The sequence below is a fragment of the Ottowia sp. genome, from assembly GCF_035325765.1.
GTDB lineage: Bacteria > Pseudomonadota > Gammaproteobacteria > Burkholderiales > Burkholderiaceae_C > Ottowia.
In genome coordinates, this window is record NZ_DAOKZG010000012.1 from 1 (window position 1) to 56280 (window position 56280).

Below are 56280 nucleotides of genomic sequence, written 5' to 3' on the forward strand. Positions count from 1 at the left end.
CGCAAGATTGCGTCTATGACACAGTAAGACTAGGAGCGTGGGCGGCAAAAGGCGCGCCGGGTGCCCCGAGCGACACCGCTCGGGGGCGGCGCGCCTGCGCCGCGGGCGCACCAGGCTAACGGCTGGCCGGCGGCAAGGGCTGCACCTGGATCGGTGGCTGCTGCACCTCGACCGGCTGCGGTGTCACCGGGTGCGTGACCGCGCCCTCGGCGGCCGGGGTCGCGGCAGCACCGGCACCGCCCGACGGCACCGATGACACCGGCGCCGGAGCGGGGGTGGAGCCGGTCGGGTCGCTCGGATGCAGGGCCGCCTGCTCGCTGATGAAGTCGATCACGCGCACCACGCGCTGCACGCCCGGGGTGGTGCGCGCGACTTCGGTGGCGAGGTCGGCTTCGCGCGGAGTCAACCGCCCCATGAGGTAGGTGGTGCCGCGCTCGGTCAGCACCTTGATGCTGTTGGCCGGCACGCCGTTGGCATCCAGCAGCCCGGCCTTGACGCGTCCCGTGAGGTAGGTGTCGTTGGCGCGCTGGGACAGGCTGGATTCGGGCAGCACGGCCAGTTCGTCGATCACCCCCACCACGTCCGGCGTGCCCGCTACGGCGGCGTAGGCGCGCTGGCGATCCTCGGTGGTCGCCACCTCGCCGGTCAGCAGCACCTTGCGGTAGTAGCTGGTGATGTTGATGTGGCCACGCCGTTCGCCCAGGGCGTCGTTGACCCGGCTCGAGGCACGCAGCTCGATGGTCTGGTCCGCCACCTGGGTGTTCGGGCTGCGCCGGTCGGTCGCCACCACGCCGCCGGCCACGGCGGCGCCACCCACCACCGCCGCTGCGCACCCGCCCAGGCTGGCGGCGGCCACCGCCAGCCCCAGGATGGCAGTCCATCGATTCAACACGGATGTCATGCGATGCTCTCCTCGTCGCCCAGCAGTTGTCGATCCAGTTCGTTGCACAGGCCGTGCAGCGTCAGCAGGTGCGCCTCGCGCGCGTGAGCCGCGCTGTCACCGGGCACGCACACCGGCACATCGGTGTCGCGCAGCAGGCGCTCCAGCCCGTTGGCACCGCCGGTCAGTGCCACCACGCCCATGTCGCGTTCGTGCGCGGCCTCGATCGCACGCCGCAGGCCCGGTGCCACGCCGCCGGCCGTCAACACCAGCAGCACGTCGCCCGGGCCGCCCAGGGCGCGCACCTGCGCGGCCAGCGCGTCGCTGCCGTCGCCCTGGCGCGCCAGGGCCCCCCAGGTGGTGGCGTCACAGCCCAGGGCCAGCGCCGGCAGCTCGGGCCGCGGTCGCTGGAACCCGGCCACCAGCAGCGCCGTGCCGTACTGCGCCAGCGCCACCGACGCCCCGTCGCCACACACCAGCACCTTGCCACCACCGGTCACGCAGGCCAGCAGCGCCTGGGTGGCGGCAGCGATCGGGTGCGCCAGCACCTCGGCCCACTGATAGGCGAGGTCGGCGCTGTCGATGAAATGCTGGTGAATCCGCTGCTCTTGCATTGATAGCAATCATAGCAGCGCGCGGGAAATGCAACACGGGGCAAGCGGTTTCAATTCGCATCAAAGGCCGCGCGCAACCACTGCACGCGCGCGCCTTCGATCGCGACGACGTCGAAGCGGCAGGGTGGCGGGGCCGGCAGCCGCAGCAGGTAGTGGCGCGCCGCCAGCACGATGCGCCGCTGCTTGACCGCTGCGACGCTGGCCGCGGCGCCGCCCCGGGTCGCACTGGCGCGGGCGCGCACTTCGACGAACACCAGGGTGCCGTCGGCCTCGCGCAGGATCAGGTCGATCTCGCCGCCGCCGCGGCCGGGCGTTCGATAATTGCGCTCGACCAGGCGCAGGCCGGCGCGCAGCAGGTGCGCCAGCGCCAGGTCCTCGGCCGCCGCGCCGCGCACCCGGGTGCTGGCGCCGAGCGCCTGCTTCCAGTTCATCCAGCCCACGATCCCGCCATTCCCCACATGTCCGAGTCCACCTCCATGGGCCAGGCCGACTTTCGCGCTGCGCTGGCAGCCGCGCGGCAAGCGGCCGGCGCGCAGCATTATCCGGCCGGGGCCCTGTACGTCGTGGCCACGCCGATCGGCAACCTGGCCGACATCACGCTGCGCGCGCTGCATGTGCTGGCGCTGGCCGACGCCGTCGCCTGCGAGGACACGCGCCACACCGGGCAACTGCTGCGCGCCTACGGCATCGACGGCAAGCCCTTGCTGGCGCTGCACCAGCACAACGAGCGCGAAGCAAGCGCGGCCGTGCTCGCGCGCCTGCAGCGCGGCGAGCGCATCGCCTACGCGAGCGATGCCGGCACGCCGGCGGTGAGCGACCCGGGCGCGCGCCTGGTGGCCGCCTGCGCGGCCGCCGGCCTGCGCGTGGTGCCACTGCCCGGCGCCAGCAGCGTGGTCGCGGCGGTGAGCGTGGCCGGGCTGGCGGGCGACGGCCAGTTCGTGTTTCGCGGCTTCCTGCCAGCGCGCGCCGGAGAGCGTCAGGCGGCGGTGGCGGCGCTGGCGGCCGAAGCGCGCGCCGTGGTGCTGCTGGAAGCGCCACACCGCATCGCCGAGTTGGCGCTGGCGCTGGCGGCGCTCGGCGCGCGCCCGCTCACCGTGGCGCGCGAACTGACCAAACAGCACGAGCAGATCGCGACCCTGACCTGCTCCGGGTTGCCGGCGTGGCTGGCCGCCGATGCGCAGCGCCAGCGCGGCGAGTTCGTGCTGGTCCTGCACCCTGCGGCCGAGGCGGACGACGCCGACGACGCCGAGCGGCTGCTGCGGCTGCTGCTGTCCGAGCTGCCGCTCAAGAGCGCGGTGCGGCTGGCCGCCGAAATCACCGGCGAGGCGCGCAACGCGCTGTACGCCCGGGCGCTGGCCCTGCGCCAGGCGCCACCATGACTTTGCGCACTTCACGACGCGGCCCGGTGCCCCTACCATGCGGCCATGCCGACCTCCGATGCCGATGCGCGCGACGCGGTCCTGATCGTCGACGACCATGAACTGGTGCGTCTGGGGCTGAGCACGCTGCTCGCCGCGCAGGCGGGCGCGGGTGCGCCCGCGGTGCTGGAAGCCAGCTCGCTGGCCCAGGCGCTGCGCCTGTATGGCGCACGCGAGGCGTCGATCGCCCTGGTGCTGCTCGACCTGCACCTGCCCGATGCGCACGGCCTGTCGGGCCTGCGCGAATTCCTGGCGCGCTTTCCCGATGCGCGGGTGGTCGCGCTGTCGGGCGACAATGACCCGGGCCTGGTGCGCGACGCCATCGCCGCCGGGGCCGTGGCCTACCTGAGCAAATCCGGGCAGATGGCCGAGGTGGTCGAATACGTCCAGGCGCTGGCCCGCCACAGGATCGGCGGCACCGCGGCGCTCGGCAGCGCCGAGGCGACCGGGAGCGGGCGCGTGGTGCACACCAATGCCGGCGAGCGGCTGCAGCTGACGTCGCGCCAGGCGCAACTGCTCGACCTGGTGCTGACCGGCCATTCCAACCAGGAGATCGCCGTGCGCCTGCACCTGGCCGAAGGCACGGTGAAAAACCACGTCTCGGCCCTGCTGCTCCTGTTCGGCGTGCGCTCGCGCGCCCAGCTCATCAGCCGGCTGCGCTGAATGGATCAGCAGCCCCCTGCGATCGCCGAACGCCTGCTGGCCGCCCAGGTCGAAGTACAGGCGCACACCGACCGCGACGCGCGTTGGGTGGAGAGCCTGTTCAGCGCCTTCATGGCGTCCTTCTACTACTGGCAGGCACCGTCCCCGCTGGTGCTGGCCTGGCTGGCGCTGCGCATCGCCGTGCACCTGACGGGCCAGCAAATGTCACGGCGCTACCTGGCTGACGCCGGGCGCGCCCGACGCGGCAGGCGCTGGGCGCAGCGCTACACCGCCTTCTCGACCTTCGACGGTGCGGCCTGGGGCGCGGGCACCTGGCTGCTGCCGGCTGCGGGCGACCCGCTGCAGCATGGCGTGGCCGTGATCGTCATCACGGTCGCCAGCAGCGCTGCCATCTACGCCACCCAGGTCTGGTCGGTGGTGCTGGCCTGGGTGCTGCCGATGAACGCCGCGCTGGTGGCAGCGCTGCTCTGGCAGCGCGAGCCCGTGTTCCTGTTCATGGCGGCCTGTGTCGTGGTCAACCTGGGCCTGGTGCTGCACTTCGGACGCCAGCAGCCACGGCTCATGACCGAGGCGCTGCGCATGCGCTTCGAGAAGGAGGCGCTGGCCGAGCAACTCGCGCAGCAGGTGTGGATCGCGCGTCAGGCCGACCAGGAGAAGACGCGCTTCCTGGCCGCCGCCAGCCACGACCTGCGCCAGCCGATGCATGCGATCACCCTGTTTGGCGCGGTGCTGGAAAAAGCCCTGGCCGACCACCCGCAGCGCGCCAACGCGGCCCGGCTGATGCGCGCCGTGGACGCGCTGAGCATTTCCTTCACCACGCTGCTCGACGTGTCGCGCCTGGACGCCGGCGCGGTGGTCGCGACCCAGATCGCCGCGCCGCTGAACCCGGTCCTGCGCGCGCTCAGCCAGACCTTCGTGCCGCTCGCCGAGGAGCGCGGCCTGCAGCTGCGCCTGCGCGCCACGCCGCTCTGGGTGCAGACCGACCCGCAGCTGCTGCAGCGCCTCTTGGCCAACCTGCTGGACAACGCCCTCAAGTACACGCCCCGGGGCGGCGTGCTGGTGGTCGCGCGGGCCCGCGGCACCGCGGTCTGGATCGACGTGTGCGACACCGGCATCGGCATCGAGGCGGACGACCACGACGCCATCTTCCGCGAGTTCTACCAGCTCGACAACCCGGGGCGCGATCGCCGGCGCGGCCTGGGCATGGGGCTGGCGATCGTGCAACGGCTGGCGCGCCTGCTGCAGCACGAAGTGCGGCTGCACTCGCGGCCCGGACGCGGCAGCTGCTTTCGCGTGGTGCTGGCGGCGGCGGCCGGTGCGCTGCCCGGCCCCCAATCCGGATGGGTCGAATCCGATCCCGACCCGGCGCCGGTGGGCCGGCAGCCGCTGCCGCGCCACGTGCTGCTGGTCGACGACGAAGGCGACATCGCGAGCGCCATGCAAGTCGTGATGCAGGACGCCGGCGTCCACCTGGCGCGCGCCCGCGACCCCGACACGGCACGCGCACTCTGCACGCAGGCGCAGGCGCGCGGTGTCCCCTTCGAGGCCCTGATCTGCGACCTGCGCCTGGCCGAAGGCGTCGATGGCCTGGCGCTGGCACTGGCCCTGCGCGCCGAATACGCCGGTTCCGCCCGGCTCCTGCCGACCCTGATCGTCACCGGGGAAACGGCACCGGAGCCGATCCAGCGCGTGCGCGCCAGCGGCCTGGCGGTGCTGTTCAAGCCGGTCTCGGCCAGCGCGCTGCTGCAGGTGCTGGCCGACCTGACGAAGCCGGCAGGCTGAGCCCCGGGACGCGGTCTCGGTGGAAATCGACGCGCCCAGCCTGGGCGGCAAGGTGCTGCTGGTGTCGAACATCAAGGTGATCGAGGACGCGTCCAGCTACACCGGGTCGATCTCCGGGACGATCATCGTGGTGGACGACGAAGCCGAAACCACCATCACCATCACGGCCAGCGACATCCGCCTCGAGCGCGACGACGTCATGCCCGACGACCGGATGCACTACAGCCTGAGCCACGGCACGGTGCACGAGGTGGTGACGCGGATCGAGTTTGACCCGGAGCGGACCAGGACGGTCGCGCAATCAAGCCAGGACGCCGAAATCGGGGCCCTGTTGGAAGTGTTCGGCCCCATACGGCCCCAGGGCCCGGATTTTGCCGGCAGGTTCTGGCTCGAAGCGCTGGGCTTCAGCAACAACATCACCCCTTATCCCTTGCCTCATTCCAACATCCCGTTGAGCAACTACTGTCCCGATCGCCGGGCTGCCGATGGGGCGGGCGCCTTTCTCTCCTACGGCCAGGACGCCTCGGTGCTGGAGGGCTCGTTCAGCGGGAACTGCATCTTCGCCGGCGTGCCGTACGACATTGACATGCAGTGGTCGCTGCGTGCCGAAGATGAATGAAAACGGGCGCGGCTGCGCCCCATGCGCCGGGATCGGATCCGCGACTCGCGGCTCCCCTGGCGGCTGGGGCTAACCGGCCGACCCGGCGTCGCGCCCCATGCGCGTCGCCTACGGCAGGGCCGCGCAGCAATTCGTTCGATCTTCGTGGGCGAGAGCGGGCTGGCCCTCCCGCAGTTGCAGCAGCACGCTCCAGGGCCGGCGGTTCAGGTAGGTGTCGGGCAGCAGCGCCTGCGCCTGGCCCGCGGCAGGGGTGAGGCGCGCCACCACGGCCTCGCGGCGGTGCTCGGACTCGAGATAGGCCGTCCACAGGCGGCCCGAGCCGTCCGCCTCCAGGCCCATGCGGCGCAGCGTGACCGACTGCACCACGTTGCCACCGATCGCCGCGATCCCGCTGCTGTCCTGGTGCACCACGAGCTCGCAGTGCATTTGCAGCGGTCCCGCGCGCAACGCCACCGCCACCTGCTCGAAGGTGTCGAAGCGCGCGTCGCCCTCGCGCGTGGCGCACAGCAGGTCGCCCACGCGCGGCGCCGTCGCGGCCAGGTCGCAGGCGCGGTAGGCGTAGCGCGTGTCTGCGCCGCGCATCTCGTCGCGGGCGCTGGCAAAGGCCGCGCGCACGTAGTCGTGGTGGCTGGCCGAGGCACGGAACTCGGCACGGCCCAGGCCGGCCGTGCGCATCACGTGACTGATGAAGGCGGCCGACCAGGGCCGGTCGACGATGTTTGCGCGCTGTTGCAGCGCCGAGCCGCCCGCCACGCCCAGCGGCCCGGCATCGGGCGTGGCCCGCCAGTAGCCGAGCACGCGCCGCCAGGTCGAGCGGTCGGAGCCCACTGCACGTTCGCGTTCGACCTCGGCCAGGCCCTGGTGGATCAGGCCGCCGCCGGCGTCGATCAGGGCGCCTCCCATCAGCGCATGTTCGCGCAGCGCGATGGCCGCGAGCTCTTGCGCCAGGGGCGGACTCGGCTGCCGTGCGGCGTCCGCGCAGAGGCCGCCCGACCCGGCCCAGGCGGGCAGGGCCAGGCCGGCGAGCGCCAGCCATCCCCCGCGGCCGCGCAATGGCCGCGCCCACGCCCATCGTGACGAATCGCGCAAGACCATGGCGCGCCTCCCGGATGGTCAACCGTGACAGCGGATGACCCAAGGGTAGACCGCGGGCCGCGGAAATGCCAGTGCCGAAAGTCATGTCACGGGATCGACGCGGCCATCGGCGCACGCCCGCGCAGACACCCCGTCGCGCCATGGCTGGCTGGATGCTCGAATGACCCCAAATCCGGCAGTTGGATGCGTCCGCCAGTGCCGCCCTCGGCGTGCCAGGCAAGACGCGAGGAGGCCGCGCACTGGTGTGCGCCACGACGAGCAACACCGCATGGTGCGCCGAGGGCGGTGCTGGCGGGCACATGGCGCCCTCATCCAAGAGGTGAACGTCATCAGGGCAGTCGAGGCCCATATGCATGCGGGTTTGAAGACGATGATCAGCGGTCGACTGCCGGATTCAGGGTGACTCAGCCGCAGCCGGCCTGCGCCGGATCGAGCGTCTGCGTCGCCGGGCGCTCCCGCAGTTGCAGCAGCACGCTCCAGGGCCGACGGTTCAGGTAGGTGTCGGGCAGCAGGGCCTGCGCCAGACCTTCGGCAGGCGCTGACTCCTCGAACTCGGCCTGGGCGCGCTGCGCGGACTGCAGGTAGGCCGGCCAGAGCCGCCCCGAGCCATCCGCCACCAGGTCCAGGCGGCGCAGTGTCACCGAGTCCAGCACGTTGCCGCCCACCGCCTCGACATGCGCCCCGTCCTGGCGCACGACGAGCTCGCAGTGCATTTGCAGCGGGCCGTCGGGCAGCGCCGCGCGCACCTGCTCGAAGTCGTCGAGGCGCGCATCGGCGCCGCGCGTGCTGCACAGCAGGTCGCCCACGCGCGGCGCCGTGCGGGCCAGGTCGCAGGCCCGATAAGCATAGGGCGTGGGCGCTCCTCCGGCCTCGCTGGCGCTGGCGTCGAAGGCCGCGCGCACGTAGTCGTGATGGCTGGCCGAGGCCCGGAACTCCGCGCTGCCCAGGCCTGCGGCTCGCATCAGGTAGCTGATGAACGCCGCCGACCACGGCTGGTCGACGATCCGGGCTCGCTGCTCGGCCTGCGACCCGGCGTCCATGCGTTCGGGCCAGTCGCCGGGCACGGCCTGCCAGTAGCCTTGCACGCGCCGCCAGGCCGGCTGGTCGGAGCCGCGAACCGGGTCGCGCTCGGCCTCGGCGAGCCCGCCGCGGATCAATCCGCCGCCGGCATCGATCCGGGCGCCACCCATCAGCGCGTGCTCGTGCAGGGCCAGCGCTGCGAGTGCCTGGGCCAGCGCGGCGCGGTCGCGCGGCGCGGCCTCCGGCTGGCCTTGCGGCAACTGCATGCAGGCGGGCAGCACCAGCGCGCACGCCAGCCAGGCCTGGCGCCACGGGGATCTCCCGCGTGCCGCTTCAGTGGAAGAACGCATACCCCACGCCCACCGCCACCACCAGCCCCACCGCATCGGCCAGCAGCGCGCAGGCCAGGGCGTGGCGCACGTGCTTGACGCCGACGCTGCCGAAATACACCGCGAGCACGTAGAAGGTGGTCTCGGTCGAACCCTGGATGATGGCGGCAAGCTGGCCGGGGAAGGACGCGACGCCGTGCGTCTGCATGACGTCGACCATCAGCCCGCGCGCGCCGGAGCCCGACAGCACCTTCATCAGCCCCACCGGCAGCGCCGGCAGGAAATCGGTCGGCAGGCCGAGCGAGGCCGCTGCCCAGGCAATGCTGCCCATCAACAGGTCCATCAGCCCGGCGGCGCGAAATACCGCGATCGCGCACAGCATCGCCACCAGGTAGGGAATGATCTGCACGGCCACCTGAAAGCCGTCCTTCGCGCCGTCGATGAAGGCGTCGTACACGTTGACCTGGCGCAGCGCCCCGGCGCCGGTGAACAGCAGCACCACGGCCAGGATGGAGCCGGCGCCGATCACGCCCATCCACTGCGCCGCCTGCTCGGCCGGCAGGCCCGAAACCCACCAGACAAGCAATCCGACCACGGCGGCAAAGCCGGCCAGCGGGACCAGCAGGCTGGCGCGCAGCAGGCTGATGCGCTGCACCCAGGCCACCGCCAGCACGGCGCACACCAGGGTGATCGCGGTCACCAGCAGCGTCGGCAGGAAGATGTCTGCGGCGTTGAAGCCGGCGAGGCCCTGCTTGACGGCGAGCGTCTGGCGAATCGCGATCACCGATGTCGGGATCAGCGTCAGCCCGGCGGTGTTCAGCACCAGGAACATGATCTGTGCGTCGGTCGCGGTTTCCGGCTCGGGGTTGAGCGTCTGCAGTTCCTGCATCGCCGCCAGGCCGAGCGGCGTGGCGGCGTTGTCCAGGCCCAGCAGGTTGGCGCTGATGTTGAGCGTCATCGCGCCCTGCGCCGGATGTCCCGCCGGCACGCCCGGGAAAAGCTGGCGCAGGGCCGGATTCACGGCACGCGCGAAGGCGTCGATCATGCCGGCGCGCTCGCCCATCTTCATGAAGCCGAGCCACAGCGCCATCATGCCCGTCAGGCCCAGCGCCACCTCGAAGCCGGTCTTGGCAGCATCGAACAGCGCCGTCATGACGCGCGGCAGCGCGCCCAGGTCGCCCAGCACGGTCTGACCCAGCGCCACCACGATGGCGCTGGCGAAGAAGCCGAGCCAGACCCAGTTCAGGACCACACCAGGCTCCAGTGCCGACCGATCAATGGCGGATCGCTGTGCATTTTCCAGTTGCGTGGCATGCGCGTCGGCGCAGGTCCTCACCCCGACCCGCCGCCAGTGGAAGAGGATGCAGGACCCCGGTCAGGCGCCGCAGCACTTCTTGTACTTCTTGCCGCTGCCGCAGGGGCAAGGGTCGTTGCGGCCGACCTTGGGCGGATGCAGCACCGGCAGCACGCGCGGGCCCAGCGCACGCGCGATGGCGTGCAGGTCGTAGGCGGCAAAGATGGCCTCGCCGAAGTCGTGCATGCGCTGCTCGCTGACGCTCGGCGGCGCCTGCTCGTCGAACAGGTTGTACCGGGGAGTGGCGTGGTCGTCCTCGGTCAGCACGGCGATGCACCCCAGCGCGTCCTCCATGTCAGCCGCGATGTCCTTGTCGCGCGGCGGCGCCCAGTCTCCGTCCCAGATGTCGACGACCGCCAGGAAGCCCATCGCCCACAGCTGGCCATACGACGGCGCCGGGCCGGGCTCGGGCTCGGGCTCTTCGGCCAGGGCCTCGGGCGGCAGCGCGGCCAGCATGCCGCGCCAGTCCAGCACCGCCGGTTCGAGCGCGCGCGGGTCGCTCAGATCGTCGACCTGCGCCTGCAGCGCCGTGCGCACCTGGGACTCGCGCGCCAGCCAGTGCATCAGGAAGCGGGTGCGCTGTCCGGCGCTCGCGAAAGGCGCGACGCCGTCGTTCTCCTCGCCGTCACCGCCGAGCAGCACCGGCAGCCACTCGTCCTGCGCGATCTCGCGGCGCGTGCACAGCAGCGCCGTCATGAAGCCCTCGCAGAACTCCCACTCCGGAATCGAGTCATCGTGTTCGCGCAGCTCGTCGAGGGCCGTGTCGAGCGCCTCCAGCGTGGCGATGGTGGCGTCGTCGAAGGCCAGAGCCTCGTCGCCGTGGCCAGCGCTGTCCGGTGCGTGGGGATCGGTCATGGTGCGGCGCCAATGCGAGGGAAATGCCCGCATGGTAATCGCCCGCGGCCATCTCAGCGGCGCCGCAGGCCGAGCCAGAGCACGCTGCCGACCACGATCAGGGCGCCCGCCACCTGCACGGGGGCAATGGTCTGGCCCAGGATCACCCACGCCAGCGCGAGGGCGAACACCGGCTCGACGTTCATGATCGCGGTGTTGCCGACCACGCCCAGGCGCGGCAGCACGGTCAGCAGAATGGTGATGCCGCTGCCATACAGCAGCGTCAGCAGCGCCAGGCCCCACCAGCCGCTGGCGGAGCCGGGCCAGTGGAAGCCGCCGCGGCTGGCCACGACGAGGAGCGCGACGACCGCGGCGACACCCATGCTGACGCAGGTGCGCAGGCGCCCGTCGACGTCACCTGCGCCGTGCTGGGTCAGGACCAGGGCCAGGCCGAAGGTGAGCGCCGCCCCCAGGGCAAACGCCACGCCGGCGCCGATGCGTCGCCATTGTCCCGCCAGGCCCAGGCCCGAGCTCGCGCCCAGCACGTCGAGCGCCAGCGCCAGGCCGGCCAGCAGCAGCCCCATCGCCAGCAGCAGGCGCGGCTCGAGGCGCTGGCCCACCAGCACGCGCGCCCACAGCGCCGTGCACAGCGGGTAGGTGTTGAAGGCCAGCAATGCCAGCGCCACCGGCAGGCGCGCCACGGCCGAGTACAGCCACAGGCTTTGCACGCCGATCAGCAGGCCGATCGCCAGCAGGGCACGCCACTGGCGTGCGTTCAGCGCCAGCGACACGCCCTGCACGACCAGCAGCAGCGCGGTGGCGAGGCCCGTGACGCCGCTGCGCACGGCCACCGCCGTCATGACGTCGGCCCCGCTGTCGAACGCCAGGCGTGCGGCCACGTGGTTGGCGGCCATCATCAGGGCGATCGTCACCAGCGTGGCAAAGGCCAGGGTGCTCAGCGCGCGCGCCGGCGCGGTCATGCGGCCACCTCCGGTCGCCGCCGGTCGTCAGGCCGGGTACAGTCCATGCACGCGCGCATGCAGGCGCGCCAGCCCCAGCAGCGCGTCGGTGAACGGGGTGGCGACGCCCGTGAGTTGGCCCAGCTCGCGCACCGAGGCGACCAGCGCGTCCAGCTCGACTGGTCGACCCGCGCGCACGTCCTGCAGCATCGAGGGCGTGAAGGCGCCCAGCTTGCGCGTCACCTGGTGGCGGTCCTCGGGCGTCTGCTCGATCGGCACGCCGATGCGCGCGCCGATCTCGCGCGCCTCCAGCATCACGGCGCTGACGAAGCCGCGCGCCAGTTCATCATCGAGGATACGGTCGGCGGTGGCGCCGGTGAAGGCGCTGATCGGGTTGATCGTCATGTTGCCCCACAGCTTGTACCAGACGTCCTTCTGGATCTGCGGCGACACCGTGGTGTCGAAGCCCGCCTGCCGCAGCAGCGCGGCCAGCGCCTGCAGGCGCGGCGTGTCGCCGCCGGCCGGCTCGCCCACGATCAGCCCGTTGCCGAAGTGGCGCCGGATCACGCCCGGCTCGTCCACCGAGCAGCTCGCGTGCACCACGCCGCCGATCACGCGGCGCGCGTCGATGGCCTGGGCGATCGCGCCGCCCGGGTCGACCGACTCCAGCCGGGCGCCGGCGTGCGGTCCGCCAAAGCCCTGCAGGAACCACCAGGGCACGCCGTTCATCGCCGTCAACACCGTGGTGTCCGGCCCCAGCAGCGGCGTGATGTGGCGCGCCACCTCGGCCATCGCGGGCGCCTTGACGGCCACGATCACCAGGTCCTGCACGCCCAGATCCGCCGGCAGGTCGCTGGCCTGCACGGCGAACGCGCGTTCGGCCTGCGCGCCGCGCTCGCCCGTCTCGCGCAGTGTGAGGCCCCGCGCACGCAGCGCCGCCAGCGTGGCACCGCGTGCCACCGCACTGACTCGCGCCCCCTGTGCCGCCAGCCGCGCGCCCAGCCAGCCGCCGATGGCGCCGGCACCGTAAATGCAGATTTCTTGAGTCATGCTGCTCTGTGACGCCCGCCTACAAAACGCGAACAACCTCCATACTGATGGTCATTCTGATTGATGCCAGCCTGTCGGCGCCAAATGAGCTCATCGATCCAGCGCAGTCAGGTGTTGCTGTGCCACCTGCGCCAGCGCTTCGTTGAAGGTGACCCGTGGGCACTTCAGCCTGGCCGCCAGCCAAGAGCCGCTGGCGTCGCAGGCGCTGGGCGGGTCGCGCCGCGCCAGGGCATGAGCCCGCGCGGCATCGATCCCGCTCGATTCGACGGCCAGTTCCTGCCACCGAACCAAGCCTTCGTGCGCGGCAACGATGGCACCCTGACGCGCTCTCCTGAGCGCCACACTGCAGAGCGCGTTGGCGAGCCACTGGAGGGCACACAGCCGGCGCCCAGCGATGCGGGGCCGCGCCTCATCCTGCCAGGACTCCTGCAACGGCGCCCCCGCCAGAACACGGCAATCGACCACCAGGGCGTCTGTGCACCAGGGCGTCTGTGCATATGTGTGGCCGCTGGCTCGGCCGCGTACAGCGTCGGCGCGGCGGCGCAGCGGCTCGGCCAGGGGCCCGCGGAAGTCCTTGAGGGTCGGCGTGACCATGACGGCCGGTTGCGCGGCGCTGGAACGCATCCAATCCGAATCCGTCTTGATGTCGGCGTCAACCCGCGCGGCGGCTATTGCCGCCAGCTGCTGTCGATGCGGTCGACCTGCCGCACCAGGGCATCGAACACGTCCTGCCCGGCGCCGCCGTCCAGACTGAACTGAAACGAGTCGCGCGTGCAGCGTGCCGCAATGTCCTCGGGCACCGGCAGCGGCGCGCCCATGCTTTGCGTGGCAAGCTGGATTTCGCAGGCGCGCTGCAGCGTCCAGAGCACGGCAAAGGCATGCGGCAGCGTCGGCGCCCAGGACAGCAGGCCGTGGTTGCGCAGGATGACGGCCTTGCGATCTCCGATGCTCTGCACCACGCGCGGTCCCTCGTCGGCGCGGATGGTGATGCCCTCGAAGTCGTGATAGGCGACCATGCCGTGCAGTTGCGCGCTGTAGAAATTGCTTTGCGAGAGCCCGCTGGCCAGCGAAGCCACCGCCACGCCGGCGGTGGTGTGCGTGTGCATGACGCAGTGCGCGCCCGGCACGCCGTCGTGGATGCAACCGTGCAGCACGTAGCCGGCCGGGTTGATCGGGTAGTGGGATTCGCTCAGGATGTCACCGGCCAGGTTGATCTTGACCAGGTTGCTGGCCATCACCTCGCTGTAGTGCAGGCCGAAGGGGTTGATGAGAAAGTGCTTCTCGCCCCCCGTGGCGCTTTCGGGCACGCGCAGGGTGATGTGGTTGTAGATCATCTCGGTCCAGCCGAGCAGCGCGAACACGCGGTAGCAGGCGGCCAATTGCAGGCGCGCGGCGCGCTCGTCGGGGTGGCATGCCTCGACCAGGCTCACGCCGCGCCCTCCTTGAGGATGGCGTCGAAGTCACTGGAATCATGACGCTCGGCCAGGCCGCTGCTGCGCCGATTCACCAGCCGGCCGCGCCGCACGGCCGGGCGTGCCGCTAGCTGCCGTTGCCAGCGCAGCACGTTCTTGTACGAGGCAGCGTCCAGGAACTCGGCCGCGCCATAGGCCTCGTTCACCACCAGCGCGCCGTACCAGGGCCAGATCGCGATGTCGGCGATGGTGTAGTCGCCGCCGGCCACGTATTCGTGCCGCCCCAGTTGCCGGTCGAGCAGGTCGAGCTGGCGCTTCACCTCCATGGTGAAGCGGTCGATGGGGTATTGCTGCTTCTCGTGGGCGTAGGCGTAGAAGTGCCCGAAGCCGCCACCCAGGTAGGGCGCCGCGCCGACCTGCCAGAACAGCCAGGACAGGCAGGCCGCGCGCGCTGCCGGGGCCGTGGGGGCGAAGGCGCCGAACTTCTCGGCCAGGTACAGCAGGATGGCGCCCGACTCGAACAGCGGGATCGCGGGCTCCCCGCTGCGATCGACCAGTGCCGGGATCTTGGAGTTGGGGTTGACGGCGACGAAGCCGCTGCCGAACTGGTCACCCGCGCCGATGTCGATCAGCCAGGCGTCGTACTCGGCGCCCTGGATGCCCTTTTGCAGCAGCTCCTCCAGCAGGATGGTCACCTTCTGTCCGTTGGGCGTGCCCTGCGAATAAAGCTGCAGCGGGTGGCGGCCGACCGGCAGCTCCCGCTCGAAGCGCGCGCCCGCCGTGGGCCGGTTGATGCTGGCGAACCTGTTGTCTTCCTTGGGCTCCCAGTGCCAGACCCTGGGGGGAACGTAGGTCGTGCTCATCCTGGCCTCCTTCGCTTGGCGTCCTGATGTCACCGCAAGCTTAACCAGCCCCGCCGGTGCCGGCGCGATGATGGTCTTCCTCAGTCCAGCGGCCAGGACGCGGCGGGCGCCTGCGCGGTGGCTGGATGCGGAGCCGGCCCGGGCCCGGCCACGGCCGGAATTTCCGGGGCGGATCGCCCCGCCGCACGCCACCAGGGCTCGGGCGCGGAGCCGTGCGCCGGCTCCACCGCCTGGCCCAGGCGCGGCAGCAGCAGTTGCGCGCGTTCCGGCAGCGGCAGCGTCAGCAGCGTCTCGACCGGCTGGTCCCAGTCGTGCAAGGCCAGGGCAAACGTGCCCCAGTGCACCGGCAGGAAGGCGCCGCCGCCGAGCAGCTCGAGCGCTTCCAGCGCGTGCCGCGGCCCCAGGTGCATGTCGCCCCAGGCCGGGTGGAAGGCGCCAACCTCGAGCAGCACCAGGTCGAAGGCGCCGAAGCGCGCGCGGATCGCCCCGTATTCGGTCGTCAGGCCGGTGTCGCCGCTGAAGAACACGCGGTGACGCGGCGACTCGATCACCAGCGACGACCACAGCGTGTGATTGCGATCCTGGAGTCCACGCCCCGAAAAATGCTGTGACGGCGCCGCGTGCACGGCCAGTTCGCCGCGCGGCAGTTGCCAGCCTTGCCACCAGTCCAGTTCGAACACGCGCCCGCTCGGCACGCCCCAGGCCTCGAGCCGCGCACCGACACCCAGCGCGGTGACGAACGGCACCTCGGGCTGCAGGCGCGCGAGGCGCCGGATGGTGAAGGCGTCGAGGTGGTCGTAGTGATCGTGCGAGATCAGCACCGCGTCCAGCGGCGGCAGCTTGTCCAGCGCCACCGGCACCGGCTGGAAGCGCCGCGGCCCGGCCCAGCGCATGGGCGAGGCGCGCAGGCCCCAGACCGGGTCCGTCAGCACGCGCCGGCCGTCGATCTCGATCAGCACCGTCGAATGGCCCAGCCAGGTCGCGCGCAGCCCGCTGCTGGCCGGACGCAGCCAGTCGTCCAACGGCGAGCAGGACGGCAGCGGCCCCGGCGGCAGGCGCTCGCCCTTGGGCAGCAACACGTCACGCAAGCTCGGGAAGGACGCCGAAGCGTCGCGCAGGCCCTTCAGGATGGGATGGCGGTTGCGGAAGCCCGCGCCCGTCCACAGGGGCGAGGACTGCATCCGGTCGAGCCGCAGCGAGGGGGAAAATAGGGGCTTCATGTGTTCCTGATCCAGCCCGGCGCCTGGAATTCCCGCAGCCGCGGTGCGATTCAGGACTTGAAGCGGCTGGCCAGCGCACCCGTCTCGCGCGCCAGCACGTTGGTGTCCAGCCCTACGGCCACGAAGGTCGCACCCCAGTCCAGGTAGCGCTGCGCCGTCGCCGCATCGGGCGACAGGTTGCCGGCCGCCTTGCCGGCGCGCACGATGCGGCGGGTGGCGTCTTCCATGATGGCCTGCATCTCGGGATGGGCCGGGTTGCCGCGGTGGCCCATGGAAGCCGACAGGTCGGCCGGGCCGATGAAGATGCCGTCCACGCCGTCCACCGCCGCGATCGCCTCCAGGTTGTCCAGGGCGGCGCGCGTTTCGGCCTGCACCAGGATGCATAGGCGATCGTTGGCCTCGTGCGCGTACTGCGGCCAGCGGCCCCAGCGCGCCGCGCGCCCCCCGGCCATCCCGCGAATGCCGCCGGCGCCGCCCGCGCCCGGATAGCGCGCGGCGCGCACGATCGCCGCCGCCTGCTCAGGCGTGTCGACCATCGGCAGCAGCAGGGTCTGCACGCCCAGGTCGAGGTATTGCTTGATCAGCATCTCGCCGACATGGCCGTGGGCCATGGGCAGGCGCGCGATGGCATGGGTCTGCGGGTAGGCGGCGATGGTCTGCAACTGGTGCAGGATGGTCTGCAGGCTGTGGTCGGTGTGCTCGCCGTCGATCAGCAGCCAGTCGAAGCCGGCGCCGGCAGCGATCTCGGCCACGGTGGTGTTGGGGAGGTTCAGCCAGAAGCCGATCTGGCGGCGCTTGTCCAGCAGCGCCTGCTTGAAGGGATTGGTCGGGGTTCGCATGGCGCTCAGGTGAATTGGAATTGCAGCTTGCCGAGGGGCCCGTAGTCGGCCTCGAACACGTCGCCCTGCCGGGCGGCGACGGGCCGCGTGAACGAGCCGGCCAGCACGATCTGGCCGGCGCGCAGCGACTCGCCCCAGGGCGCGAGCTTGTTGGCGAGCCAGGCGACACCGACGGCCGGGTCGCCCTGCACCCCGGCGGCCAGGCCCGTTTCCTCGACCACGCCATTCTGGCGCAGGATGGCGCCGACCCAGGGGCGGTCGATGGCGCGCGCATCGGCACGGCCGGCACCGATGACGACGCCGGCGTTGGCGGCATTGTCGGCGATGGTGTCGAAGACCTTGCGCATGGCCCGCGTGTGGCGGTCGAACTGTTCGATGCGCGCGTCGATGATCTCGATGGCGGGAGTGACGTGGTCGGTCGCGGCCAGCACCTGCTCGACGTCGATGCCCGGCCCTTCGAGCGCGGACTTCAGGACGAAGGCCAGTTCGACCTCGACGCGCGGCGCGATGAAGCGATCGATCGGGATCGCGAGCACCCGCCCCGGCACGCAGGTGTAGAGCATGCTGTCCAGCAGCGTGCCGTAGTCGGGCTCGTCGATCTGGCTGGAGATCTGCATGGCGCGGGACGTGAGCCCGATCTTGTGGCCGATCACCTGCCGGCCCTCGGCCTGCTGCAGCGCCACCCAGGCGCGGCTGACGCGGTAGCCGTCCTCGATCGTCATGCCCGGGAAGCGCCGGGAGAACTGCTCGACCGGCACGCGCGACTGCTGGCTGGCGTGCAGCTCCGCGGCCAGCAGCCGGATCTGCCCGTCCGCCAGCACGATCAGGGCTTCCTGAACAGGGGGTGCAGGGTGCTGTGCCTGGCGTCGTAGACCTCGGGCCCCTCGTCCACCTGCACCGTCAGGCCGATGTGGCGCGTGGCCATCAGCGGATCGAGGCGCGCGCGCAGCGCCTGCGTGATCGCCTCGCCCGCGGCCTGCTGGGTCGCCGCGCTGCGCCCGCGCGCCATGCGCAGGTTGGCGTACATGAAGGCGTATTCGCCCGGGTCGCTGCCGCTGATGCCGGTCTTGCCGGCGCCGGCGGCGCGCCCCGCCGCGCCGCCATCGGCCAGCGCGTGGTGCGGCGCCGGATACGCCAGCACGCGCGTGCCGCCGGTCGGGAACACCTGGGCGCCCGCTTCGTCGCGCACCGCCAGCATGGCGTCGGCGGCTTCGCGGCACAGTCGGGGCATGTCGACGATGGCATCGAGGTTGCCGGAGTACAGGATGACGAGATGAGGCATGTCAGTGAATCGATCAATCGCTCAAGAACTTCCATACGCAGAGGACGCAAAAGTTGCGCGGAGAACGCAGAAAAATCCCATTCGCATTTCTTGAATCTTTTGCGTCCTCTGCGAAATCCCTGCGTCCTCTGCGTACGGATGTCCGGCTGTTTCAGATACGCGAAAAAGCCCGATGGCTGGTCGCGCGCGAGGCCTCGGGCGGCGGCACCGCGCTGCCGTCCTGCCTGGTCACCGGAAACACGGCGTTGATCTGCCCGGTGCCCGAGGCTGCGAAGTACGGCGTCACGACCTCCGCCTGGCCATCGTAGGCCGACCAGCCCAGAGCGCCCAGCAGCATGGCCGTATCGTGCATCATGCCTTCACCGTGCCCCTTGGTGGCGTACTCGGGCAGCATGGCACAAAAATCGCGCCATTCCCCGCCCTGCCACATCCGGATCACCTCGTGGTCCAGGCGCTCCAGGAACGGGCTCCAGATCCTGAAGGCGAATTCGGGCGCCAGGCCGTTTTGCGCAAAGCGATGCGAAAGCGAGCCGCTGGCCAGGAAGGCGACCCTGCCGTCGTAGTGCTGCTCCACTGCAGCGCGCATGGCCCAGCCCAGGCGCGCGGAGTCATGAAGATAATGACTGGTGCACAGCGCCGACACCGAGACGACCTTGAAATGCTCGTCCTCGTTCATGTAGCGCATCGGCACCAGGGTGCCGTACTCGGGCTGCAGCGAGGTGGCGTCGTGTGCCAGCGTCTCGACACCCTGCTCGTTGCAGACCCGGGCCAGCAGCCGCCCGAGTTCGGGGTTGCCATTGAACCCATAGGTCATGTTGCTGATGAAGTGCGGCAGCTCGTTGCTGGTGTAGCTGCCCTGCCAGCGCGGCGCGCAGTTGAGGTGGTAGGCGGCGTTGACCAGCCAGTGGGTGTCGAACACAACCAGCGTGTCCACCCCCAGTTCGCGGCAGCGCCGGCCGATCTCGCGATGGCCGTCGATGGCGTCCTGGCGCGTCCCGTGGCGAGCGCCCGGCAGCTCGCTCAGGACCATGCTGGGCACGTGAGTGATCTTGGCGGCGAGGGCGAGTTGGCCCATGGTGAGTCTCCTTCAGCCACTCAGGGGAAAATCAGTTCAAGTTCGGGGAAACAGGTGCGGTAGCGCGCGGCATCGCGCGTGAGCAACCGCCAGCTTGGCGCCAGGACTTGCGCGCCGATGAAAAAATCGGGTAGCAGCCCGGACCGGGCGCCACCGCGTTGCCGGTCCTGGCGAAAAGCCGCAGCCGCCAGGCGCGCGGATTCACGGTTCGATCCCAGCACCGCAAAACCCACGTCATCCGGCATGGCATCAACCGTGTGCGCCGCTTCCTCGTGAACGTTCGGCTCGGCGCGCACGACAGGGTTGATGCCCAACGGGCCTGCGCCGCGCGCCAGCATCAATTGCCGGGACGAGCAGGGCAGCCACGCCGGACCGGCCCTGAGCACATCGATGATGACATTGGTGTCCACCGGGGTCACGGTCGGTTCCAGTCGTCGCCGCGGGTCAAGCGCATGAGCTCGTCGGTGCCGGGGCCACCTTTGACCCCACCGATCCACTTGGCCAGCGGATCGTCCCCGGCATGGGCAACGGCGCCTTTTCAGCCACCAGCAGCTTGCGCAGGCCGGTCTGCGCCGCCTCGGTCTTGGTCAGTCCGCGGCGCTCGCAACAGTGGAGAAACTCGGCCTCGAGGTCCTTCGACAAGCGCAAAGTCAGCATGCGGGGCCCTCGATTGACATACGGATTTCTGATGTTGTCTGTCATATCGGTTCTTTCGTCATGCGCCCCAGCGCGGGATGGGGTGCGAGCCCATGGACACCGCGACGTTCTTGGGCTCCAGGAACACCTCGTAGCTCCAGGTGCCGCCTTCGCGCCCCGTGCCCGACGCCTTGGTACCGCCAAAGGGCTGGCGCAGGTCGCGCACGTTCTGGCTGTTGACGAAGCACATGCCGGCCTCGATGGCGGCGGCCACGCGGTGCGCGCGGCCGATGTTCTCGCTCCAGACGTAGCTCGACAGGCCATACTCGATGTCGTTGGCCTTGGCAATGGCATCGGCCTCGTCCTTGAACGGGATCAGGCAGGCCACGGGGCCGAAGATCTCTTCCTGCGCGATCTTCATGCGGTTGTCGACGTCGGCGAACACCGTGGGCCAGACGTAGTTGCCCTGCTTGACCCGTGCGGGCAGCTCGGGCGCATAGGACGGACGATCCAGACCGCCGCACAGCAGGGTCGCGCCCTCCCTGGGTCCGAGCTCGATGTAGCTGCGCACCTTGGCCAGGTGGTTCCTGCTGATCATCGGGCCCACGATGGTCGCATCCTGCTGCGGATCGCCGACGGCGATGTTCCTGGCGCGCTCGGCGAATCGGGTGGCGAAGTCGGCGTAAATGCCCCGTTGCACCAGGATGCGGCTGCCGGCCGTGCAGCGCTCGCCGTTGTTGGAAAAGATCATGAACACGGCGGCATCGAGCGCGCGCTCCAGGTCGGCGTCGTCGAAGATGATGAACGGGCTCTTGCCGCCCAGTTCCATGCTGTACTTCTTCAGGCCGGCGCTGCGCACGATGTGGTTGCCGGTGGCAGTCGACCCGGTGAAACTGATGGCGCGCACGTCGGGGTGGACACACAGTGGCGCACCGGCCTCCTGGCCGAAGCCGTGCACCAGGTTGAGCACGCCGGCGGGGATGCCCGCCTCCAGCGCCAGTTCGCCCAGGCGCGCGGCGCTGAGGGGCGAGAGCTCGCTCATCTTCAGCACCGCGGTGTTGCCGAAGGCCAGGCAGGGCGCGACCTTCCAGGTGGCGGTCATGAAGGGCACGTTCCAGGGGCTGACGAGCGCGCATACGCCCACCGGGTGGTAGAGCGTGTAGTTCAGGTGCGTCGGCGTGGGGTAGGTGTGGCCATCCACGCGCGTGCACATCTCGGCGAAGTAATGGAAGTTGTCGGCCGCGCGCGGCACCAGGCCCTTGCCGGTCTGCGCAATCACCTGGCCGGTATCGTCGGTTTCGGTGCGCGCCAGGTCGGGCACATGCCTGGCGATCAGGTCGCCCAGGGCGCGCAGCTTGCGGGCGCGCTCGGTGGCGGGCAGGCCGGCCCAGGCCGGGAAAGCCGCCTTGGCGGCCACGACGGCTGCATGCACTTCGGCCGCGCCGCCGCTGGCCACTTCGGCCAGCACTTCCTGCGTGGCGGGATTGATGGTCTCGAAGTAGCCGGTGCCGGGCACCGATTTGCCGTTGATGAGGTGGTCAATTTTCATGGTGATTCCAACCCAGGGTGATCGGAACGATGGACATCCGTACGCAGAGGACGCAAGAGATTCAGAAAACTGAAATGGGCTTCTGCTGCGTCCTCTGCGTGACTCTTGCGTCCTCTGCGTATGGAAATTCGGCTGTTGGCTGTTTCACGCCGCCGCCCCCACCATGGTGGTCTGCAGCGCGCCGATGCCCTCGATCTCGCACACCACGACCGAACCCACCGGACAGTCCACCACGCCCTCGGGCGTGCCGGTGAGGATCAGGTCGCCGGGATGCAGCGTCATGAAGCTGCTGAAGTACTCGATCAGGGTCGGCACGTCGAACACCATGCCGGCAGTCGTGCCGTGCTGCGTCAGCCGACCATCCACGGTGGTGGTCAGGCGCAGGTTCATCGGGTCGGGCAGGTCGGCGGCATCGACTCGCCAGGGGCCGATGGGCGTGCAGGTGTCCCGGTTCTTCACGCGCAGGTTGGGACGGTACCAGTTCTCGAGGTGGTCGCGGATGGCGAAGTCGTTCGCGACCGTGTAGCCGGCGACGAAGTCATGGGCGTCGCCCTTCCTGACCTTCCTGGCCTCACGGCCGATCACCACCGCCAGTTCGCATTCGTAGTGCATGTTCTGCACGCCATCGGGGCGCACGGTGAAGGCACGATGACCGATCAGCGAGGCAGCGCCCTTTGCGAAGGCGAGCGGTTCCGCCGGCGGCCTGAAGGCGAGTTCCCGCGCGTGGTCGGCGTAGTTCAGGCCGAGCGCCAGCACGGTGCGGGCGCGCGGCGTGGGCGCCAGCGGCGGCAGCCAGACCACCTCGTCCGCCGACAGGCGGCGGCCGCGGAAGGCGGGCGTCAACAGCTCGAGCCGACCATCGGACTCGACGGCGTCGTGCACGGCGCCGGCCCAGGCGATGCGGGCGTGCTTCACGCAGGCTCCTCGATCAGCGCATGGCAAAGCGGCGCGAAGCCGGGCGCGCTGATCTCGATCCGGTCGCCCGCGCACGCCAGCGGGCGCCCGCCGTCGGCCAGGCAGTCGGTGCCCAGCATCAGAACGTCGCCGGGCTGCAGCGTCATGAAAGCGCTGACGTCGGCCAGCAGCGTCGCCGCGTCGCGCATCAGCGCACACAGGTCGACGCGCTGCACCAGCGCGCCGTTCAGCCGCACCGCGATCTGCAACGCTGCGAGCTGCGCCGGCGTGAGGGGCGCCACCGGCTGGCCACAGACCAGGAAGCCGTCGCGGTTGCGCTGGCGGATCGCCGGGCGATAGTAGCTATCGTGCGGCAGGCTCAGGTCGTCCAGCAGCACGCAGCCGGCCACGCCCGGCAGTGGCCCCCGATGGCCCGCGCCCACGATCAGGCCCAGCGTGGCGCCGAGCTGCACCGGGCCCGGCACGGGCGCTGCCGCGCCGGCGGCGCTGAAGGTGTTGCGCGTCTTGACGTACAGCACCGGCGCCTGCGGCGGCGCCTGATAGGGAGGTTCGCTCATCTTCGGCGCCCACAGCGTCCACTCGCGGCGGAAGTTGAGCAGCACGCCATAGACCGTGCCGTGTGGCAGCCAGGTCTGACCGATCACGCGCTCGTCTCCAGGTCGCACGCGGCGGGTTCGGCGTCTGCGCCGGCGGACAGGGCGACCACCGCGTCCAGCTGCGCGTAAAGCCGCTGCAGCGAGGCTTCACCCAGGCGGCTGGCCAGGTCGCGGTACTGCGCCTCGATGCTGCCGCAGAGGTCGTCGGCCAGCGCCAAGGCCGCCGCGGTCGGGCGCACCAGGGTGCAGCGCGCATCGTCGGGACTGCGCTGGCGTGTCACCAGACCACCCTGCTCCATGCGCCCGAGCATGCCCGTCAGGCTGGGACCCAGGGTGCAGGAGAGCTCCGCCAGCCGCCCCGTCTCGAGACCCTCCGCATGCTCGCGCAGCACGCGCAGCACGCGCCACTGCGGATCCGACAGGCCGCGCTCGCGCAGCGCCGGACGATGCCGGCGCATCAGCGCCTCGCGCGCCTGCAGCAGCAGCAACGGCAGGTTGCGATGCACGAACGGACTCGCATGGGACATTTATTTAATATATTAATTTTCTGTTCCGGTTGCAATGGCCGCACAATCTCGTTATGCCCTCGTTTCCCCTGACCGACCGCCTGGAGTTGCGCTGGTCCCTGTTGCAGGCACCGATGGCCGGCGCGCAGGACAGTGCGCTGGCACTGGCCGTGAGCGGTGCCGGCGGCCTGGGCGCGCTGCCCTGCGCACTGCTGGCGCCCGAGGCCCTACGCACGCACCTGGAGCGGCTGGCCACGAGCGGCCTGCCCTACAACGTCAACTGGTTCTGCCACACGCCGCCGACGCCCGATGCCGCACGCGAAGCCGCCTGGCGCGCGGCGCTGAAACCCTATTACGACGAACTGGGCCTGGACCTCGCGACGATCACGCCCGGCGGCGGACGCGTGCCGTTCAGCCCCGAAGCGGCCGAGGTAATGGCCGAGTTCCGGCCGCCCGTGGTCAGCTTTCACTACGGTCTGCCGGCGCCCGAGCTGCTGGCGCGCGTCAAGTCCTGGGGCGCCTTCGTGCTGTCCAGCGCGACCACGGTGCGCGAGGCGCTGTGGCTCGAGGCGCACGGCGCCGACGCCATCATCGCCCAGGGGCTGGAGGCCGGCGGCCACCGCGGCCACTTCCTGAGCGATGACCTGAGCGAGCAGATGGGCAGCCTCGCCCTGCTGCCCCAGGTGGTGGCGACCGTGCGCCTGCCGGTGATCGCCGCGGGCGGCATCGCCAACGCGGCCGGCGTGCGCGCCGCGCTGGCGCTGGGCGCGAGCGGCGTGCAGGTCGGCACGGCCTATCTGTGCGCCGACGAGGCACTGACCCAGCCGGCACACCGCGCCGCGCTGCAAAGCGAGGCGGCGCGCCACACCGTGATCACCAACCTGATCAGCGGGCGCCCGGCGCGCGGCATCCCGAACCGGCTGATGCGCGAGCTCGGCCCGATCAGCGACGTCGCGCCGGCCTTTCCCCTCGCCGGCGCGGCCCTGGTGCCGCTGCGCACCGCGGCCGAGCAGCAGAGCCGCCACGACTTCACGCACTGGTGGTGCGGGCAGAACGCCAGCGGCTGCCGCAGCGCGCCGGCGGCCGAGATCACGCGCGCGCTGGCGCAGGGCTTCGACTGAGCCGGCGCGCCGGCGGCCTCAACCCACGGCCGCCCCGGCCGGCACGCGCGGCCGATGGTGGTGCGCCAGCGGCACGTGCAGCGGCCCGGTGTGCTCCAAGCCGCCGCCGGCGAGCCATTCGTCGGTCTGGCGCGCCGAGCGCTCGATCAGGCCGGCCGTCTGGGTGAAGTCGAACACCGACACCGACAGCGGACACAGCGGCGGCACGATGCTGATGCGCGCCTGGTTCGCGTAGATCTGCACGTCGCGGTCGAGCTGGCGCATCGACAGCAGGCTCAGCATGTGCAGCGCCAGCGCCGCCATGTCGCTGGGCGGCTCGGTGGCGGCGCAGGTGGTGCCGGTGGGCAGCACGATGATGCGCTGCGCGCCCAGCCGCACGGCGGTGGCGATCGGCGTGTTGCTGCTGACGCCGCCATCGACCAGGTAGCGCCCATCCAGCCGCACGTGCGGAAACACCACCGGGATCGCCGTGCTGGCCAGCAGCGCGGTGTCGACGGCGCCGCTGGCGAGCACCACTTCGGCGCCGCTGAGTGCGTTCGTGGCCACGATGTGCAGCGGGATGCGCGCCTGCTCCACGCGCTCGATCGCCAATGCACGCCGGATCAGCGCGTGCAGCCGTGTCGCCTCGACGAAGTGGTCGCGATGCAGCAGCAGCGCCTTCAGGCCGGCCCAGAGCGTGAGGGGGAACACGTCGCGCCGCATCAGGCCGGACCAGACCTCGGCCAGCCGGTCCACGCCCTCGCGGCTTGGACTGGCGGCATAGAAGGCACCGTTGAGCGCGCCCACCGAGGCACCGATCACCAGGTCGGGCACCATGCCGGCGCGCGCCAGCGCCTGCAGCATGCCGACCTGGACGGCACCCAGGCTGCCGCCGCCACTCAGGACCCAGGCTGTCTTCTTCTCCACGGGCTCGCACGATTTTCCTGCGGCCAGTTTAGAGCCAAACGCGCGCCACGCCTACCGCAGCAGGCCCAGAAACTCGCGCCGCAGCGCCGCGTCGGCCAGGAAGGCGCCGCGCATGACCGAGTTCTTCATCTGCGCGCCGTCGTCCTTGACGCCGCGCCAGTGCATGCAGAAGTGGTCGGCCTCGATCACGACGGCCAGTCCGTCCGGGCGCACGCGGCGCTCAAGCTCGTCGGCCAGCATGACGATGGCCTCTTCCTGGATCTGCGGCCGGCTCATGATCCAGTCGGCCAGGCGCGCGTACTTGGACAGGCCGATGAGGTCGGAGCCGGCGTTGGGCAGGATGCCGATCCAGACCTTGCCCAGGATCGGGCACAGGTGGTGCGAGCAGGCGCTGCGCACCTTGATCGGGCCCACGACCATGAGCTCGTTCAGGTGCGACACGTTGGGGAACGCGGTCGCCGACGGCGCCGCCTCGTAGCGGCCCCGGAAGACCTCGCTGACGAACATCCTGGCCACGCGCCGCGCGGTCTCGCGCGTGTTGTGGTCACTGTCGGTGTCGATCACCAGGGCGTGCAGCACGTCCTGCAGGCGCGCCTCGACCTCGGCGCGCAGTTCCTGCAGCTCGCCCTCGCGCACGAAGGCGGCGATGTTGTCGTTGGCGTGGTAGCGCTGGCCGGCCTCGATCAGGCGGTAGCGGATGCGATCGGAAGCGCTCATGCGCGTGGTGACGTCGGCGTCCTGGGCAACGAGCGTGGTGAAGGATGGGGTCATGGGCCGGCTCCGGATCGGGAAGGAAAGGGGATGGCGGCCGGCCGCGCGGGCCGGCCGGGCGTGGCGGACGATCAGCCCGCGAAGCGATCCGGAAAGGCGGCGATCAGGCCGGCGCTCAGCGCATCGGCCATCTGCAGCATGTGCGACTCGGCCTTGCCGTATTCGGCGATCCCGTCGGCATAGCGGCCCTCGAGCACGGCGGTCGCATAGACCAGCGTGGTGTCGATGTGGCCCTTCATCATGGCGCGCACGTCCTCCTGCTTCCAGTGCGGATTGGCGCCGGCCAGGAAGTCGGCGATCTCCTGCGCATTGGCGTAGGCCGCTGCAATCGAACGGTCCAGCGCCGGCTGGTCGTTGCCGGCCTGGGCGAACTTCACCACCTCGACCGCCGCGCCGATGTGCTCCTGCAGCAGCTTCGTCAGGGCATTGCCGGCTTGCTCGCCATAGAAGGGCTTGATGGCATCGCCGATGTCGACCTGGTTGCGCATCAGGCGCGCGGCCGTGGCCTCGAAGGCCTGCGGGTTCGAGATGAAGGCCGTGACGGCGGCGTAGGTCCACTCCATGTGCTGGGCCCACAGCGTCTGCATGCCGGAATAGAGCTCGCTCATGGCGGCGGTGCGCTCGCCCGCGGCTGCCACCGCCATGGCGTGGGCGCCATCGGCGTGCGGCGTGTGGGCGCCGGCCGGCGCTGGCAGGACCAGCGTGGCGGCGGCCAGGGCGGCGGCCGACAGCAGCAGGCGGGCCTTGCCGCTCCAGGCGCGGCTCGGGACGAAGGGGCGGGTTGCGGACATCGGGTTCATGGTCTTCTCCAGGGCTGGGGTTGGTGTGACAGGAAACGAGTGCCGGGTCGGCCGGCTGGCCGCCCTGCCCTGCTCCTGCCCATTGGATGGCGTCCATGCGCGCCGTATTCCCGATTTGCCCTACTGCGACCGGATGCGTGAACTCCTTCACGCCCGCACCGGAACCGCCGGCCGGCACGCTGCCGCCAGGCCCGCGCAAAAAAAGGCGCAAGCATCGCGCTTGCGCCCGGCGGGTGGAATGAAGACGGGACGCTCAGCTCGTCCCCGCCGCGTCCTCGGCCTGGCGGCGCGCCAGCACGCCGGCGACGATGCGGTCGCAGCGCGCGCCGTCGAAGGCGAAGGCATCGGACAGGGTGACGTCGATGCGGCTCGCCAGGCCTTCGCGCAGCAGGCTGCGGGCGCGGAAGAAGCGCGTGCGCACGGTGGCCTCCGGGATGCCCAGGGCCTCGGCGATCTCGCTGGTTTCCATCTCCTCCACGGCGCGCAGCATGAACACGGTGCGGAACGCCTCGGGCAGCTCGTCGATGCCGGCCTCCAGCAGCTTGCGCAGCTCGGCGCGCATGGCAAAACGCTCCGGCCCGTGGTCGGGGTCCTCGGTGAGTGCGGCTTGCAGGTCGGGTTCGGGCGAGGTCATGGCAGCATCCAGTGGAATGATCTGGGCCGACTTGCGACGCAGCCGCCCCAGGGCTTCGTTGGCGACGATGCGCACCAGCCAGGTCGAGAGCCTGGCGTCGGCGCGAAAGCTGTCCAGTGCGCGCCAGGCGCGCAGGTAGGCGTCCTGCAGCGCGTCCTCGGCTTCGCTGTCGCTTTTCAGGATGCTGCGCGCGGTGCGGAACAGCAGCTGGTTGTGGCGGCGCATGATGCACTCGAAGGCGCGCGCGTCGCCCTGGGCGGCCAGGGCGACCAGCTCGGCCTCCGGCGTCTGCGCGGAAACGATGGGCTGGGCTTGGGTATTGGGCATGAGGGTCCTCCGCTGATTGGATGCGCCGCGCTGCGCCCGCGTTCCCGCGCGGCTCGGCCCGCGTCCGGTCAGTAGCCGAAGAATTCCTCGCTGCGCACGTCGTCCTCGTCCACGCCGGCGTCCTCGAGCGTGTCGCGCATGGCCTCGACCATGGCGGGCGGGCCGGAAACGTAGTAGATCGGCTCCGCCAGGCCCTCGGCCGCGCGCCGGATGAAGTCCGCATCGATCAGGCCGGTGGCGCCGTCCCAGGCCTGGCTGGAATGCGCCATGTCGGTCATGGTGACCAGCAGCCGGAACCTGGGGTTGCTGCGCGCCAGCGCCTGCAGCTCGGCCAGGAACGCCGTGTCCTCGGGCCGGCGGTTCGAGTAGAGCAGTACCAGATCCTGCTCGCTCCCCACGTGGACGGCGTGGCGCAGCATGCTCATGAACGGCGTGACCCCGATGCCGCCGGCGATCAGCACGCCGGCGCGCGTCGGCTTCCGGTGCAGGACGAGCGAGCCGAACGGGCCGTCGAGCTGCAGCGGCGCGCCGTCCGCAAGCGCGCCGAGCGCCCGCTTGAAGACGCTGCCCTCGCGCATGCGCGTGGCAAACACCAGCTCGGGCTCGTGCGGCGCGCTGACGATGGAGAAGGTGTGGCGCGCATCGGCCGAGCCGCTGTCGGCGGCACCGGGCAGGATGACGTCCATGGCCTGGCCGGGCCGGAACTCGAAGCCTGCGGGCTTTTCCAGGTGAAAGGCGAGCGTGCCGCGGGCGACTTCCTCACGCGACACGAGACGGGTGCTGTAGGTGGCCATGTCGGTTTCTAGTGTAGTGTTTCGCGCTCCCAGGCACTTATAAAAGCCAGAAAAAGGTTTGCGGCAAGGCGCGGTTCGCAGCCAATGCTGGCGGCCTTGGCAAGAATCGCAACGCCGCCGCGAGCCTTTTTCTGGCTTCCCGCAGGGCGAGTCGCCAAGGGGCCAGCTGGGCGGCGCGTGGCCGCAGGCATGGTGGCCCCATGTCAAGGCCGCGCAACAAGGCAGATGGCCCCTTGGCGGCTCGTTATAAGTACCTGGGAGCGCGAAACACTACACCACTGTTGCTGCTGTCCATTGGATGCGCGCCGCGCCGGTTTCATTCCCGCTCAGGGCAGCGGCACCTCGACCGCCTGGGCGGTCCCGGCCGGCGCCGCCAGCCAGCGCGCGGCCGCCGCCTGCAGCTGGCGCGGATCGCCCGTGGCCAGCAGCGCCAGTGCCGGCGGCGCGCCATCGGCTGCCAGCAGCCCGGCCTGTGCCAGCAGGCGCCGGGCCTGGCGCGCCACCGGGGCGCCGGTTTCGACCAGCTGCACCGCCGGTCCCACCAGGCGCCGCAGCACCGGCTCGGCAAACACGTAGTGCGTGCAGCCCAGCACCAGCGTGTCGATCTGGCCAGGCGCGTCGCCGAAGGAGCCGAGCGCCGCCACCGCGTCGGCGCACAGCGCCTCGACCCGCGCCGCCTGCGCCGCGGCATCGACGTCGGACGCGACCAGCCCCTCGATCGCCAGCGCCAGCCCCGGGCACGGCTGGATGAGGAACTCGGCCTGCCCCTGCAGCGACGCCAGCAGGCGGCCGAACTTGGCGCTGGCCAGGGTGCCGCGCGTCGCCATGACGCCGATGCGCCCGGTGCGCGTGGCCGTGACCGCGGGCTTCAGCGCCGGCTCCACGCCGACCACCGGCAGTGCCGGATGGCGCGCGCGCAGCTCGTGGATCGCCGCCGCCGTCGCCGTGTTGCAGGCCACGACCAGGGCCTTGATACCGTGCACGGCCTGAAGGTGGTCCGCGATCGCGTGCGTGCGCGCCGCCACGAAGGCATCGCCGCGCTCGCCGTAAGGCGCATGGGCGGTGTCGGCCAGGTAGACGAAGCGCTCGTGCGGCAGCTCCGCCTGCAGCGCGCGCAGCACGCTCAGGCCGCCGATGCCGCTGTCGAACACCCCGACGGGAGCGCCGGGCTGGACGGGCATCACGATCCCGCCGTGCTCATGGCACGCTGGCGATGCGGCGCTCAGATCGCGCGATGGCGGGCCAGGCCCTCGCGCACATGGTCCATGAACTCGCGCGCGCGCTCGGCCGGCGCGCGCGTCGCCAGGCTGACGCCCACGAACAGCAGCACCGACACCGCCAGGCCCCAGACGCCGGCACCCTGGCCCAGCAGGCGCGTGCCCGTGAGCTGCAGCCAGAACACCAGCAGGCCACCGCCGATGATCGACGCGAGCGCGCCGGCGGCCGTGCCGCGGCGCCAGAAGAAGGCGCCGATGATCGCCGGCACCACCACCAGCAGGCCGGCCGAGGCCGCCACCGACAGCACGGCGATCAGGTTCAGCTTGAGCTGGGCGAACAGGTAGGCCAGCACGGCCACCACCGGCAGCACGATCTTGCCCACCAGCAGCTGCTCGCGGTCGCCGGTGCCCGGCTTGGCCACGGCGTAGACGTCGCGCGTGAAGATCGACGACAGCGTCAGCATGATGGAGTCGATGGTCGAGACCGCGGCGGCCATGATGCCGACCATCACCGCCACGCCGACCACCGGCGGCACCAGTTCCGAGGACAGCAGGCGCGGCGTCGCCAGGTCGCCGGTGGCGAGGCCGGGAAACTTGATCACCGCGGCAAAGCCCCACAGCACCGCGACCAGTGTGTAGATGAAACCAAACACCATGAAGCCCATCAGCATCTGGCGCATGCTGGCCATGGACCTGGGCGTGTAGAGGCGTTGGCTGACCTGCGGGTTCGAAAGGCAGAAGAAGAACCACGGCAGCGTCAGCCCGAGAAAGGTGTTGAAGCTGAAGAAGCCGGGCCCTGGGACGCTCAGGAAGCCCGGATGATCCTGCTGCAGCGACGCGAACATGCCACCCAGCCCGCCGAGGCCATGCACCACCAGCACCACGGCCAGGGTGGCGGTGATCAGCATCACGATGGCCTGCAGCGAATCGGTCCAGGCCACCGAGCGCAGGCCCGAGACCAGGCTGAACACGATCGCCAGCACGGTGGCCAGCACGGCGCCGGTGGTGAAGCCGATGGCGCCGTCCGACATGCCCGACATCAGGTAGCCGACGCCGGCCAGCTGCACCGCCGCGTACGGAATCAGGAACACCAGGCTGCACAGGGCCGCCGCCACCGCCACGCCGCGGTGCGCGTAGCGGTGCCCGAGCATCTCGGACGGCGTGACGTAGCCGAACTTCTTGCCCACCAGCCAGAAGCGCGGCCCGAACACCAGCACCATCGAGACGCCGCACAGATAGATCAGCTCGAAGCCGAGCGCGCCGACACCGCCCCGGTAGGTCAGGCCGGCCAGGCCGATCAGCATGAAGGCGCTGTAGGTGGTGGCGCTGTAGCTCAGCGCCGACGCAAAGCCGCCCATCTGGCGGTCACCCAGGAAGTAGCCCACCATCGTGCCCTGCGCATCGTGGCGCGACAGCCAGGCGGTGATGAAGGCGAACACGGCGTAGATGGCGACGCCGGCCCAGATCCAGTTCGCGGTCATGGGTTCAGTCCTTCCAGCGGCCGCTGAGGACGGCGCTGATCGCGATCACCACGGCCGTGGCCGCGCTCCAGAACAGGAAGCTCCCCCACCACGCATCGACGCCGCGAAACAGCGTAAACGGCAGCACGAAGCTCAGCACAACGAGAATTCCGATCGACAGCAGTCCGAACACGACAGCTCCTCTTCCTTGCAAGACCCTTGGCCTCGGCCACCCGCCCGGCAGGATCACCGGCCACCCGAGGATGCCGGCATCCGGCCGCCTCGGCGCGCCAGCCCACCGCCGCGCGCAATGGAAACGGGGGCGTGTATGTTACCCGCTGCGCAGGCGCGGCGGACGGGCGCAGGGCGCCGCGGCAAAGCCCGCACAATCGGGTCATGGCGACTTCCAAGACCGTCTTCATCTGCAGCCAGTGCGGTGGCGAGAGCCCGCGCTGGCTGGGCAAGTGCCCGGCCTGCGGGGCCTGGAACACGCTGGTCGAGTCCGTGGCCGAGGCGCCGGCCGGCGGGCGCAACCGGCTGGGCAGCGCCTTCGCGGCGCTGGCGCCGGCCGCGCCGGTGCAGCCGCTGGCGGCGATCGAGGCGGTCGAGGTGGCGCGCAGCCCGACCGGCCAGCCCGAGCTCGATCGCGTGCTGGGCGGCGGCATCGTCGCCGGCGGCGTGGTACTGATCGGCGGCGATCCGGGCATCGGCAAGTCGACGCTGCTGCTGCAGGCCCTCGACGCGTTGCAACGCGCCGGCCTGCCCACGCTGTACGTGACGGGCGAGGAAAGCGGGCCGCAGGTGGCGCTGCGGGCGAGGCGCCTGGGGCTGACCGGCTCCCAGGTGCCGGTGATGGCCGAGATCCAGCTCGAGAAAATCATCGCCACCCTGGCCGCGCAGCCGCCGGCGGTGGCGGTGATCGACTCGATCCAGACCGTCTACAGCGACCAGCTCAGCAGCGCGCCCGGCAGCGTGGCGCAGGTGCGCGAGTGCGCGGCGCACCTGACGCGCTGGGCCAAGGCCGCCGGCAGCGCCATCGTGCTGGTCGGCCACGTGACCAAGGACGGGCAGCTGGCCGGTCCGCGCGTGCTCGAGCACATGGTCGACACCGTGCTGTACTTCGAGGGCGACACGCATTCGGCCTTCCGCCTCGTCCGCGCCATCAAGAACCGCTTCGGCGCCGTCAACGAGATCGGCGTGTTCGCCATGACCGAGCATGGCCTGAAAGGCGTGAGCAACCCGAGCGCGATCTTCCTGAGCCAGCACGCCGAGCCGGTGCCCGGCTCCTGCGTCCTGGTCACGCTGGAAGGCACGCGCCCGCTGCTGGTCGAGATCCAGGCACTGGTCGACGGCGGCGGACCCAGCCCGCGGCGCCTCTCGGTCGGGCTCGAGCGCGACCGCCTGGCCATGCTGCTGGCAGTGCTGCACCGCCACGGCGGCGTCGCCACCAGCGACCAGGACGTGTTCGTCAATGCCGTCGGCGGCGTGCGCATCAGCGAGCCGGCGGCCGACCTGGCGGTGCTGCTGGCAATCACCTCGTCCTTGCGCGGCAAGCCGCTGCCCAAGGGCTTCATCGCTTTCGGCGAGGTCGGCCTGGCCGGCGAGATCCGGCCGGCGCCACGCGGCCAGGAGCGCCTGCGCGAAGCCGCCAAGCTCGGCTTCTCGGTGGCCGTGATCCCCAAGGCCAACGCGCCGCGCAAGCCCGAGCGCGCACTCGAGGGCCTCACCATCCACGCCGTCGACCGCGTCGACCAGGCGATGGCGCTGCTGCGCCAGCTGGACGCAGGCTGAGCGGGTCGTCGAACGGCCGGGCGGGGAACCGGGCGCGAAGGACGCGAAGGACGCAAAGACTACGCGAAAGGCGCGAAAGAATCGTCCCGATCGTTCCTTTGCGTTCCCCGCGCGGTTTCCGAGCCTTTCATGCAAGGCTGTTTCATGCGCCGACGTCGAAACCCCGACGACCAGGCGCAGTGGCTTCGCAGCGGACGAAGAAGAACCCATTTTTTCTGTTCTTTCGCGTCCTTCACGATCCCTTAGCGCCCTTCGCGTCCGGCTGTTCAAGGCGCCCCGGCTCAGTCCGGCGCGACGCCCGGGGCCAGTGCCATGCGGATGCGGAAGATCGCCCCGCAGCCGGTGTCGGGCAGCAGCTCCAGTGAACCACCCAGGCGACGCATGATCTGGCTCGAGATCGCCAGCCCCAGGCCGGTGCCCTTGGTGCCCGAACGCGTGTGCGCCCAGCCGCGCGAGAACTTCAGGAAGATGCGCTCGCGCTCGTCACCGCGGATGCCCGGGCCGTTGTCCTCCACCACCACCTGGTACTGGCCGCCCGCCACGCTGCTGGAGACGCGCACGTACGGATCCTCACCAACGTTGTACTTGATGGCATTGGAGATCAGGTTGATGCAGACCTGGCTCAGGCGATCCGGATCAGCGGCCACCTGCACCTGGCCGCAACCGACCCGCGGCCCGCCCAGCAGCAGCGAGCGGCTGTCGTAGGCCAGCCCCTCGCAGGCCCGGATGGCGTTGTCGAGCACGGCCTCGGGATCGACCGGCTGCAGGTCCCAGGGCTGCTCTTCGGCCTCCAGCGCGCTCATGTCCAGGATGCCGTCCAGCAGGCGCGTCATGCGAATGCTTTCGTCGTTGATGATGCGCAGGAAGTGCTGCGCCTGCGCGGGGTCGATGTCCTCGGTCTCGAGCAGGGCCTCGGACAGGGAACGGATCGAGGTCACCGGCGTGCGCACCTCGTGGCTGACCTGGCTCAGGAACTCGTCCTTCTGGCTGTCGAGCAGGGTCAGACGATCGTTGGCGGCGGCCAGCTCGCGCGACTTCTGCTCCAGCCGCAGGCTGTAGTCGCGCACGCGCTGGGTCTCGTCGGCGATCCGCATCAGCTCGTAGAGGCTGATGGTCTCGCCGATCACCACCTGCGAGATCATGGCGCGCGCGGAAGCCGCGCCCACGCTGCCGGCCAGCTTGCGCTCCAGTTCGGAGATGAACTCGTTGCTCACCAGGACCTGGTCGTCCTTCAGGCCGTGGCGCCGCTCGGCCTCGCGAAACACCGCATGCGCCTGCTCCGGCCCCAGGATGCGCTCGGCCAGCACCACCAGGTCGCCGCGCGTGGCCGAACGGTTCACGAAGCGCGCGCTGTCGATGGCGCGCGTGCGGAAGATGTCGATGAACAGCGTGCCCTGCAGGCGCTCGAGCGGGTTCTGGCCCACCGCCAGCGACACCAGCACCAGCAGCAGCACGTTGACCGACAGGCTCCAGAAGGTGGAGTGCACCAGCGGGCTCAGGCCCTCCAGCCCGAACAGGGCGCCCGGACGCAGCAGACTCCAGCCCCAGGGTCCGTGCTCGAACAGGTCGTGGATCATCACGCTGTCGCCGAAGCTGGGCAGGAACAGGGTGTAGAGCCAGACCAGGAAGCCGCACAGCACGCCGGCGATGGCGCCATGCACGCTGGCCTGGCGCCAGTAGAGGCCGGCAATCAGCGGCGGCAGGAACTGCGCCACGCCGACGAACGAGATCAGGCCGATGGAGGCCAGCCCGGCCGACTGCGCCGAAAAGCGGAAGTCCAGGAAGCCCAGCAGCAGGATCCCCATGATCGAGAGCCGGCGGCTGCGCAGCAGGAAGCGGCGCAGGTCGCCGGCCGCATCCAGCCGAACCCAGGGCAGGCGCAGTGCGATCGGCATGAGGATGTGGTTGGACACCATGGTCGACAGCGCGATCGCCGAGACGATCACCATCGCCGTGGCCGAGGAAAAGCCGCCGATGAAGGCGAGCAGCGTGATCGCGTCCTGGCCCGCCCACATCGGCAGCGTCAGCACGAACATGTCGGGGTTCGATCCCACCGGCAGGTGCACCAGGCCCTTGAGGGCGATCGGCAGCGCGAACACGCACACCAGCAGCATGTAGAGCGGGAACATCCAGGACGCGGTGCGCAGCTGGTGCTCGCCCGAGCACTCGACCACCGTCATCTGGAACTGGCGCGGCAGGCAGATCACGGCCGTGGCGGCCAGAAAGGTCTGCGTCACCCAGGTGGAATCGAACACCGACGGGTCGCGCAGGTAGGCCGTGGGCGACTGCGTGAGCAGTTCGTCCAGGCCGCCGCCCAGGCCGAACACCACCAGCAGCCCGACCACCACCAGCGCCACCAGCTTGACCACAGCCTCCAGCGCGATCGCGGCCACCACGCCATGGTGACGCTCGTTGGCATCGACGTTGCGGGTGCCGAACAGGATGGTGAAAAAGGCCATGCCGGCCGCCACCCAGAAGGCGATGCGCAGGTCCGGCTCGGCGCTGGGGACGCCGGACAGGGCGTCGATGCCCTGGTTGCTGACGACCTGGAAGCTGGTCGTCACCGCCTTCAGCTGCAGCGCGATGTAGGGCGTGATGGCGATCACCGCAATCACCGTGATCAAGGCTGCCAGGCTGCCGCTCTTGCCGTAGCGCGAGGAGATCATGTCGGCAATCGAGGTGATGCGGTGCACCTGGCCGATGCGCACCATCTTGCGCAGCAGCAGCCACCAGCCGGCGAAGACCAGGGTCGGGCCCAGGTAGATGGTGACGAAGCCCATGCCATCACGCACCGCCGAGCCGACCGCGCCGTAGTAGGTCCAGGAGGTGCAGTAAAGCGAGATCGACAGCGTGTAGATCACCGGCGAGTGCAGCCAGCGCACGTCGCCGCGGCGCGCATGGACGTCGCCGACGAAGGCGACCACGAACAGCAGCGCCACGTAGAGCAAGGCCACGACGAGAACGACGTTGGCGCTCAGCACGGCGGTTCAGGACGGATCGAAGTCGCGCGAGTCACCCTCGGGCGGGTGCTCGGCCGAGGGCTCGGGGCCCAGGCGTCGGGCCAGCAGCGCAGCACCGGCGATCAGTGCGCCCCAGACCCCGAACACATAGAGCACGATCAGCGGCACGCCGACAAAGCCGGTGCCGCGGGCGAACAGGGTGATGACCGGGGGCATCAGCAGGAACAGGCCCAGCAGCGGCAGCACCACGGCGGCGTTGCTTGCCGCCGTGTCATCGTCCACCTCTGGCTCGTCCATCAGCCGGCCGGCCCGTCCTGCGCGCAGCTGCCCGCGCGCTGCGCGCACAGCCGGCCCACCTGCTCGATCACGTCGCGGTTGGAAAACGGCTTGGTGATGAAGGCCTCGGCACCCATCTCCTCGACCAGCCGCCGGTCATGCGCCTGGCCCTTGGCCGAGAGCACCAGCACCGGCAGCGCGGCCAGCGCCGGATCGCCCTTGACCAGCTTGAGCACCTCGAAACCGTTGAGCTTGGGCAGCATCAGGTCCAGAATCATCACGTCGGGCGGATCGGCGCGCAACTGCTGCATCGCCGCCTCGCCATCGGTGACTGCTGCCACGTCGTAGCCGGCTCGCTTCAGGATGAAGGTCAGCGACTCGACGATGTTCGGCTCATCCTCCGTGATCAGGATTTTCGCCGCCATTGAATCTCCTCATTGCTGCGGGCTGTGCGGCCTCCCCTGCCCTGGTCTCGATCCGTACGCCAAACCACGGCCGCTCGGCGGGCCGGGCCGGCGGCAGTTGCAGAAAGTGACCGCCATTCTTGCACCGAGTCTCAGGAACTGATGATGGGGTTTTCCTGACGTGAGGCGCAATTGCGTCGCACGCACAGCCGGCAGGTGGGGCCCACCGGCGTCGCCGGCGCGGCGGTGGACAGGTCCAGCCCATCGCCATAGACCAGCTGATCGGCGTGGATGGCCTCGCACATCAGCATCAGCGAGATCGACTGCCGGGGCGCGTTGTAGGACGCCGGCTGCTTGTCCTGGGTGCGGGCGACAAAGAAATAGCGCCTGCCGTCCGGGAACTCCGCCAGCTCGCGCACGATCTCCCCCGGCGTCTGGAAGGCGCGATAGACCGCCCACAACGGACAGGCGTTGCCGTAGCGCGGCAGCGTCAGATAGGGCAACGGAAAGCGCTTGGTCACGTAGCCGGCCGGATCCGAGCGCATGAAGCCGAAGCGCACGCCTTCGCTGCCGGGCCGCTTGAGCGTCAGCAGGCGGTGACAGACCTGCTCGAAACTGACCCCGAACCGGTGGCACAGCCGATCGACGTCGTAGCGCGTCGCCCGCACCGCCGCGAAGAATTCATCGTAGGGCAACAGCAGGGCCCCGGCGACGTAGGCCTCGAGCGCGCGCTCGGCACGCCGCTGCGCGGCGGGCGAACGCAGCAGCGCCGAGCGCGCCAGCTCGGCGGCAATCGGCTCGGCGCAGCCCAGGTGGGCGGCCAGGCGCCCCAGCTCGAAACGGCGCGTCGCCAGCGGCGCCGTGGCCACCAGCACCATTTGGCGCGCGGCCGGCTCGTAGAAGGAGCGCGCGCGCGGATCGGCCAGCCCCTCGTCCAGCGCGTCGACCAGCGTGACGCGCACGCCGTGCTGCGCGCCCAGATAGGCGATCAGGCGACTCTCCGCCGACCCGGCCGCCAGGCCCGCATGGCCCCGGATCTCCGCCGCCGCGTCCTCCAGGCGCGGAAAATGGTTGTCGTTCTCGAGCAGGAAATCATCCACTTCGTCGACCGGGGTGAGGGAGCGCGTGGCCGAACGCTCACGGTCGAAGAAGCCGGCGAGCGCCTGCGACACGTCCGCGAGGCGCGCGCTCTCCGCGTCGATGATGCCGAGGAAGCGCGCGCGATCGGCCTCCTCCAGTTCATCGATCCCCTCCAGGATCTCCGAGGCCGAGCGGATCGCCGCCACATGGGTCAGCACGCCGTGGATCGATTCACCGAGGAACGGATCCTGGCTGAGCCGATCCGACAGCGCCGTCACCGCCTCGCTGCGATCATGGTAGCTGCGGTGCAGGCTCACCAGCGCGCGTGCCCATTGCGCAAACTGCCCCGCCAGTCCTGCCGCCGATTCGGGCGTGAGCGCCAGATCCTCGAACAGATGGTCGCTGCTCAGGTCCACCAGATCGTGCACCAGACGCCGGTCCGTCGCGCCGTCGAAACGCTCGATCGGCAGTTGCAGTTCGTCGGCGATGCGGTGCAGCAGCCGGCCGCCGATGTTGCGCTTGTTGCTCTCGATCAGGTTCAGGTAGGAGGCCGAGATACCGACCCGATCGGCTAATACTTTTTGCGTAATTCCAATCGATCGCCGCTGCTGGCGAATCTTGAATCCGACGACCGTGCGTTGCATACGAATTCCTGTCTTTGCTGCACTGCAATGTAATAAATTTACAGAATGACTTTGTCAAAAACTGTAGATTTACAAATTTCTCCTTGCATGTCAATTGCTTAGATGAAATCCACACAAAACACGACTTTCAAGTTATCGTCGATACGCGTTGAGACAGTGTGCGGATAACGGCGTCGGTCGCGGCCGATCCCACCCGCTGCAGCCACAACACATTGCAAGCTCATCCCCACGAGGAGACACATGTCAGACTTTCAATCCAGCAAGCGCATGGCACGCCGCAGCGTGCTGCAACTGGGCGCCGGCGCGGGCGCCATGATGGTCACCAGTTTTGGTGGCATCCGCATTGCCTTTGCCCAGGACAAGCCGGCCATGGGCACCTGGCCCGCCGGCTCGCAGGGCGACACGGTGTATCTCGCGGCCGCCGTGCCGCTCACCGGCACCTACGCCGTGCAGGGCGCAGACGAGCTCAAGGGCTGGGAACTGGCCGTCGAGCATATGAACACCGATCACCCGCTCATGAAGAAAATCGCGCCCAAGGTCAGCAAGGGCGTGCTCGGCAAGAAGGTGGCGCTGGTCTCGGCGGACTCGGCCGCCAAGCCGAACCAGGCGGTGCAGGCGATCCAGACGTTCATCAACCAGAACAAGATCATCCTCGCCACAGGTTCGACCTCGTCCGCCGTGGCCGTGGCGCTGAACAAGTTCTGCGATCGCGAGAAGCTCATGTACATGCCCGGCATCTCGGGCTCGAACGACACGACGGGCAAGGACTGCGTGCGCTATGGCTTCCGCCAAGGTTATTATGGTGAAATGGCTGCCAATTCCATCGGCCCGATCCTGCTGAAAACCTTCGGTCGGGACCGCAAGATGGCGTTCATGACGCCCGACTACACCTACGGCCACACGACGACGGAGTCGACCGAGCGCTTCCTGCGCGACAAGGGTGGCTGGAAGACCGTGACCAACCAGGTCTCTCCGCTGGGCACACAGGACTTCAGCCAGTATCTGACCAACATCGCCAACTCGGGTGCCGAGTTCCTGATGAACGTCAACTGGGGCCGGGACGCCATCCTGTCAAGCCAGCAGGCCAAGCAGTTCGGCCTGCTGCCGAAGATGACCCTGGTGCTGCCCTACCAGATCCCGTTCTTCGCCAAGGAAGCGGGTGTCGACATCAGCGAAGGCGTGTTTGCCGCCACCGAGTTCTGGTGGGAGCTGGAGGACAAGTACCCGCTGGCCAAGGAGTTCGTCGAGGCCTTCCACAAGAAGTATGGCTACCGACCCGAGTGGGGCGCCGAGAACGCCTACGTCAGCTTCGCCCACTGGGCGCGCATGGTGACCGAGGCCGGCAGCTTCTACCCGCCCGACGTCATCAAGCAGTGGGAGAAGGGCGAGAAGATCCCGTCGCTGTTCGGTGACGTGTACTACCGGCCGGAAGATCACCAGTGCGTGCGCCCGGTATTCGTCGTGCGCGGCAAGGCCAAGAAGGACATGAAGAACCCGGAGGACTACTGGGAAGTGGTCGACCAGGTCAAGGGCGAGGACGTGATCCAGCCGCCCGACGCCTTCGGCTGCAAGCTGGGCAGCTACACCTGACTTTCGACCCGGGCTCGTCGCCCGCCCGGCGCGGGTGGCGAGCCTTGTTTATGTCTGACCGTCGTGTCAGGCGCCGGAATCACACGCGATCGGTTGCTGTCGGCCCGATCGCGGCGTCGCATCCGGCCTGGCATGACACACATCCTTCCTATCAGCATCAGGGCGGTCGAGCGTGCTTAACTGGGCCAACTTCATCTCACAACTGTTCAACGGGCTGGTGCTCGGCGCGCTGCTGGCGCTGATCTCCTCAGGCCTGACGATCATCTATGGCACGCTGGGCGTGCTCAACCTCGCGCATGGTGCGATGTTCATGCTGGGCGGTTACGCCGGCTGGATGGCATTCACCTACACCAATTCGTTTATCGTGGCCGTCGTCGTGGGCGCGCTGTTCGTGATGCTGGTCGGCATCGTGATGGAGCGGCTGATCATTCGCCATTTCTACACGCGTCCGCCCGAGGACCAGCTGCTGGTGACCTTCGGCCTCGGCATCGTGATCGTCGAACTGGTGCGCTTCGCCTTCGGCAGCCTGTCCAAGGCGGTACCCCCGCCGGGGCCGCTGATGGGTATCACCAACCTGGGTTTCATGGTCTACCCGACCTACCGCATCGGCCTGCTGGCAATCGTCACGGTGGCACTGCTGGTGTTGTATTTCGTCCTCTACCGCACGCGCATCGGCATGATCGTGCGCGCGGGCATCGAGGACGCGGTGATGGTCGACTCGCTCGGCATCAACGTCTACAAGATCTTCATGCTGGTATTCGGCATCGGCGCCATGGCGGCGGGTTTCGCCGGCATCGTCAACGCGCCGGTGGTTTCACTGGCGCCCGACGTGGGCGAGGCTATCCTGGTGCAGACCTTCGTCGTGGTCGTTATCGGTGGCGTCGGCTCCTTCCCCGGGGCGGTGCTGGGCGGCCTGATCGCCGGCGAGCTCATCAGCCTCACCTCAATGTTCAACCCGGCCTATTCCTACGTCGTGCTGTTCGTGGTGATGACGCTGGTGCTGATGTTCCGTCCCCGCGGGCTGCTGGGTGCGGTAGGCCGCGAATAAGGACAGGACCGACCGATGCGCAGACAAATTCCCTATCTTGCCGAGGCGCTGACGCTGCTGGCGCTGATTGCGGCGCCATTCATCCTGCCGCACCTGGGCTTCACGCCGACCACCATCAACCGGATCCTGATCTGGGGCATGGTCGGAATCGGTTTCGACCTGCTGTTCGGCTACACCGGGCTGCTGTCGTTCGGCCAGTCGGCCTTCTTCGGCTCGGGTGGCATGTTTGCCGCCTATCTGCTGACCCAGACTTCGCTGCAGGACACGCTGTTGGCGCTGCTGATCGGTACGGTCGCTGCCGGTGTGCTGGGCTATCTGGTGGGCCTGGTGGCGCTGCGGCGCACCGGCATCTACTTCGCCATGATCACGGTGGCGATCGCCGAAGTGTTCTTCTACCTGGAGTTCAACCCACTGTCGGACTTCACCGGCGGCGAGAACGGCCTGGCGGGCGTGCCCTCGCCCAGCCTGCACCTCGGGTTCACAACGCTGAAGTTCGACAGCAACCTGGCGATGTACGCGTTCTTCGCGTTCTGGTATTTCATCGCCCTGGCGCTGGCACTGCGCATCGTGCGCTCGCCCTTCGGACTGGTGCTGCGCGCGATTCGCGAAAACCCGCTGCGCGCCGAGGCGCTGGGACACGACATCAAGAAATACAAGTTGGCGGTGTTCGTCGTCGCCGCCATGTACGCGGGCTTTGCCGGCGGCCTGCTGGGCATGATGCAGGGTTTCATGCCGCCGGACGCCTTCATGTTCGCCACCTCGGGCGAAATCGTGATGCAGACCGCCATCGGCGGCGCAGGCACGCTGTTCGGCCCGCTGCTGGGGGCCGCCGTGTGGCTGTACCTGAGCGACTTCTTCCAGGTCACGCTGAAGCTGGGCGCCACCTGGAAGCTGATCCTGGGTGTGGTGTTCGTGCTGCTGGTGGTGTTCCTGCGGCGCGGCCTGGTGGGCGGCATCGTCGACCTGTGGAATCTGGCCCGGCCCAAGCGCTCCGGGCTGGAAGCCGTAGCCGCGACGCCGCAGCGCACAGCGGGATCCGCAGCCGATTCGGCCGAGATGCAGGCGGCGCGCAAGAGCACGCGCACCCATGAAGGCCCCATCCTGCAGGTCACCGGCCTGACCAAGCGCTACGGCGGCCTGCTGGCCAACAGCGACATCGACTTCACCGTCGACCACGGAGAAATCCGCGGCATCATCGGTCCCAACGGTGCCGGCAAGAGCACCTTCTTCAAGATGCTGACCTGCGAAGTGCCACCCACCAGTGGCAAGATCGTCTTCGATGGCCGGGACATCACCGGCATGGGCGTGATCCAGGCCTGCCAGGAGGGTCTCACCAAGAGCTACCAGATCAACCAGTTGTTCGAGAAGCTCACGGTGCGCCAGAATCTGGAAATTGCCGCACTGGGCGAACTGCGCGGCAAGTTCAAACTCGACCTGTTCAAGAACCTGCACAGGGTGCGCAAGCTGGATGCCCACGTCGCGGGCACTGCGACGCTGGTGCATCTGACCGAGCGACTGGACACGCAGGTTTCCGAACTCGCCTACGGCGAGAAGCGTCGCCTGGAGATCGGCCTGGCCCTGGCCACCACCCCCAGTCTGCTGCTGCTGGACGAACCCCTGGCCGGCATGAGTGCGGAAGAGCGCATCGAGACCGTCGCCCTGCTCAAGTCGATCGCCAAGGGTCGCACGCTGATCATCATCGACCACGACATGGATTCCCTGTTCGAACTGGTCGGCAAGGTGACGGTGCTGCAGGAGGGCCGTCTTCTGGTGGAAGGTACGCCGGATGAAATCAAGGCCGACCCCAAGGTCCAGGAAGCCTACCTCGGCGGCATGCATGGAGAGATGGAATGAGCCTGCTCGAAGTCACGGGCCTGAACAGCTACTACGGCGACAGCCACATCCTGTTCGACGTTGGCCTGACAGTCGAAAAGAATGAAGTGGTCGCCCTGCTGGGACGCAACGGCGCCGGCAAGTCGACGACCTTCAAGAGCCTGATGGGCGTGGTGACGCCACGCACCGGCAGCGTGCGGCTCGACGGAGTTGAACTGGCCGGCAAGAAGGCACACGACATCGCGCGCCTTGGCATGCAGCTGGTGCACGAGGACAGGCGCATCTTCGGCAGTCTGAACGTCGAGGAAAACATCATCCTGGCCGGCCTGACGGCGCCCAACAAGTGGCCGCTGGCGCGCATCTACGAGATCTTTCCGCGCCTGAAGCAGCGCCGCACCAGCCGCGGCACCGACCTCTCGGGCGGCGAGCAGCAGATGCTCGCCATCGCGCGCGCCCTGGTGCGCGACCCCAAGAAAATCCGCGGCATCATCGGTCCCAACGGTGCCGGCAAGAGCACCTTCTTCAAGATGCTGACCTGCGAAGTGCCACCCACCAGTGGCAAGATCGTCTTCGATGGCCGGGACATCACCGGCATGGGCGTGATCCAGGCCTGCCAGGAGGGTCTCACCAAGAGCTACCAGATCAACCAGTTGTTCGAGAAGCTCACGGTGCGCCAGAATCTGGAAATTGCCGCACTGGGCGAACTGCGCGGCAAGTTCAAACTCGACCTGTTCAAGAACCTGCACAGGGTGCGCAAGCTGGATGCCCACGTCGCGGGCACTGCGACGCTGGTGCATCTGACCGAGCGACTGGACACGCAGGTTTCCGAACTCGCCTACGGCGAGAAGCGTCGCCTGGAGATCGGCCTGGCCCTGGCCACCACCCCCAGTCTGCTGCTGCTGGACGAACCCCTGGCCGGCATGAGTGCGGAAGAGCGCATCGAGACCGTCGCCCTGCTCAAGTCGATCGCCAAGGGTCGCACGCTGATCATCATCGACCACGACATGGATTCCCTGTTCGAACTGGTCGGCAAGGTGACGGTGCTGCAGGAGGGCCGTCTTCTGGTGGAAGGTACGCCGGATGAAATCAAGGCCGACCCCAAGGTCCAGGAAGCCTACCTCGGCGGCATGCATGGAGAGATGGAATGAGCCTGCTCGAAGTCACGGGCCTGAACAGCTACTACGGCGACAGCCACATCCTGTTCGACGTTGGCCTGACAGTCGAAAAGAATGAAGTGGTCGCCCTGCTGGGACGCAACGGCGCCGGCAAGTCGACGACCTTCAAGAGCCTGATGGGCGTGGTGACGCCACGCACCGGCAGCGTGCGGCTCGACGGAGTTGAACTGGCCGGCAAGAAGGCACACGACATCGCGCGCCTTGGCATGCAGCTGGTGCACGAGGACAGGCGCATCTTCGGCAGTCTGAACGTCGAGGAAAACATCATCCTGGCCGGCCTGACGGCGCCCAACAAGTGGCCGCTGGCGCGCATCTACGAGATCTTTCCGCGCCTGAAGCAGCGCCGCACCAGCCGCGGCACCGACCTCTCGGGCGGCGAGCAGCAGATGCTCGCCATCGCGCGCGCCCTGGTGCGCGACCCCAAGATCATCCTGCTGGACGAGCCGTTCGAAGGCCTGGCGCCGGTGATCGTGCAGGACCTGGTGCGCGTGTGCAAGGAACTGGCGCAGGCCGGCCAGACCATCGTCGTGGTCGAGCAGAACCTGGCGGCCGCCATGGCACTGTCCAAGCGCGTCTACATCCTGAACAACGGCCAGATCGTGCACGAGGGGTCCACGCCGGAACTCAAGCGCCAGCCGGAAATCCTGCACCGCTACCTGGGCGTGTAGGGGCGCGACCCTCGATCGCGGCCGCACGACGGCCCGCAAGCCCTCTGGCGTGCCACGCCAGAGGGCTTTCATGCTTTTTCCATGCAGCAATTGTTGAAATTAATATTCAACAAGATATAATGGCCCGCTTCAGTGGCGCACCGCCTCGGTGCTGCGTGGCTGAACGCCGGGGTGCGGCGCACCCGGGCGTCCGTCCTCAACTGAAGTCGCCATCTGCCCGGCGGCCTGGGGACAACCCAAGGACTTGCTGGAGCCAGCACGCGCTCCACATCGCCCGCCCGGGAGTCGCCTGACGGCCTAAGTCGTCGCGTCCGGCCCCCATCCAACTCGCTTGACGCGCCAGTCGCGCGCTTTGCCCTGCCGTCCTGGCCGTGCGAGGCGCATCCGCCGGCGCCAACCAGAGGGATCGCATGGCCAAGACCATCCAGATCGAACATGTCTTCAAAGTCTTCGGTGACGAACCGGAGCAGGCGCTGGCGCTTGCGCGCCAGGGCCTGTCCAAGCAGGAAATCGTCGAGCAGACCGGTCAGTCGATCGGCGTGTTCGACGCCAGCTTCACCATCGAGGCCGGCGAGATCTTCGTCGTCATGGGCCTGTCGGGCTCGGGCAAGTCGACCCTGGTGCGCCTGCTCAATCGCCTGATCGAACCCACCGCCGGTCGCATCCTGGTCGAGGGCGAGAACATCAACGACTACGACGAGGCGCGGCTGCGCGAATTCCGCCGCAAGGACATCAGCATGGTGTTCCAGTCGTTCGCCCTGCTGCCGCACATGACGGTGCTCGACAACACCGCCTTCGGCCTGGAGCTGGCGGGCGTGGACAAGGAAACCCGCCTGCGGCAGGCGCAGGCCGCGCTGGAGCAGGTCGGCCTGGAGGTCTGGGGCCGGTCCTATCCGGACGAGCTCTCGGGCGGCATGCAGCAGCGCGTGGGCCTGGCCCGCGCGCTCGCCGCCGACCCCTCGATCCTGCTGATGGACGAGGCCTTCTCGGCGCTGGACCCGATCATCCGCACCGACATGCAGGACGAACTGCTGCGCCTGCAGCAGGAAAAGCGCCGCACCATCGTCTTCATCTCGCACGACCTCGACGAGGCCATGCGCATCGGCGACCGCATCGCCATCATGAAGGACGGCGCCGTGGTGCAGGTCGGCACGCCGGAGGAAATCCTGCGTGCGCCGGCCGACGAATACGTGCGCAGCTTCACCCGCGGCGTCGACGCGGCGGCGGTGTTCAAGGCCGCCGACATCGCGCGCAAGACCCAGGTCGAGGTCTCGGAGAGCCCGACCCGCGGCTGCCGCCCGGCGCTCGAGCGCCTGCGCCAGCAGGACCGCGAGTGGGGCTACGTGGTCAGCCCGGATCACCGCTACCTGGGCGTGGTCTCGGCCGATGCGCTGCGCGAGGCGCTGCGCGGCCACACCGGGCCGCTCGGCCTGGCCCAGGCCTTTGTCGACGGCATCGAGCCGGTGCCGGGCGACACGCCGATCAGCGAGCTCTATACCCACATGGTGGCCTGCCCCTGCCCGCTGCCGGTGGTGAACGCCGGCGGCCGTTTCCTGGGTGCGATCAGCAAGACCACGCTGCTCAAGTTCCTCGATCCGACCACCGACCCGCGCGGCAACCCCCTGCCCGAACTGCCCACCGACGCTGCGCAGGTGATCGTCGAGACGGCCGCCTGAAACCGGCACGGCCGCCGCCCAGCACAGGAAACATCCCATGAACGAAACCACCAGCGATCCCTGGAGCAACGCTCCGGGCGACAGCCCCGCCGCCGCCGACCCCTGGAGCAGCGCCGACACCAACCCGGCCGCACTGGCCGACGGGGCCAATCCGTACGAGGCCGCGCCGCCGCCCGAGGGCAGCGACGCCTGGATCGGCGGCGACAGCGGCGCCGGCAGCGACTTCCTGCAGGCGGCGCCGCCGCCGGTGGACGACGGCGGCTTCACCCTGAGCCAGCTGTGGGACGGCAACCTGCCGATCCAGGACTGGATCAACCAGGGCCTGGACTGGGTGGTGCTGCACTTCCGGCCCGTGTTCCACGCCCTGCGCAGTCCCGTCGATGCCCTGCTCGGCGGCGTTGAGGCCACGCTGCTGTATCCGCCGACGCTGGTGATGCTGGTGCTGCTGTCGCTGCTGGCCTGGCAGCTGGCGGGGCGCCTGCTCGGCGTGGCCACGTTCATCTCACTGCTGGCGGTGGCGATCCTGGGCATCTGGCCCGAGGCCATGGTGACGCTGTCGCTGGTGCTGACCTCGCTGCTGTTCTGCGTCGTCATCGGCCTGCCGCTGGGCATCTGGCTGGCACGCAGCGACCGTGCCCAGAAGCTGGTGCGCCCGGTGCTGGACGCGATGCAGACCACGCCCGCCTTCGTCTACCTGGTGCCGGTGGTGATGCTGTTCGGCATCGGCAACGTGCCCGGCGTCATCGTCACCATCATCTTCGCCCTGCCGCCGCTGGTGCGCCTCACCAACCTCGGCATCCGCCAGGTGCGACCCGACCTGGTGGAGGCGGCGCGCGCCTACGGCGCCTCGCCCTGGCAGCTGCTGACCAAGGTGCAACTGCCGCTGGCCATGCCCTCGATCATGGCCGGCATCAACCAGACCCTGATGCTGAGCCTGTCGATGGTGGTGATCGCCTCCATGATCGCCGTCGGCGGCCTGGGCCTGATGGTGCTGCGCGGCATCGGGCGCCTGGACATGGGCCTGGCCGCCGTCGGCGGCCTGGGCATCGTGATCCTGGCCATCGTGCTCGACCGCATCACCCAGACCATGGGCCAGCCGCGACGCGACCAGCGCCAGCGCTGGTACATGCGCGGCCCGGTCGGCATCGTCTGGCGCCTGCGGCACCGCCGCGAGCCGGACACCCCGTCCCACGCCCCGCAAACCGCCTGAGGGGCGGTCCCCTCGTCCCGCAAAGGAGACCCCGCATGAAATTTTCGTTCCACAACAAACCCCTGCGCCATGTGCTCGCCGCCTGTGGCCTGGCCCTGGCCACGGCTGCCGCGGCCCCGGCACTGGCCGCCGACCTGCCCGGCCAGGGCATCTCCGTGCAGCCGCTCAAGAGCACCATCGCCGAGGAAACCTTCCAGACCCTGCTGGTGATGAAGGCGCTCGAGCGGCTGGGCTACGACGTCCAGCCGATCAAGGAAGTGGACTATCCGGCCGCGCACCTGGCGATTGCCAACGGCGACGGCACCTTCCTGGCCGACCACTGGGATCCGCTGCACGCCGACTACTACAAGAACGCCGGCGGCGCCGACAAGCTCTGGCGCGACAACGACTTCTCCACTGGCGCCCTGCAGGGCTACCTGATCGACAAGAAGACTGCCGATCAATACAAGATCACCAACATCAGCCAGATGACCGATCCGAAGATCGCCAGGCTGTTCGACGCCGATGGCGACGGCAAGGCCGACCTCACGGGCTGCAACCCGGGCTGGGGCTGCGAGGCGGTGATCGAGCACCAGCTGGACGCCTTCAAGCTGCGCGACCACGTGAGCCACGTGCAGGGCAACTACTCGGCCCTGATCGCCGACACCATCACGCGCTACAAGCAGGGCCAGCCGATCTTCTACTACACGTGGACGCCCTACTGGGTCAGCAACGTGCTGGTGCCGGGCAAGGACGTGGTCTGGCTGGAGGTGCCGTTCTCGTCGCTGCCCGGCGAGCAGAAGGACATCGACACCAAACTGCCCAACGGCAAGAACTACGGCTTCATCGTCAACACCCAACGCATCCTGGCCAACAAGGCCTTCATCGACGCCAACCCGGCCGCCAGGAAGCTGCTGAGCGAGATCAAGCTGCCGATCGCCGACATCAACGCCCAGAACAAGGCCATGCACGATGGCGCCAACAAGGCCGCCGACATCGAGAACCACGTGAACAGCTGGATCCGGGCGCACCAGCAGACCTTCGACCAGTGGATCGCCGACGCCAAGGCGGCCGCGCAGTAAGTCCGGGGAGGCCCTGGTCGGTGTCGTCCGGCGCGCACCGGCCACCGGAAACCGCTCCGAAAACGAAAGCAGATCACGTGAAACATCCAACCACCCCCGCCCTCGCTCGCCGCCTGCTGATGGCATGCGGACTGGCCCTGACGGTCGCCGCCACCCCGGCCCTGGCGACCGACGAACTTCCCGGCACCGGCATCACGGCGCAGGCCATCAAGAGCACCATCCCGGAAGAGAATTTCCAGACCCTGATCGTGATGAAGGCCCTGCAGCGGCTGGGCTACACCACGCCACCGATCCAGGAGGTGGACTTGGGCGCGGTCTACCTCGCGCTGGGCAATGGCGATGCCGACTTCTTCGCGGTGCACTGGGACCCGTTGCACGACGACTATTACCGGAAGGCTGGCGGCGACGCCAGGCAATGGCGCGACAACGCATTTTCTGTGAATGCGCTGCAGGGCTATCTGATCGACAAGAAGACCGCCGACGCCCACCAGATCACCAACCTGGCCCAATTGCGCGACCCCGCCATCGCCGGATTGTTCGATGCCGATGGGGACGGCAAGGCCGATATGACGGGCTGCAACCCGGGCTGGGGCTGCGAAGCCGTGATCGAACACCAGCTGGACGCCTATCAACTGCGCGATCAGGTCACTCACGTGCAGGGCAACTACGCCACCCTGATGGCCGACACCATCACGCGCTTTCGCCGCGGCGAACCCGTCCTCTACTACACGTGGACCCCGTTCTGGGTCAGCAACGTGCTGATCCCCGGCAAGGACGTGGTGTGGCTGGAAGTCCCCTTCTCCTCCCTGCCCGGAGAGCAGGCGCGCCTCGACACGCAGCTTCCGAATGGCAAGAACTACGGCTGGACCGTCAACACCATGCGCATCATGGCGCCACGCGCATGGCTGGACAGGAATCCGGCGGCCAGGACGCTGTTCAGCGTGATGAAGGTGCCGATCGCCGACATCAACGCCCAGAACCAGGCCATGCATGATGGCGCCGACAAGCCGGCCGACATCGAACGCCATGCCGACGGCTGGATCCGGGCTCACCAGGAACTGTTCGACCAGTGGATCGAACAGGCCATGGCCGCCCGATAGGCCCGGGCACGCGGATCCCCCGGGTCCCGAAACACAGCACGTGGCGACGCGTGCGCGCCCCGGCAGCGACAATCGCCGCATGGACTGGCGCCGTCCCCTCGTGATCCTGGCCGCGGTGGCGCTCGGTGCCGGTGCCTGGCGGGCCGGCGGCTGGCGCGGGCTGGCGCTGCTGGGCAGCGGCCTGGTGCTGTGGGGGCTGCTCCACCTGCAGCGCATCGCCGGCGTGATGAAGCGCGCCGCCCACCGGCCGATCGGCCACGTCGACAGCGCCGTGATGCTGAATGCCCGGCTGCACGCGGGCCAGCGCCTGCTGCACGTGCTGGCCCTCACGCGCGCGCTCGGCGAGCGCCTGTCCGAGCCCGACGCCGACCCCGAAACCTACCGCTGGCGCGACCCCGGCCAGGCCAGCGTGACGGCCGAATTCCGGCACGGACGCCTGGTGCGCTGGCAGCTGCAGCGGCCGGCCGAGTCGCCCGGCAACGCGCCTGACACCGCGATCGAGGCTTAGAATGCCCTTTCCGGCGGGGGCGCGCGGCGCGCCCCCGCGCACTTGTTGCACGAGAGACCGAACCCATGAGCACTCCCGCCCTTTCCGACCGCGATGGCAAGATCTGGCTCGACGGCCAGCTGGTGGACTGGCGCGACGCCAAGATCCACGTCCTCACCCACACGCTGCACTACGGCTGTGGCGCGTTCGAGGGCGTGCGCGCCTACAAGACCGACGCCGGCACCGCCATCTTCCGCCTCGAGGAACACACCCAGCGCCTGTTCAACAGCGCCAAGATCCTGCGCATGAAGATCCCGTTCACGCCCGAGCAGGTGAACGAGGCACAGAAGGAAGTGGTGCGCGCCAACCAGCTGGAAAGCGGCTACCTGCGCCCGCTGGTCTGGATCGGCTCCGAAAAGCTGGGCGTCAGCCCCAAGGGCAACAGCATCCACATCATGGTTGCCGCCTGGGCCTGGGGCGCCTACCTGGGCGAGGAAGGCCTGAAGAAGGGCATCCGCGTGCGCACCAGCAGCTACACGCGCCACCACGTCAACATCACCATGACGCAGGCCAAGGCGGTGAGCAACTACAGCAACTCGATCCTGGCCAACATGGAAGCCACCGATGACGGCTACGACGAGGCCGTGCTGCTGGACAGCGCCGGCTTTGTCAGCGAAGGCGCCGGCGAGAACCTGTTCGTCATCAAGGACGGCACCGTCTACACGCCCGACCTGTCGGCCGGCGCGCTCAACGGCATCACGCGCAACACCGTGCTGCACATCTGCGAGGACCTGGGCCTGAAGGTGGTGCAGAAGCGCATCACGCGCGACGAGTGCTACATCGCCGACGAGATGTTCTTCACCGGCACCGCGGCCGAGGTGACGCCGATCCGCGAATACGACCGCATCCAGATCGGCGCCGGCGAGCGCGGTCCGCTGACCGGGAAGATCCAGAGCGCCTTCTTCGACATCGTCAATGGCCGCAACCCCAAGTACAGCCACTGGCTGGCGAAGATCTGACGCCAGGAGAAGCGCGCCATGCCGACGCCCCCCGCCACCATCGAAGTCCAGGCCCGGGACCTGACCCCGAACGGCGAGATCTACTGCCCGCACCCGAAGTCCGGCATGAAGCTGTGGAACGCCCACCCCCGGGTGTTCTTCCAGTTCGTGGGCGGCCAGGCCCAGTGCCCCTACTGCAGCACCGTCTACAAGCTGCCGGTGGGCGAAGACGCGACTGTCAAGGAACGCCGTGCGGTCCATCCGATCGAGCGGCCGGCCATGCGGGCGAAGGCTGAAGTGGGCTCGAACAGCTAGTCGAACAGGCGCACATGGTGCGCCATACCGATGCGCGGGAAAAGCAAACGACGGTGAAACTGACTCCAATCTCGCGTTTATGAAGGCTCCGTCCACTGGTACGGCTAGGCTCCTGGACGCCAGTGTCTTTCTTTTATTCGCGCTCGCGCTGACCCTGCCTTCAGGCTACTCCTACGGTGCCGTTCTATTGTGTGTGCTGGGACTTGGCTGCTTGCCACAGCTGAGTCGCAGCCATTTATCCCACAACCCCGATTTGGTCGCCTGGGCATGGGTCGTACTCGGCATGGGCTTGGTGTGGTGCATGCACATTGTCAACGAACAGGGGCAGCTGGTCACAACGACCTTGGGACTTGATCGATGCGTGAAATATGGATTGGTTCTGCTGATCCTGCCAGCGTTGTTTACGTTACGTCCCAGTGCTTCTACGTTGCGCTGGGGGTGCGCAGCAGGCGCAACAGGCGCTGGCCTGGTGGCACTGTGGCAGGTGTTGGTGCAAGACCTGCCACGCGCTGACGGTTTCAGCAACGCGATCCAGTTTGGCAACCTCGCACTGTTGCTCGGCCTTTGGAGCTGCGTCTGGGCACAGCAGCGCGGCACGACCATCGAACGGTTCGCCTGCGGAGTCGGAACGATTCTGGGAATTGCAGCCAGCTTGGCATCTGGGACCCGCGGAGGCTGGCTGGCCCTGCCCGTGCTCTTGGTGCTGGCCATCTGGCTCGGTCCATCCGACAGGATTGCGGGGACACCAAACGGACGCGGTGGAAGGCATGGACGACTGCTGATCGCAGTGGTGATCACCGTGCTCACCTGCGCCGCCGCGCTCACTTTGCCCGAAATCCGTGACCGCACGAAACTGGTGTTGCAGGAGTGGACGCAATCGACGCAACCGAGTGTGGGCAACTCCTCCACTGGCCTGCGTCGTGCGCTCTGGCAAGAAGCTTGGCGGACCGGACTCTCATCCCCGTGGATCGGCGTCGGCCAGGTCGGATATGAGCGCGTGCTGCGCGAAGCAGCCTCACGCCAGCAAGTGCCTCAGGGTGTACTCAAGCTCAACCATGCTCACAACGAGGCGCTCGATCTCTTTGCCAAGCGCGGACTGCTGGGCGTGACGATGCTGGTCTTGTTCTATGGGATCCCGGGGCTGGCTTGCTGGCGACATCTGCGAACCACGGTCAGGAACCCGAAAAGCGATCGCAGGCAAGCTGGCGAGGCCACCGGCGGAGAGCCCGATCATCCAGAAGCCGACCGAGCAGCGGCCCTGTGCGGCCTGATCACGGTGCTGGGATTCATGATCTTCGGAACCACCCAAGTCATGTTTGCGCACAACAATGGCAATCTGATGTACCTGATTCCATTGTCCATCTGGATCTCGGTCGCTGCCAAAGGCGTGCGGTCGTCCGGATCACCAACGAGCACCGTATGACGTCCCCGAGCCGTTCCTCAAGCCAGCCTGGCACCGAACCGCAAGTCACCGATATGCAATTGAGGCCACCCCTGCGTGTGCTGCACTTCGTGTCCGGGGGCTTTTCGGGAGCGACGCAAGTCGCCATTGACCTGTGTGGCGCGCAACCAGGGCAGCAGACACTGCTGGCCCTGCATCGCCGCCCATCGGTCGACCCAACGGAGCGCATTCGGGAACTGCGAACGCAAGGCCTCGCCGTCGAACTGGTTCCGCGCTGGTCCCACGCCGCAACCATTCTTGCACTGAAAGCGATCTGCAACCGGTGGCGTCCCGACGTCTTGGTGGCCCACGGCTACAGCGAGCACCTGTGGGGGCGCTACGCAGGGTTGCTGGCAGGCGTTCCACGACTCATCCAGGTCGAGCACAACACGCGCGAACGCTACAACCTCTGGCGCTTGCAACAGAGCCTCTGGCTGGCGCGCCGCACCGAACGCATCATTTGCGTATCTCAGGCCGTCAAGGACGCACTGGTGCGCCGCGGTCATCCGACCGAGCGCTGCACGGTTGTTCTGAACGGGATCGAATTGGAGCGCTGGACACATGGGCATCCTTGGAACGAGCGCGAGGATGCGATCGTCATGCCTGCGCGCTTTGCCTCCCAGAAGGATCACTTCACCCTGATTCGTGCCATCGCACTGCTGGCCGCGCGCGGGCTGCAACCCACGGTGTACCTGGCAGGAGAGGGCAAGTCCAGCTGGCGCCATCGTGCTGAGCAGCTTGCGCGCAAGCTGGGCGTGCAGGAACAGGTGCGGTTTCTTGGGCATGTCGCGGCCCTGCCGGAGTTGATGGGTCGAGTGAAATTCTGCGTCCTGTCAACGCACTACGAAGGCTTGGGCCTGGGCCTGATCGAAGGTATGGCTTCCGGCTGTTGCGGCATCGGATCTGACGTCGAAGGAGTCCGAGAGATCCTGAAGCACGGCGAAACCGGTTTCCTCGTACCCCATGAAGATCCAGCAGCGCTTGCCGAAACGCTCGCAGACCTGCTGGCTGACACGACGACCGCCGCCCGCATCGCAGAAGCGGGACAAAGACATGCTCAGAACGCATTCGACCGTCGTCGAATGCGGCAGCAATACCTGAGCCTGTTTCTCCAGACGCCGCATCCGGACTCCCTTCAGCCTGACACACCAAGTGGGCCAGTCAGGGGGAAATCTCGACTCTGACAAAAAAAAACCGCCCCAGCGGGCGGTTCAAAGGATCTGTCCACTCTGGCTCGTGCTTGTTGTTGTTCTGGGCCAGGGTGTCGTGTGACAGCGATGGTCTGCACTCTACGCAAACTCGGGGTTCCACACCAGCCCCCTGACGCGTCAGAACCTCGGCAAATGCAAACTAATCGACGGTTCGGCGCTTCCCGGACCCGCAGATTCCGATGAACCCCTTGCGACAGTGCCCCTCAATCGGATGCAGAACCGGATGCACGGACCGCAACGGCGTCGTCTGCAGCCAGCGGCAGGCGCAGGCTGAAGCGTGCCCCCGTGCCCGCGTGCGTGCCGCAGCACACGCTGCCGCCATGGCGCTGCGCAATCGAACGCACCAGCGCCAGCCCCAGGCCGACGCCGCCTTCGCGTTCGCTGGCGCCGGGCAGCCGGTAGAAGGGCTCGAAGATGCGCTCGCGCTGGTCCGGCGGCACGCCCGGCCCCTGGTCGTCGACGTGCAGCAACGCGATCGCGCCCTCGCGCAGCAGCTGCACCTGCACCGTGCCGTCGCGACCGCCGCGCTGCCCGTGGCGCTGCGCGTTCTCGAGCAGGTTGCGCACGGCCCGGCGCAGCAGCCGGGCCACCCCGTGCACGCGGATCTCGCCCAGGCCAGGCGCCACCGACAGCTCGGCATCGACGCGCGCTGCCTCCTCGGCCACCAGACCAACCAGGTCCAGCTCCTCCACCGTGCCCAGATCGGCCTCGGCAGCATCGAGGCGACTCGCCAGCAGGATTTCCTCCACCAGCTCGTCGAGCTCGGTGATGTTGCGCGCGATTTCGGCATGTGCGGCGGTCAACGGCGGCTGGCCGCCCCACCCGTCGCCGGGCCGCCCCAAGGCGGGTGCAGCCCCCTCGGGGGGCAGCGCACCATGCGCAGCAGGGGAGTGTGGGGGCTCCTCCACCCGCACGCCGGGCCGCGCCAAGGCGGGTGCGGCCCCCTCGGGGGGCAGCGCACCATGCGCAGCAGGGGAGCGTGGGGGCCCCATCAGCTCCAGCGCCATGCGAATGCGCGCCAGCGGTGAGCGCAGCTCGTGCGAGGCATTGGCCAGCAAGGCCTTCTGTGATTGCAGCAGCGCATCCTGGCTGCGCATCAGGTCCTCGATGCGCTCGGCGGCCTGGTTGAAGTGGTGCGCGAGGTCGGCCACCTCGTCGCTGCCCGTGGCCGGCACGCGCACCTGCAGGTCGCCGTCACCCCAGCGCTTGACGCCGCGCTGCAGTGCTTCCAGCCGCTGCGTCAGGCGGCGCGCAATCGGATACACGCCGAGCATCACGGCCAGGCCCGCCAGGCCGATGATCCAGATGAAGCCGTAGGGCGGGCGCAGCCAGGCCATCGGCTGCGCGCGACGCTTGCGTGCGCCTTCCGGTCGCTCGCGCGGTGCCACGCGCAGGTTCAGCTCCTGCCCATCGGGCTGGAACAGCACGATCTCGGTGCCCTGCCCGGGCGCCCAGCGCACCTGTGCCTGCATGCTGCCGATCAGTTCGCCCTGCGCATTGCGCACCACCACCTCGCGCGGCGGCTCGGCCTGGCGCTCGCGGTCGCGCTCGCGCTCGGCCTGGTGCCAGGCCCAGGCCAGCACCACGCTGAACACCAGTACGCTGCCCGCCACCGCGAGCCAGATGCGCAGGTAGAGCCGGCGTGCAATCGGATTCGTCATGCGCGCGTCAATCCTGCTGCTTGGCGAAGACGTAGCCGACGCCACGCACCGTCAGGATGCGTTTGGGATTCTTCACGTCCTGCTCGATGGCGGCGCGGATGCGACCGATGT

The 56280-nt window shown here is 69.0% G+C and carries 56 protein-coding genes and 1 pseudogene (1 of these 57 only partly in view); 20 read left to right on the forward strand and 37 right to left on the reverse strand.

Annotated elements, in window-relative coordinates; translation table 11 throughout:
* Positions 1-115: 115 nt before the first annotated feature.
* From PKA16_RS06150 to PKA16_RS06160, 3 genes are read right to left on the reverse strand one after another with little or no spacing between them, the layout of a single operon-like run.
* Positions 116-901 carry a BON domain-containing protein gene (locus PKA16_RS06150; protein ID WP_324401444.1) on the reverse strand — a complete coding sequence of 262 codons (786 nt, stop codon included), beginning with the start codon at positions 899-901 and terminating at the stop codon, positions 116-118.
* Positions 898-1494, reverse strand: a complete 597-nt coding sequence (locus PKA16_RS06155) for an SIS domain-containing protein (RefSeq protein WP_324401447.1) — start codon at positions 1492-1494, stop codon at positions 898-900. Before PKA16_RS06155 ends, PKA16_RS06150 begins: the two co-directional genes overlap by 4 nt.
* 50 nt (positions 1495-1544) lie before the next feature.
* Entirely contained in the window at positions 1545-1925 is a 381-nt protein-coding gene (locus PKA16_RS06160) for a YraN family protein (protein WP_324401449.1), read from the reverse strand.
* Between the two features lie 27 nt (positions 1926-1952).
* On the opposite strand from PKA16_RS06160, the gene rsmI reads away from it, so the two are divergent.
* From rsmI to PKA16_RS06180, 4 genes are read left to right on the forward strand one after another with little or no spacing between them, the layout of a single operon-like run.
* A complete protein-coding gene (gene rsmI, locus PKA16_RS06165) occupies positions 1953-2873 on the forward strand; it encodes a 16S rRNA (cytidine(1402)-2'-O)-methyltransferase (protein ID WP_324401451.1) in 921 nt (306 codons plus the stop codon).
* Between the two features lie 45 nt (positions 2874-2918).
* Positions 2919-3575, forward strand: a complete 657-nt coding sequence (locus PKA16_RS06170; RefSeq protein ID WP_324401453.1) for a response regulator transcription factor — start codon at positions 2919-2921, stop codon at positions 3573-3575.
* On the forward strand, positions 3576-5357 hold the full coding sequence (locus PKA16_RS06175; RefSeq protein WP_324401455.1) for an ATP-binding protein: 1782 nt from the start codon (positions 3576-3578) through the stop codon (positions 5355-5357).
* Positions 5358-5376: 19 nt separating this feature from the next.
* Positions 5377-5976 carry a hypothetical protein gene (locus PKA16_RS06180; RefSeq protein ID WP_324401457.1) on the forward strand — a complete coding sequence of 200 codons (600 nt, stop codon included), beginning with the start codon at positions 5377-5379 and terminating at the stop codon, positions 5974-5976.
* 108 nt (positions 5977-6084) lie between these two features.
* Here PKA16_RS06180 and PKA16_RS06185 read toward each other — a convergent pair whose 3' ends face one another.
* The 20 genes from PKA16_RS06185 to PKA16_RS06280 form a co-directional block, all read right to left on the reverse strand.
* Positions 6085-6879: a DUF2272 domain-containing protein gene (locus PKA16_RS06185; protein WP_324401459.1), complete on the reverse strand. Its 795-nt coding sequence runs from the start codon at positions 6877-6879 to the stop codon at positions 6085-6087.
* A gap of 596 nt (positions 6880-7475) precedes the next feature.
* On the reverse strand, positions 7476-8441 hold the full coding sequence (locus PKA16_RS06190) for a DUF2272 domain-containing protein (RefSeq protein WP_324401461.1): 966 nt from the start codon (positions 8439-8441) through the stop codon (positions 7476-7478).
* The gene (locus tag PKA16_RS06195) at positions 8425-9672 is read right to left on the reverse strand and encodes a nucleoside recognition domain-containing protein (protein WP_324401462.1); all 1248 of its coding nucleotides are present in this window, start codon (positions 9670-9672) and stop codon (positions 8425-8427) included. Before PKA16_RS06195 ends, PKA16_RS06190 begins: the two co-directional genes overlap by 17 nt.
* A gap of 123 nt (positions 9673-9795) precedes the next feature.
* The gene (locus tag PKA16_RS06200) at positions 9796-10629 is read right to left on the reverse strand and encodes a UPF0149 family protein (protein ID WP_324401464.1); all 834 of its coding nucleotides are present in this window, start codon (positions 10627-10629) and stop codon (positions 9796-9798) included.
* 53 nt (positions 10630-10682) lie between these two features.
* The gene (locus PKA16_RS06205) at positions 10683-11588 is read right to left on the reverse strand and encodes a DMT family transporter (protein WP_324401465.1); all 906 of its coding nucleotides are present in this window, start codon (positions 11586-11588) and stop codon (positions 10683-10685) included.
* Positions 11589-11615: 27 nt separating this feature from the next.
* Positions 11616-12617 (reverse strand): 2-dehydropantoate 2-reductase, encoded by a 1002-nt coding sequence (locus PKA16_RS06210; RefSeq protein ID WP_324401467.1) that lies wholly within the window; start codon positions 12615-12617, stop codon positions 11616-11618.
* Positions 12618-12707: 90 nt separating this feature from the next.
* Entirely contained in the window at positions 12708-13211 is a 504-nt protein-coding gene (locus PKA16_RS06215) for a hypothetical protein (protein WP_324401469.1), read from the reverse strand.
* 74 nt (positions 13212-13285) lie between these two features.
* Complete coding sequence (locus PKA16_RS06220) at positions 13286-14047, reverse strand: class II aldolase/adducin family protein (RefSeq protein WP_324401472.1); 762 nt, start codon at positions 14045-14047, stop codon at positions 13286-13288.
* The gene (yghU, locus tag PKA16_RS06225; protein ID WP_324401474.1) at positions 14044-14892 is read right to left on the reverse strand and encodes a glutathione-dependent disulfide-bond oxidoreductase; all 849 of its coding nucleotides are present in this window, start codon (positions 14890-14892) and stop codon (positions 14044-14046) included. Before yghU ends, PKA16_RS06220 begins: the two co-directional genes overlap by 4 nt.
* 80 nt (positions 14893-14972) lie before the next feature.
* Entirely contained in the window at positions 14973-16112 is a 1140-nt protein-coding gene (locus PKA16_RS06230) for an MBL fold metallo-hydrolase (RefSeq protein ID WP_324401476.1), read from the reverse strand.
* Positions 16113-16162: 50 nt separating this feature from the next.
* Positions 16163-16951 (reverse strand): aldolase/citrate lyase family protein, encoded by a 789-nt coding sequence (locus PKA16_RS06235; RefSeq protein WP_324401478.1) that lies wholly within the window; start codon positions 16949-16951, stop codon positions 16163-16165.
* Between the two features lie 5 nt (positions 16952-16956).
* Positions 16957-17772 (reverse strand): 2-oxo-hept-4-ene-1,7-dioate hydratase, encoded by an 816-nt coding sequence (gene hpaH, locus PKA16_RS06240; RefSeq protein WP_324401480.1) that lies wholly within the window; start codon positions 17770-17772, stop codon positions 16957-16959.
* 2 nt (positions 17773-17774) lie between these two features.
* Entirely contained in the window at positions 17775-18233 is a 459-nt protein-coding gene (locus PKA16_RS06245; RefSeq protein ID WP_324401482.1) for a 5-carboxymethyl-2-hydroxymuconate isomerase, read from the reverse strand.
* Between the two features lie 151 nt (positions 18234-18384).
* Positions 18385-19308, reverse strand: coding sequence for a 3,4-dihydroxyphenylacetate 2,3-dioxygenase (gene hpaD / locus PKA16_RS06250; RefSeq protein WP_324401484.1), 924 nt, complete (start codon positions 19306-19308; stop codon positions 18385-18387).
* Positions 19309-19328: 20 nt separating this feature from the next.
* Positions 19329-19727 carry a type II toxin-antitoxin system VapC family toxin gene (locus PKA16_RS06255; RefSeq protein WP_324401486.1) on the reverse strand — a complete coding sequence of 133 codons (399 nt, stop codon included), beginning with the start codon at positions 19725-19727 and terminating at the stop codon, positions 19329-19331.
* Between the two features lie 25 nt (positions 19728-19752).
* Positions 19753-19965 carry a hypothetical protein gene (locus tag PKA16_RS06260; RefSeq protein ID WP_324401488.1) on the reverse strand — a complete coding sequence of 71 codons (213 nt, stop codon included), beginning with the start codon at positions 19963-19965 and terminating at the stop codon, positions 19753-19755.
* 58 nt (positions 19966-20023) lie between these two features.
* Positions 20024-21493, reverse strand: a complete 1470-nt coding sequence (gene hpaE / locus PKA16_RS06265; RefSeq protein WP_324401490.1) for a 5-carboxymethyl-2-hydroxymuconate semialdehyde dehydrogenase — start codon at positions 21491-21493, stop codon at positions 20024-20026.
* A 144-nt stretch (positions 21494-21637) separates the two neighbouring features.
* Positions 21638-22408 carry a fumarylacetoacetate hydrolase family protein gene (locus PKA16_RS06270; protein ID WP_324401492.1) on the reverse strand — a complete coding sequence of 257 codons (771 nt, stop codon included), beginning with the start codon at positions 22406-22408 and terminating at the stop codon, positions 21638-21640.
* Positions 22405-23052: a fumarylacetoacetate hydrolase family protein gene (locus tag PKA16_RS06275; RefSeq protein ID WP_324401494.1), complete on the reverse strand. Its 648-nt coding sequence runs from the start codon at positions 23050-23052 to the stop codon at positions 22405-22407. Before PKA16_RS06275 ends, PKA16_RS06270 begins: the two co-directional genes overlap by 4 nt.
* Positions 23049-23531, reverse strand: coding sequence for a MarR family transcriptional regulator (locus PKA16_RS06280; RefSeq protein WP_324401496.1), 483 nt, complete (start codon positions 23529-23531; stop codon positions 23049-23051). Before PKA16_RS06280 ends, PKA16_RS06275 begins: the two co-directional genes overlap by 4 nt.
* A gap of 53 nt (positions 23532-23584) precedes the next feature.
* Here PKA16_RS06280 and PKA16_RS06285 point away from each other — a divergent pair, with 53 nt between their 5' ends.
* Positions 23585-24631, forward strand: coding sequence for a nitronate monooxygenase (locus PKA16_RS06285; protein WP_324401499.1), 1047 nt, complete (start codon positions 23585-23587; stop codon positions 24629-24631).
* An 18-nt stretch (positions 24632-24649) separates the two neighbouring features.
* On the opposite strand, the gene PKA16_RS06290 is transcribed toward PKA16_RS06285, so the two are convergent.
* The 8 genes from PKA16_RS06290 to PKA16_RS06325 form a co-directional block, all read right to left on the reverse strand.
* Positions 24650-25537, reverse strand: coding sequence for a patatin-like phospholipase family protein (locus tag PKA16_RS06290; protein ID WP_324401501.1), 888 nt, complete (start codon positions 25535-25537; stop codon positions 24650-24652).
* Between the two features lie 51 nt (positions 25538-25588).
* The gene (locus tag PKA16_RS06295; protein WP_324401572.1) at positions 25589-26254 is read right to left on the reverse strand and encodes a GTP cyclohydrolase I; all 666 of its coding nucleotides are present in this window, start codon (positions 26252-26254) and stop codon (positions 25589-25591) included.
* 125 nt (positions 26255-26379) lie between these two features.
* Positions 26380-27108 (reverse strand): hypothetical protein, encoded by a 729-nt coding sequence (locus tag PKA16_RS06300; protein WP_324401503.1) that lies wholly within the window; start codon positions 27106-27108, stop codon positions 26380-26382.
* A gap of 253 nt (positions 27109-27361) precedes the next feature.
* A complete protein-coding gene (locus tag PKA16_RS06305) occupies positions 27362-28069 on the reverse strand; it encodes an RNA polymerase sigma factor (protein WP_324401505.1) in 708 nt (235 codons plus the stop codon).
* 68 nt (positions 28070-28137) lie between these two features.
* The gene (locus PKA16_RS06310; RefSeq protein ID WP_324401507.1) at positions 28138-28863 is read right to left on the reverse strand and encodes an FAD-dependent oxidoreductase; all 726 of its coding nucleotides are present in this window, start codon (positions 28861-28863) and stop codon (positions 28138-28140) included.
* Positions 28864-29189: 326 nt separating this feature from the next.
* Positions 29190-30044, reverse strand: coding sequence for a glutamate racemase (gene murI / locus PKA16_RS06315; protein ID WP_324401509.1), 855 nt, complete (start codon positions 30042-30044; stop codon positions 29190-29192).
* Positions 30045-30085: 41 nt separating this feature from the next.
* On the reverse strand, positions 30086-31561 hold the full coding sequence (locus tag PKA16_RS06320; RefSeq protein WP_324401511.1) for a sodium:solute symporter family protein: 1476 nt from the start codon (positions 31559-31561) through the stop codon (positions 30086-30088).
* Positions 31562-31565: 4 nt separating this feature from the next.
* The gene (locus PKA16_RS06325) at positions 31566-31733 is read right to left on the reverse strand and encodes a hypothetical protein (RefSeq protein WP_324401513.1); all 168 of its coding nucleotides are present in this window, start codon (positions 31731-31733) and stop codon (positions 31566-31568) included.
* Positions 31734-31936: 203 nt separating this feature from the next.
* Here PKA16_RS06325 and radA point away from each other — a divergent pair, with 203 nt between their 5' ends.
* Entirely contained in the window at positions 31937-33331 is a 1395-nt protein-coding gene (gene radA / locus PKA16_RS06330; RefSeq protein WP_324401514.1) for a DNA repair protein RadA, read from the forward strand.
* Between the two features lie 281 nt (positions 33332-33612).
* On the opposite strand, the gene PKA16_RS06335 is transcribed toward radA, so the two are convergent.
* From PKA16_RS06335 to PKA16_RS06350, 4 genes are all read right to left on the reverse strand, one after another.
* Complete coding sequence (locus tag PKA16_RS06335; protein ID WP_324401516.1) at positions 33613-36312, reverse strand: ATP-binding protein; 2700 nt, start codon at positions 36310-36312, stop codon at positions 33613-33615.
* A gap of 6 nt (positions 36313-36318) precedes the next feature.
* Positions 36319-36588, reverse strand: a complete 270-nt coding sequence (locus tag PKA16_RS06340; RefSeq protein ID WP_324401518.1) for a hypothetical protein — start codon at positions 36586-36588, stop codon at positions 36319-36321.
* Complete coding sequence (locus tag PKA16_RS06345; RefSeq protein WP_324401520.1) at positions 36588-36992, reverse strand: response regulator; 405 nt, start codon at positions 36990-36992, stop codon at positions 36588-36590. Before PKA16_RS06345 ends, PKA16_RS06340 begins: the two co-directional genes overlap by 1 nt.
* Positions 36993-37123: 131 nt before the next feature.
* Positions 37124-38695, reverse strand: coding sequence for a short-chain fatty acyl-CoA regulator family protein (locus PKA16_RS06350; RefSeq protein ID WP_324401522.1), 1572 nt, complete (start codon positions 38693-38695; stop codon positions 37124-37126).
* Positions 38696-38935: 240 nt separating this feature from the next.
* Here PKA16_RS06350 and PKA16_RS06355 point away from each other — a divergent pair, with 240 nt between their 5' ends.
* From PKA16_RS06355 to PKA16_RS06420, 14 genes and pseudogenes are all read left to right on the forward strand, one after another.
* On the forward strand, positions 38936-40285 hold the full coding sequence (locus tag PKA16_RS06355; protein WP_324401524.1) for a substrate-binding protein: 1350 nt from the start codon (positions 38936-38938) through the stop codon (positions 40283-40285).
* A 172-nt stretch (positions 40286-40457) separates the two neighbouring features.
* Entirely contained in the window at positions 40458-41333 is an 876-nt protein-coding gene (locus tag PKA16_RS06360) for a branched-chain amino acid ABC transporter permease (RefSeq protein WP_324401526.1), read from the forward strand.
* Positions 41334-41348: 15 nt separating this feature from the next.
* Complete coding sequence (locus PKA16_RS06365) at positions 41349-43187, forward strand: branched-chain amino acid ABC transporter ATP-binding protein/permease (protein ID WP_324401528.1); 1839 nt, start codon at positions 41349-41351, stop codon at positions 43185-43187.
* A complete protein-coding gene (locus PKA16_RS06370; protein ID WP_324401530.1) occupies positions 43184-44314 on the forward strand; it encodes an ATP-binding cassette domain-containing protein in 1131 nt (376 codons plus the stop codon). Before PKA16_RS06365 ends, PKA16_RS06370 begins: the two co-directional genes overlap by 4 nt.
* Complete coding sequence (locus PKA16_RS06375) at positions 44311-45009, forward strand: ABC transporter ATP-binding protein (protein ID WP_324401532.1); 699 nt, start codon at positions 44311-44313, stop codon at positions 45007-45009. The genes PKA16_RS06370 and PKA16_RS06375 overlap by 4 nt, the downstream gene beginning before the upstream one ends.
* Positions 45010-45419: 410 nt before the next feature.
* Positions 45420-46685, forward strand: a complete 1266-nt coding sequence (gene proV / locus PKA16_RS06380; RefSeq protein WP_324401534.1) for a glycine betaine/L-proline ABC transporter ATP-binding protein ProV — start codon at positions 45420-45422, stop codon at positions 46683-46685.
* Between the two features lie 37 nt (positions 46686-46722).
* The gene (proW, locus tag PKA16_RS06385) at positions 46723-47895 is read left to right on the forward strand and encodes a glycine betaine/L-proline ABC transporter permease ProW (RefSeq protein WP_324401535.1); all 1173 of its coding nucleotides are present in this window, start codon (positions 46723-46725) and stop codon (positions 47893-47895) included.
* A 35-nt stretch (positions 47896-47930) separates the two neighbouring features.
* Positions 47931-48956, forward strand: coding sequence for a glycine betaine/L-proline ABC transporter substrate-binding protein ProX (gene proX, locus PKA16_RS06390; RefSeq protein WP_324401537.1), 1026 nt, complete (start codon positions 47931-47933; stop codon positions 48954-48956).
* Positions 48957-49075: 119 nt separating this feature from the next.
* Positions 49076-50056 (forward strand): glycine betaine/L-proline ABC transporter substrate-binding protein ProX, encoded by a 981-nt coding sequence (gene proX / locus PKA16_RS06395; protein ID WP_324401574.1) that lies wholly within the window; start codon positions 49076-49078, stop codon positions 50054-50056.
* 79 nt (positions 50057-50135) lie between these two features.
* The gene (locus tag PKA16_RS06400; RefSeq protein ID WP_324401539.1) at positions 50136-50564 is read left to right on the forward strand and encodes a glycerate kinase; all 429 of its coding nucleotides are present in this window, start codon (positions 50136-50138) and stop codon (positions 50562-50564) included.
* A 65-nt stretch (positions 50565-50629) separates the two neighbouring features.
* Positions 50630-51562, forward strand: a complete 933-nt coding sequence (locus tag PKA16_RS06405; RefSeq protein ID WP_324401541.1) for a branched-chain amino acid transaminase — start codon at positions 50630-50632, stop codon at positions 51560-51562.
* Positions 51563-51580: 18 nt separating this feature from the next.
* Positions 51581-51769, forward strand: a pseudogene (locus PKA16_RS06410) (zinc-finger domain-containing protein); the annotation flags it as partial.
* A 166-nt stretch (positions 51770-51935) separates the two neighbouring features.
* A complete protein-coding gene (locus PKA16_RS06415) occupies positions 51936-53279 on the forward strand; it encodes an O-antigen ligase family protein (protein ID WP_324401543.1) in 1344 nt (447 codons plus the stop codon).
* The gene (locus PKA16_RS06420) at positions 53276-54481 is read left to right on the forward strand and encodes a glycosyltransferase family 4 protein (RefSeq protein ID WP_324401545.1); all 1206 of its coding nucleotides are present in this window, start codon (positions 53276-53278) and stop codon (positions 54479-54481) included. Before PKA16_RS06415 ends, PKA16_RS06420 begins: the two co-directional genes overlap by 4 nt.
* 230 nt (positions 54482-54711) lie before the next feature.
* Here PKA16_RS06420 and PKA16_RS06425 read toward each other — a convergent pair whose 3' ends face one another.
* The gene (locus tag PKA16_RS06425) at positions 54712-56169 is read right to left on the reverse strand and encodes an ATP-binding protein (protein ID WP_324401547.1); all 1458 of its coding nucleotides are present in this window, start codon (positions 56167-56169) and stop codon (positions 54712-54714) included.
* A 7-nt stretch (positions 56170-56176) separates the two neighbouring features.
* A protein-coding gene (locus PKA16_RS06430) for a response regulator transcription factor (RefSeq protein ID WP_324401549.1) crosses the window boundary here: on the reverse strand, positions 56177-56280 show its 3' end. It continues 604 nt past the right edge of the window; only the last 104 of its 708 coding nucleotides appear in the window; the start codon falls outside the window, past its right edge; it ends in the stop codon at positions 56177-56179.

Bases quoted from the DNA above. Each gene is read 5' to 3' on its own strand.
- PKA16_RS06150 (WP_324401444.1), bottom strand. From the start codon at position 901: ATGACATCCGTGTTGAATCGATGGACTGCCATCCTGGGGCTGGCGGTG.
- PKA16_RS06300 (WP_324401503.1), bottom strand. From the start codon at position 27,108: ATGAACCCGATGTCCGCAACCCGCCCCTTCGTCCCGAGCCGCGCCTGG.
- PKA16_RS06365 (WP_324401528.1), top strand. From the start codon at position 41,349: ATGCGCAGACAAATTCCCTATCTTGCCGAGGCGCTGACGCTGCTGGCG.
- PKA16_RS06400 (WP_324401539.1), top strand. From the start codon at position 50,136: ATGGACTGGCGCCGTCCCCTCGTGATCCTGGCCGCGGTGGCGCTCGGT.
- rsmI (WP_324401451.1), top strand. From the start codon at position 1,953: ATGTCCGAGTCCACCTCCATGGGCCAGGCCGACTTTCGCGCTGCGCTG.
- proX (WP_324401537.1), top strand. From the start codon at position 47,931: ATGAAATTTTCGTTCCACAACAAACCCCTGCGCCATGTGCTCGCCGCC.
- radA (WP_324401514.1), top strand. From the start codon at position 31,937: ATGGCGACTTCCAAGACCGTCTTCATCTGCAGCCAGTGCGGTGGCGAG.
- PKA16_RS06355 (WP_324401524.1), top strand. From the start codon at position 38,936: ATGTCAGACTTTCAATCCAGCAAGCGCATGGCACGCCGCAGCGTGCTG.
- PKA16_RS06260 (WP_324401488.1), bottom strand. From the start codon at position 19,965: ATGCTGACTTTGCGCTTGTCGAAGGACCTCGAGGCCGAGTTTCTCCAC.
- PKA16_RS06340 (WP_324401518.1), bottom strand. From the start codon at position 36,588: ATGGACGAGCCAGAGGTGGACGATGACACGGCGGCAAGCAACGCCGCC.
- PKA16_RS06350 (WP_324401522.1), bottom strand. From the start codon at position 38,695: ATGCAACGCACGGTCGTCGGATTCAAGATTCGCCAGCAGCGGCGATCG.
- PKA16_RS06425 (WP_324401547.1), bottom strand. From the start codon at position 56,169: ATGACGAATCCGATTGCACGCCGGCTCTACCTGCGCATCTGGCTCGCG.
- PKA16_RS06175 (WP_324401455.1), top strand. From the start codon at position 3,576: ATGGATCAGCAGCCCCCTGCGATCGCCGAACGCCTGCTGGCCGCCCAG.
- PKA16_RS06170 (WP_324401453.1), top strand. From the start codon at position 2,919: ATGCCGACCTCCGATGCCGATGCGCGCGACGCGGTCCTGATCGTCGAC.
- PKA16_RS06345 (WP_324401520.1), bottom strand. From the start codon at position 36,992: ATGGCGGCGAAAATCCTGATCACGGAGGATGAGCCGAACATCGTCGAG.
- PKA16_RS06415 (WP_324401543.1), top strand. From the start codon at position 51,936: ATGAAGGCTCCGTCCACTGGTACGGCTAGGCTCCTGGACGCCAGTGTC.
- PKA16_RS06200 (WP_324401464.1), bottom strand. From the start codon at position 10,629: ATGACCGATCCCCACGCACCGGACAGCGCTGGCCACGGCGACGAGGCT.
- PKA16_RS06405 (WP_324401541.1), top strand. From the start codon at position 50,630: ATGAGCACTCCCGCCCTTTCCGACCGCGATGGCAAGATCTGGCTCGAC.
- PKA16_RS06245 (WP_324401482.1), bottom strand. From the start codon at position 18,233: ATGCCTCATCTCGTCATCCTGTACTCCGGCAACCTCGATGCCATCGTC.
- murI (WP_324401509.1), bottom strand. From the start codon at position 30,044: ATGCCCGTCCAGCCCGGCGCTCCCGTCGGGGTGTTCGACAGCGGCATC.
- PKA16_RS06375 (WP_324401532.1), top strand. From the start codon at position 44,311: ATGAGCCTGCTCGAAGTCACGGGCCTGAACAGCTACTACGGCGACAGC.
- PKA16_RS06280 (WP_324401496.1), bottom strand. From the start codon at position 23,531: ATGTCCCATGCGAGTCCGTTCGTGCATCGCAACCTGCCGTTGCTGCTG.
- PKA16_RS06295 (WP_324401572.1), bottom strand. From the start codon at position 26,254: ATGAGCGCTTCCGATCGCATCCGCTACCGCCTGATCGAGGCCGGCCAG.
- proV (WP_324401534.1), top strand. From the start codon at position 45,420: ATGGCCAAGACCATCCAGATCGAACATGTCTTCAAAGTCTTCGGTGAC.
- proW (WP_324401535.1), top strand. From the start codon at position 46,723: ATGAACGAAACCACCAGCGATCCCTGGAGCAACGCTCCGGGCGACAGC.
- PKA16_RS06320 (WP_324401511.1), bottom strand. From the start codon at position 31,561: ATGACCGCGAACTGGATCTGGGCCGGCGTCGCCATCTACGCCGTGTTC.
- PKA16_RS06185 (WP_324401459.1), bottom strand. From the start codon at position 6,879: ATGGGAGGCGCCCTGATCGACGCCGGCGGCGGCCTGATCCACCAGGGC.
- PKA16_RS06210 (WP_324401467.1), bottom strand. From the start codon at position 12,617: ATGACTCAAGAAATCTGCATTTACGGTGCCGGCGCCATCGGCGGCTGG.
- PKA16_RS06370 (WP_324401530.1), top strand. From the start codon at position 43,184: ATGAGCCTGCTCGAAGTCACGGGCCTGAACAGCTACTACGGCGACAGC.
- PKA16_RS06420 (WP_324401545.1), top strand. From the start codon at position 53,276: ATGACGTCCCCGAGCCGTTCCTCAAGCCAGCCTGGCACCGAACCGCAA.
- proX (WP_324401574.1), top strand. From the start codon at position 49,076: ATGGCATGCGGACTGGCCCTGACGGTCGCCGCCACCCCGGCCCTGGCG.
- PKA16_RS06205 (WP_324401465.1), bottom strand. From the start codon at position 11,588: ATGACCGCGCCGGCGCGCGCGCTGAGCACCCTGGCCTTTGCCACGCTG.
- hpaE (WP_324401490.1), bottom strand. From the start codon at position 21,493: ATGAAAATTGACCACCTCATCAACGGCAAATCGGTGCCCGGCACCGGC.
- PKA16_RS06230 (WP_324401476.1), bottom strand. From the start codon at position 16,112: ATGAAGCCCCTATTTTCCCCCTCGCTGCGGCTCGACCGGATGCAGTCC.
- PKA16_RS06235 (WP_324401478.1), bottom strand. From the start codon at position 16,951: ATGCGAACCCCGACCAATCCCTTCAAGCAGGCGCTGCTGGACAAGCGC.
- PKA16_RS06190 (WP_324401461.1), bottom strand. From the start codon at position 8,441: ATGCGTTCTTCCACTGAAGCGGCACGCGGGAGATCCCCGTGGCGCCAG.
- hpaD (WP_324401484.1), bottom strand. From the start codon at position 19,308: ATGGGCCAACTCGCCCTCGCCGCCAAGATCACTCACGTGCCCAGCATG.
- PKA16_RS06155 (WP_324401447.1), bottom strand. From the start codon at position 1,494: ATGCAAGAGCAGCGGATTCACCAGCATTTCATCGACAGCGCCGACCTC.
- PKA16_RS06305 (WP_324401505.1), bottom strand. From the start codon at position 28,069: ATGCCCAATACCCAAGCCCAGCCCATCGTTTCCGCGCAGACGCCGGAG.
- yghU (WP_324401474.1), bottom strand. From the start codon at position 14,892: ATGAGCACGACCTACGTTCCCCCCAGGGTCTGGCACTGGGAGCCCAAG.
- PKA16_RS06160 (WP_324401449.1), bottom strand. From the start codon at position 1,925: ATGAACTGGAAGCAGGCGCTCGGCGCCAGCACCCGGGTGCGCGGCGCG.
- PKA16_RS06285 (WP_324401499.1), top strand. From the start codon at position 23,585: ATGCCCTCGTTTCCCCTGACCGACCGCCTGGAGTTGCGCTGGTCCCTG.
- PKA16_RS06310 (WP_324401507.1), bottom strand. From the start codon at position 28,863: ATGGCCACCTACAGCACCCGTCTCGTGTCGCGTGAGGAAGTCGCCCGC.
- PKA16_RS06215 (WP_324401469.1), bottom strand. From the start codon at position 13,211: ATGGTCACGCCGACCCTCAAGGACTTCCGCGGGCCCCTGGCCGAGCCG.